This is a genomic window from Bradyrhizobium sp. C9 (assembly GCF_002532045.1).
Taxonomy (GTDB): Bacteria; Pseudomonadota; Alphaproteobacteria; order Rhizobiales; family Xanthobacteraceae; genus Bradyrhizobium.
This window is the reverse complement of the sequence record NZ_NWTG01000010.1, coordinates 221806-273909: the sequence shown is the minus strand read 5'-3', so window position 1 is coordinate 273909 and position 52104 is coordinate 221806. Positions and strand designations below refer to the sequence as shown.

The following is a 52104-nucleotide window of genomic DNA, read 5'->3' as shown; positions in this document are numbered from 1 at the left end:
CTTGGCAACACTACTCCACAGCCATATGCGATTCCCCTACCCTCCAGGGGAGGGTGAAGGGCTCTACACGCGGCGTACCGGGTGGAGGGACCGCAACCCTTCACCCGGATCGCATTTCGCTTCGCTTCATGCGATCCGGCCTCCCCCACAAGGGGAGAGGCGGACCGAACGTGCCGCGCGCTGTTCGCGACTAACTACGCAGCCTTCGCCGCTCCATCACCGGCCTTCACCCGACCCAGCATCTCGGCCGCCGTCATCACATGCGCGGTCGAGAACGCGAGGATCGTCAGCGTGGCGCGATGCACCTCTTCGGCGGATAGAGCGCCCTGGCCGACATCGGGATAGTCGAATGTGCCTGTGGCATCCGACAGGAAGACGACCTTGTAATTGTGGAACATGGCGTCGCGCGCGGTGGCGTGGCAGCAGTTCTCGGTGGTGGTCCCCGAGATGATCACGGTCGTGATGCCCCATTCGCGCAGGATGAGGTCGAGATCGGTGGCGAAGAAGGCGCTGTAGCGGTGCTTCTTGATGACGTGCTCGCCCGGTGCCGGCGCGAGGTCATTGAAGATCTCGACGCCCGCGGTGCCGTCGACCAGCGACGAGCGGTCGGCGATCGGCGCGTAGAGATCGTCATAGAGCCCCATGTCGCTGCCGTCGCGGCGATGCACATGCGCGGTGTAGACGACGCGGATGCCCTTGTCGCGGCAGGCCTTCAGGGTCTGCGCCAGCCGCGGCACCATGGCCGCGGCCTGCGCCGACCGCAGCTTGGCGCCCTCGGCCACGAAATCGTTCTGCATGTCGACAACGATCATGACGGTGCGGGCGGGATCGATGATTTCGCATTGGTAGCCCATGGGTGTCTCCTCTCCTGAAGGGAGGTCTGTTCTACCTCTGTGACGGCAGACGTTCTTGGCTGCGCCGGCCAATCGCTGGACTCTGCTTGCCAGAACCGGGGGCGGCACGCAGAATATCCAGCTGCCGGGTTGGGCGGGAGCAAGGCTAATGCAGACCCCAGATCACGCAGTTGTCGCGCAGACGCTTGTCGCGCCGGGTGATAATTTCGACCGCTGGCACCACGTCACCTGCCGCGAATTCTCGCTGACCGAATGCCGCCGCGTCGCCGACGAGGCGTTTCAGGCCGCGATCTCGATCCGCCATTTCGGCCCGCTCGCGGTCAATGACATCTGGTCGTCGACCCCGGCCGCCGACCGCATCCGGGTGATGCGCAGTGCGAGCGACGTCCGCCGCGACCCGCGCGACTATTTCATGCTGTGGCTCACTGTGCGCGGCGAGGTCAGCTTCGCACAGGGCGGACGCGAGGTGCGGATGCGCCGCGGCGATCTCATGCTGCATGACCAGGCGCAGCCGTTCACGCTCGAATTCGCCCCGAGCGCGCGTTCGATCATGGTGTCGATCCCGCGGCCGCTGCTGCTCGCGCGCCTGCCGGATGCGCAGCGGTTGACGGCACGACGGGTCGGCAACGCGTCGATGGTCGGCGCGCTGGCGGGATCGTTGATCCGCCGGCTGACGCGCCTCGACGACGCGGCCGGGCCTGCTGCGATAAGGCTTGGCGCCTCAATGCTCGATATTTTCGCGACCACGCTCCAGACCGAGCTGACGGACGATGTACCGCAGCACGGCGACGAGCGGCTGGCGCGGGTCAAGGCCTACATGCTGGCCCATCTCGACGATCCCGAGCTCGATCTCGATGCGATTGCCACCGCGCAGAACATGGCGCCGCGCACGCTCAACCGCCTGTTCGCGCGCGAAGGCACGACGCCGATCCGCTGGCTTTGGCAGCAGCGCCTCGCCGGCGCCTACCAGGCGCTGGCCGAACGGCGCTTCAGCCACGTCACCGATGCGGCGCTGAGCTTCGGCTTCAGCGACGTCTCGCATTTCAGCCGCGCCTTCAAGGCCGCGTTCGGCCGCTCGCCGCATCAGGTGATGGGCTGACGTCGTATCCAAAAGCGGCTGCGACCCCGGCTGTAGCCGCAGCCCCGCTCCTGCGCGCTTCTTGAACAGTGTTATTTCGGCGGAGGCGCCTTGGGGAAGGCCGACAGCATCCGGATCTTCCAGTTGCCGCCCTGGTTGCTGTACGCGGCGGTCCAGCGGCCAACAACATCAAGAGGCTCGCCGGTCTGCTTCTTGCCGGTGATGTGGTATTCGCCGATCGCGAGAGCCGTATCGGTGCCGAGCGGCATGGCCTCGTCCACCGTTATGTCATTGTGGTTGAACCCTGCCTTGAAGAGACCATCATAGGCCTGCGCAATATCGGTGTGCGGCCCGGTTGGATTGACGATCATGCCGCCAGGCGCGTAGAGCGCGGCGATCCCGGCACCATCCTGCTTGTTGAAGCTGTCGGCATAGGTTGCCCCGATTTTTTCGACCTGCTGCTTCAGACTTTCGTCGCCGGCGGTAGCGGCCGCAGGCATCGTGAGTAGCGCAATGAACAAATATAAGGCGGAAGACATTCGCATTGCATTCCCTCCTTAAGATCATTGTTGAGTATCCGTCTCGGTCAGCCGGGACCGTGATGGTGTAGCACACCAACATTCGATGAGAGCTGCCGGCTTGCCGCGATACGGCGATGTCGCTGACTAAGAGGGGGTAGCCCCGCTGGCGGAGCCGCCCACAATCGCCGCTGCGCTCGATCGCCACAAGACGAGACGGTCCGAAGGTGTGACGAAACTCATCTCACGGCGCGCAAGTGAAACTCACCGCCGCGGTGACCGGGCCTGCCTTGTAATGCGGCCAGTTCGGCCAGCGGCATAGCGGCAGCGCCCGCAGCGTTTCAAATCCCGGCGCCTCGGTCTTCTGCTCGCGCACGTCGAGATCGCCGGGCGCCTTGCCGTTCTCGACCCAGTCGACCAGCACGGCCAGCATGTCGACATTGGCGGGGGCGCCGGAGCCGACATGGTCGACGCCGGGCGCGGTGTAGAGCCGGGCGAACTCCGCGACCTTGTCCTTGCCGAGCGTCTTCTCGACGTTCTCGAAGTAGCGAATGCCGGCATAGGGGCTTTGCGCGTAATCTGACATGTGTTCGAGGATCACGAGCTTGCCGCCATGGGCGTGGAAGCGCGTGAGGTCAGGATCGGTGGAATCCATCAGCGCGGAGACTTCCAGCACGCGCGCCTTGTGGTCTTCCGGCTTGTAGGTCGTGACGTCGAGTTTCGGATCGCGGGCGAAGACATATTGAATGCCGCCGGCGCCGTAGATCCAGGCGATGCCGTTGGTCGGAGCCGGCGGCTGTGCCGGCGCCGTGCTGCCGAGCCACCACGCTTTCCAGCCGCCGGTCGGACCGAACGCCGGCGTGTTCTCGCCCGACACGCCCCAGCCCGGATAGTCGTCGAGGCCGTTGGCGAGCGGGAACGAGAACTTGTACGGCGCGTGCAGCGTCTCGATCGCGGCGATCTGCCTGTCGGTCAGGCAGTCGTCGCCACTCTTCCCCGCGGCGCATGCCAGCGTGGCCGGCTTGAACGCGGCCTTGCAGCCGACGGGATCCTGCACCAGTCCGTCGTCGGAGCCGTCCTGGGTGTCGCAGGCCTTCAGCACGGCGTCGGCGACGAGCTTGACCTGCGCCGGTCTGATCCAGCCGTCGCCCATGGTGACGAGGCCGGAGCGGGTGCCGGCATGCTGCAGCCCGACCCAGTTGATCACGGGGACGCGCGCGAAGATGCCGTCGAAATCGTCGGCGTAGCGCTGCGCCATGGTCAGCGCCTCACGGCCGCCTTCGGACGATCCCATGAAATACATCTTCGCCGGCGGCTTGCCGTAGGCGCGGACCGTCAGCGCCCGCGCGGCGTCGCGCACCTTCTTGTAGGCCTTGTGCGAAAAATTCTCGAACGCCTCGTCGTTGAGCGCGAACAGTTGCGGCGGCTCGCCGGGCTTCTGCTCGTGACCGGAGTCGGTGCCGGCGGTCACGAAGCCGAGCGCCAGCGGCGAGGCCTTGTCGAACGGATAGGCCGGCGGCAGGCCGAGGCCTGATATCAGCACGCCGTTGAAGCCGCCGCCGCCATATTGCAGCGAGCGGCCGTTCCACTCGACGGGCAGGTTCACCTCGAATTTGATCGGTGGCGCCTTGGGATCGACGGGATCAATATGCCCGAGCACCTTGCAGAAGGCGGGATTGGCTGGGGTGATGCGGCTGGAAGGTGTCGGTCCCTTCTCGGCGACCGAGAGCGGCGATGGTGCCTGGAGTGTGGCGCTGTCGATCTTGATCGCGCCGTCGGCGGGGCCGGCAAGGCCGCTGCAGGTCGCCGCGGGATCGCCGGTCATGCCTGTCGCAGATGCGGCCGAAGCGAATGACGTCAACACGACAAGCGAAGCCGCAAACGCTCTTGCGCGCGCATCGATCCGCATCGTTTCCTCCCATACATATATTGTTGCTATGGCAAGTATTTCACGCGGGATGTCGGCGCGCAATGGCACGCGCCATTCCATCTCCGTCATCCTGAGGAGCGCGTAGCGCGTCTCGAAGGATCGGCGGCCCGAGCGGCGCCGCGCGACGATCATGAATGGCGCTAGCTGGGCCGTGCATCCTTCGAGACGAGGCCAACAGGCCGCTCCTCAGGACGACGGGGCTAAAGTCGCGCGCCGAACCGCGCCTACTGCGCCACCTTGCTGCTGCCTTGCGTGATCAGCCGTGCGGCGCGCTGGTCGCGGGTGTGGATCCAGAGCCAGTTCATCGCCACCGCAATCCGATGGCGCACGCCGATCAGGAAGTAGATGTGGGCGAGGCCCCAGATCCACCATGCCAGCGAGCCGCGCAGCTTGAGCCAGCCGAAATCGATCACCGCCTTCTTCTTGCCGATCTGCGCGAGGCTGCCGGCATGCTTGTAGCGGAACGGCGGCAGCGTCTTGCCGTCGAGCCGGGCCTTGATCAGCGCGGCGACGTAGCGTCCTTCCTGCTTGGCGGCCGGCGCGATGCCGGGCACCGGATTGCCGTCGGGATCCTTGATCGTGACGGTGTCGCCGACCGCGAAGATATCGGGATGGCCCGGCACGGTGAGATCGGGTTCGACCTGCAGCCGATGGGCGCGGTCGGCCGGCGCGTTCAGCCATTCGGCGGCGCGCGAGGCGCGCACGCCGGCGGCCCAGACGATGGTGCGCGCCTCCAGCCGCTTGCCGCCGAACACCACGCCGTCGGCCGAGCATTCGGTGACCGGTTCGCCCAGCATCACCTCGACGCCGAGTCTCTCCAGCGACGCTTGCGCATAGGCGGAGAGATCGTCGGGGAAACCGGCCAGCACGCGCGGGCCGGCCTCGATCAGCACCACGCGCGCCTTGCGCGTGTCGATGTGACGGAAGTCTTGCGGCAACGTGTCCTTGGCGAGGTCGGCGATGGTGCCGGCCATCTCGACGCCGGTCGGCCCGGCGCCGATGATGACGAAGGTCAGTAGCGCGGCCCGCTTGTCTGGATCGGTCTCGCGCTCGGCGCGCTCGAAGGCGACCAGGATGCGCCGCCGCAGCGTCGTCGCGTCCTCCAGCGTCTTCAGGCCGGGCGCGAACGGCTCCCATTCGTCATGGCCGAAATAGGCGTGGCGCGCGCCGGTGGCGAGGATCAGCGTGTCGTAGGGGATGCTGCCGCCGTCATCGAGCTGCACTTGCTTTGCCGCTGCGTCGACGCCGCAGACATTGGCGAACAGCGTCGTCACCTCGGGCCGGTCGCGCAGCAGATAGCGGATCGGCCAGGCGATCTCGCTGGTGGCAAGCGATGCAGTGGCGACCTGGTAGAGCAGCGGCTGGAACAGATGGTGATTGCGGCGGTCGATCAGCGTGATCTCGACCGGCACGCCCGCGAGACCGAAGGCGGCTTCGAGCCCGCCGAAGCCGGCGCCGACGATCACCACGCGATGAGGTTTGGCCGGCGCTTGCGTCATCTGATGTCGCCCTCGGTTTCGAACGGCTTCGTCGTCTGATTATGTAATCATTCGCGGCCTCATTCCAACACGAAATGCCCGATCGCCCGATAGCGAAACCCAATCGCTGCGCGCCTCACGCGTCCTGCGTCGCGGTCGTGGCAACGACCCGCCGCCGCATCGGCAGGAACAGTCCCGCGACGGCGCCGGCGAATGACAGCGTTGCCGCAAGGCTCATCGCCGCAGCGAATCCGCTCGTGAAATGTCCGGACGAATCGGCCGCGCCATTGGCGGCGAAACTCGCCACCAGCGCCGCGATGCCGAACATGCCGCCGAGGAATCGGCCCATGTTGAACACGCCCGACGCCTTGCCCATCTCGCTCACGGCCACCGCGCTCAGCACCGCGTTCTGTGCGGCTGGCATCGCCATCGAGACGCCGACGCCCGCGAGCATCAGCGGCGCCACCAGCGCGGAGTAGGGCACCGACGGGGTGACGATCTCGCCGATCCAGCCGAGACCGATCGCCTGCATCAAGAGGCCCGTGACGACCAGCGTGCGCTCGCCGAACCGGTTGACCACAGCGCCGGCGATCGGCGCCGTGACGAACAATGTCGCCGTCCACGGCAGCAGGCGCAGCCCGGCGCCGAAGGCGTCGAAGCCGAGCGCGATCTGCAGGAATTGCGGCAGCAGGAACAGCACACCGTACATCGCGGCATAGAACAGCACACTTGCGGCGATGCCGGCCGCGAACGGTCGGGCCGCGAACAACCGCATCGGTACCATCGGGCTGGTCGCACGCAGTTCCCACAGCACGAACATTGCTGCCAGCGCGACGCCGGCGATCAGCGCACCGGCCACTTCCGCGCTGGCCCATCCGACGCTGTTGCCACGCAGCAGGCCCCAGACCAGCGCCAGCGCCGCGAGCGCGACCAGCGCCAGGCCGGTGATGTCGAGCGGCGCCGTCGGACCAAAGCTTTCGCGCAGGCGCGCCAGCACGAGGGCGATCGCAATCAGGCCGATCGGCAAATTGATCCAGAAGATCCAGCGCCAGCCGAGATGCTCGGTGATGAAGCCGCCAATCGCGGGGCCGATGATCAGCGCGCATCCGGTGATGCCGCTGAAGATGCCGAGCGCGCGGGCCCGCTCCTCGCGGCCGAAGGCGCCGCTCAGGATCGCCATCGCCAGCGGCATCACGAGCGCCGCGCCGGCGCCCTGCAGGGCCCGCGCGGCGATCAATGCCGCGGCGTTGCCGGCCAGCGCGCAGGCGGCCGACGCCACGACGAACAGGCCGATCCCGGCCGCAAACATCGCCCGCCGTCCAAAGCGGTCGCCGAGCGCAGCGCCAGTCAACAGCAGCACCGCGAAGGTCAGATTGAAGGCGTTGACGGTCCATTGCAGCGTCTCGACTCGGCTGCCGAAATCGGCGCGGATGGTCGCGAAGGCCGTGGTCATGATCATGGCGTCCAGCGCCATCATGAAGGATGCCAGCGCGGTGAGGCCGAGCACCCAACGCTGCTCGGCGCGCTGTTCAGGGGTCTGCATGGTGGTTCTCCATTGGCCCGCCGCAGGGTTGCGGCGCGCTTCGCAGGCCAGGACGAACCGGAGCGGGCAAAGGATGCGGCCGAGAAATTATTTTTGCCGGACCGCATCCTTTAGCCGTCTGCAAACGTCCTTAGGGCTGACGCGGCCGGTTCAGGCCGCAGACCCAGGCCAAGGAGGCTGCGATGAGACGGACCCTGATCAGGTACAAGACCAAGCCGGACATGGCGGAGAAGAATGCCGCGCTGGTGGCGGCGGTGTTCGCCGAGCTGAAGGCGGCCAGCCCGGACGGCGTACGCTACATGACCCTGCGGCTGGAGGACGACACCTTCATCCACATGGTCGAGACCGCGGCCGACGACGGCTCGAGCCCGATCCCGAAGCTGGCGGCGTTCCAGGCCTTCCAGGAGGGCATCCGCGATCGCTGCGCCGAGCCGCCGCTGGTTCGCAGTGCTGTGATTGTCGGAAACTATCGTATGCTGGATGCGTCGTGAACCGAGTTGGCGGAGCCATCATGACGTCACCACCCCAGGCGCCGGCCGCAGCCGAGGTCGAGGCGCTGCTGGCGGCGATGCGGCCGAGGCTGCATCGCTACTGCGCCCGCATGGTCGGATCGGTCATCGACGGCGAAGATGTGCTGCAGGACGCGCTGATCAAGGCGATGGAGGCGTTCGCTTCCGCCGCCCCGATCCAGCATCCGGAAGCCTGGCTGTTCCGGATCGCGCACAATACAGCGCTCGATTTCCTCAGGCGGCGCAACCGACAGGACGCGCTGCACGCGCCGGAGGAGGTGGACATGATGGCCGGAGAGCTTGACGATGTCAGCCGCCGCGAGATCGCCGCAAGCAGCCTGCGCACCTTCATGCGGCTGCCGGTGGCGCAGCGCTCCAGCGTGATCCTGATGGATGTGCTCGGCTGCTCGTTGCAGGAAGTCTGCGGCATCATGGATTTCAGCCTGCCCGCGGTGAAGGCCGCGCTGCACCGCGGACGCGCGCAACTGCGCGCGTTCGCCCGCGAGCCGGACGATGCACCGCGGCCCGGCCTGTCGCCGGCCGATCGCAACAGGCTGAACGCCTATGTCGGCCGCTTCAACGCTCACGACTTCGATGCCATCCGCGCCATGATCGCCGATGACATCAGGCTCGAGCTCGTCAACAAGACGCGGTTGAACGGCAAGGCCGAGGTGTCACGTTACTTCGGCAATTATGCCAAGATCGACGACTGGCACCTGGTGACCGGACAGGTCGAGGGACGTCCCGCGATCCTGGTGTTCGATCCGAACGCAAAGGGTGGGCCGCCGCGATCGTTCATGCTGCTCGACTGGTCGGCCGACAAGGTCGCGACCATCAGGGATTTCCGCCACGCGCCCTATGCGATCGACGGCGCCGAATGGGTGGTGGATCAAGGGTGATCGGCGGGCGCTCAGCCAGTGGCTCGTTGGTTGCGCCACAAACTCAGTGTCGTCCCGGACAAGCGAAGCGCGATCCGGGACCCATAACCACAAATGGGGATTGGTGTGCGATGCTGGGGCCACAGCCTTCTTTAATAGTCTAGGCCGGTGGTTATGGGTCCCTGCTCCCGTGCGCAATTGCGCACTAGGCAGGGACGACAGTGGAGAGAAGGCGCGCTACCGCGTCTTGCCGCCGAACTCGCCGTTGGCGATGCGCGTGACGCGGCTGCCGGCTGCGGCGGGCGCGCTGCTTCTTTCAAACAGCCCATCGCCGCCGGTCTCACGCGGTAGCGGCAGCGCTTCTTCGGAGCGGCCGCCCGGCCAGAACGTCAGGACGAAGTTCATCGCGGCATTGGCGAGCGCACCGACTACCGTTCCGGTGTGGTGATAGGTCAGCGCATATTCGGGAAAGCGTCCGGCAATGGCCTTGTCGAGCACGATGAGGGCAATCCATGCCGCCATCACGCAGACCGGATCCCATCCGATGTCACGCACCCGCATCGACTGCAGCATGAAGCAGGCGACGAGCATGCCGTAGAAGGCAATGACCAGCGCGGGGCTGTTCGATGCCTGCGCCAGCAGCACGTCCATCCTGCCGCGCGGCACATTGCCCGTGATCCCGTAGACCAGCATCACAAAGCCGAGGCCTACCACCAGGGTGCAGAAGAAGAAGGCCAACCGGCCCATCCGGGCATTGAAGCCGAAGATGTAATTCAGCATGTGACGCACCCCTTTGGCGGCAGCGTCGCGCGGCGATACTTTCCGGACCATGAAGCCCGCGGCGCCTTGCTCGCCCGTGGTTTCCGGGTGCTTTACCGGATCGTTAAAGCCTGCGGCTGTGGGCGGCGGCTGGTCGTTGGAAGAGTGCAGGCCCCTGCGACAATCGTTGCCTACGCAACCGGCATTATATTTCTTGCCATGGCCGATTTGGACGAATTATGATGCACGGTGCTGGGGTATGCGCCGAAGGTTCTAATCGAGGGCCATCGGTTCGTGCTTGCTGCATACTTGCGATATCGCGCACAAAACACGTCACAGAACGACGCGCGCAAAGCGTGACCCCGGGCCCACGTGATCAGGCCTGGCGGGATCTTTGGTTGAGGAGGGGAGTGAATATGAAAAAGGCATTCTGGCTGGCAGGCGCCATGGCTTTGGCGCTCGCGCAGCCCGCGACGGCGGCTGACAGCGTCAAGATCGGCTTTGTCTCGACCTTCAGCGGTCCGACCGCCGTGATCGGCAACGACATGCGCAATTCCTTCGAGCTGGCGCTCGACCACCTCGGCCGCAAGATCGACGGCAAGCCGGTCGAGGTGATCTACGAGGACGACCAGCAGAAGCCCGATGTGGGCAAGCAGAAGACCGAGAAGCTGGTGCAGTCCGACAAGGTCGACTTCATCGTCGGCTACATCTGGTCGAACGTGCTGCTGGCGTCGCTGAAGACCGCGGTCGATTCGAAGACCTTCCTGATCTCGGCCAATGCCGGTCCGTCGCAGCTCGCCGGCGAATTGTGCTCTCCCTACGTCTTCTCGACCTCCTGGCAGAACGACCAGACGCCCGCCGCGATGGGCCTCTACATGAACCAGAAGGGCGTCAAGTCGGTGTTCCTGATCGGCCCGAACTACGCGGCCGGCAAGGACATGCTCGCGGGCGTGAAGAGCACCTTCAAGGGCGAGGTGGTCGGCGAGGAATACACGGTGTGGCCGAGCCAGCTCGACTTCTCCGCCGAGCTGACCAAGGCGCGCAACTCCAAGGCCGAGTCGATCTTCGTGTTCTATCCCGGCGCCGCCGGCGTTCAGTTCCTGAACCAGTACGCCCAGGCCGGCATCAAGGCGCAGATCCCGCTCTACACCGCTTTCACCGTCGACGAATTGTCGCTGCCGCTGCAGAAGGACAACGCGATCGGCATTCCCGGCGCGCAGGAATGGGTCAACGACCTGCCGAACGCCGAGAACAAGAAGTTCGTCGAGGACTATCGCAAGAAGTTTCCCGGCCTGCGCCCGACCTACTACGGCGCCCAGGCCTATGACGCCGCCCAGCTGATCAACAGCGCCGTCGTTGCGGTGAAGGGCGACCTCACCAAGAAGGACGCGATGAAGGCGGAGATGGAGAAGGCCAACTTCAAGTCGCTGCGCGGCCCGTTCAAGTACGGCAACAACCACATCCCGATCCAGAACTTCTACCTGCAGGACGTGGTCAAGGACGCCGACGGCCAGCTGTCTCTGAAGACGGTCGCGACCATCGTCAAGGACGACCAGGATAAGTTTCACGACAAGTGTTCGATGAAGTGATTACTGCGCCGTCTTGGCGCGCAGCTTGCTTCTCTTTACCCGCCCCGCTTGCGGGGAGAGCATAGGCCGCCTCCGGCGGCCGTTCTTGACGAAGGACGCCGAAGCGCAGCTTCGGCTATGCACGAAGCGATTGGGTGAGGGGCTCCTCCCGCGAGTTCGACTCGTGGAAACAGCCCCTCACCCCGACCCTCTCCCCGCAAGAGCGGGGCGAGGGAGAACAACAAGCCGTAAAAAAGCGGCGGCGCACGCGCGCTGCCGCTGTTTTGTTTCAGCCCATTGAAGGATCCATGTATCTCGTCGTCGAACAACTGCTGAACGGCCTGCAATTCGGCCTGCTGCTGTTCCTGCTGGCGGCCGGACTGACGCTGGTGTTCGGCATCATGGATTTCGTCAATCTGGCGCACGGCTCGCTCTACATGATGGGCGCCTATTTCGCGGCGACCTTCGTGGCCTGGACCGGCAGTTTTGTGCTCGGCGCGCTGCTGGCGCTGGGCGCCACGCTGCTGCTCGGCATCGTGCTGGAGTATGTCGCGCTCCGGCATCTCTACGGCCGCGACCATCTCGACCAGGTGCTGGCAACGTTCGGCCTGATCCTGTTCTTCAACGACGCGGTCCGGCTGATCTGGGGCCCGGCCGGGCTCGCGCTGCCGCTGCCGGCCTGGCTCACCGTGCCGGTGCAGATCATTCCCGGCGTGTATTACCCGGCCTACCGGCTGATGATCATCGTGGTCGCACTGGCGGTTGCCGCGATGCTCTATCTCGTCGTGATGCGCACCCGCGTCGGCATGTTGATCCGCGCCGGCGCTTCCAACCGCGAGATGATCGGGGCGCTCGGCATCAACATCAAGCTGCTGTTCACGCTGGTGTTCGGCCTTGGTGCCGCGCTCGCCGGGCTCGCCGGGCTGATGCAGGCGCCGATCCTCACCGTGCAGATCGGGATGGGCGAGAACATCCTGATCCTCGCCTTCGTCATCATCGTGATCGGCGGCATCGGCTCGATCCGGGGCGCCTTCATGGCGGCGATCTTCGTCGGCATCATCGACACGATGGGCCGCGCGTTCCTGCCCGACCTGCTGCGCAAGGTGCTGAGCGGGGCGGCGGCCTCGACCGCGGCGCCGGCGCTGTCCTCGATGCTGATCTATCTCCTGATGGCGATCATCCTCGTGCTGCGGCCCGAAGGGCTGTTCCCGGCGGCCAAACGATGATGCCCAAGCTCAACGCTTCCAATGCCGTTGCGGCGCTGCTGTGCATCGCGCTGGTCCTGCTGCCGGTCTATTCGGCCATCACAGGCAATATCTTCATCCTCACGCTGTTCACACGCATCGCGATCTATGCGCTGGCGGCCGCCAGCCTCAACCTGATCATGGGCTATGGCGGCATGATGAGCTTCGGCCATGCCGCCTACCTCGGCATCGGCGGCTATGCCGTCGGCATCCTCGCCGCCGAGGGCATCGGCTCCGGCTTCATCCAATGGCCGGTGGCGCTCGCGGTCTCGGCGCTGTTCGCGCTGTTGATCGGCGCGCTCAGCCTACGGACCCGCGGCGTCTATTTCATCATGATCACGCTGGCCTTTGCGCAAATGGCTTATTACGTCGCCTCCGCTTTGTCGCGCTACGGCGGCGACGACGGGCTCACCGTCTACAAGCGTAGTGATTTCGCCGGCCTGATCAACCTGTCCGACCGCACGCAGTTCTATTATCTCTGCCTCGGCTGCCTGTTCGGCGGCCTCTATCTGATCTGGCGCATCGTCAATTCGCGCTTTGGCCTCGTGGTGCAGGGCGTCCGCTCCAACGAGCAGCGCATGCAGGCGATCGGCTTCCATGCCAACCGCTATCGCCTGGTCTGTTTCGTCATCGCAGGCACAATCTGCGGGTTGGCCGGTGCGCTGCTTGCCAACAATACCGACTTCGTCAGCCCCGCCGTAATGTACTGGACCCGCTCCGGCGACCTGATGGTGATGGTGATCCTCGGCGGCATGGGCTCCCTGTTCGGCCCTGTCGTCGGCGCGATCGTCTATCTCCTGCTCGAGGAGCTGTTGTCGCAGTTCACCGAATATTCGGGACTGATCCTCGGCCCGGTGCTGCTGTTGATCGTGCTGTTCGCGCGCGGCGGCATCATGGGCCTGCTCGGGAGGATGAGCCGTGGCTGAACCATTGCTGCGCGTCGACAATCTGGTGCGCCGCTATGGCGGCATCACCGCGACCGACAACCTCTCGATGGAGGTCGTTCCGGGCGAGCTGCACGCGATCATCGGCCCCAACGGCGCCGGCAAGACCACGCTGATCAGCCAGCTCACCGGGCAGGTGATGCCGAATTCCGGCACCATCTACTTCGCCGGCCGCGACGTCACGAGCCTGCCGTCCTACAAGCGCTCCAGGCTCGGGCTCGCGCGCTCGTTCCAGATCACCTCGCTGCTCAAGGATTTCTCCGCGATCGACAATGTCGCGCTCGCAGCGCAAGCGCATGACGGCCACTCGTTCCGCTTCTGGGGCAATGCGCGCAAGGAGCGGCAGCTGCGCGAGGTCGCCCGCGCGGCGCTGGAACGCGTCGGGCTCGGCAAGCGCGCCGATATCGTAGTCTCGCAATTGAGCCACGGCGAGCAGCGCGAGCTCGAGCTCGCGGTCGCGCTCGCCACCAAGCCGCAGCTTCTGTTGCTCGACGAGCCGATGGCCGGGCTCGGCGTCACCGAATCGGCGCGAATGGTCGCGCTGCTGAAGGAGCTGCGCAAGGAAGTGACCATCGTGCTGGTCGAGCACGACATGGAGGCGGTGTTCGCGCTCGCCGACCGCATCACGGTGCTGGTCTATGGCCGGGTCATCGCCTGCGGCGTGCCGGATGCGATCCGCAAGGACGAAGAGGTCAAGCGCGCCTATCTCGGCGAGCAGCACGCGGTGACGCGCCATGACTGAAACGAAAACAGCCGAGACATTGCTCGAAGTCGATGGGATCGAGACCTGCTACGGGTTGAGCCAGGTGCTGTTCGGCCTGTCGCTCAAGATCAAGTCGGGCGAGATGGTCGCGCTGATGGGCCGCAACGGCATGGGCAAGACCACGACCATCCGCTCGATCATGGGCCTGACGCCGGCGCGGTCGGGCACCATCAGCTTCGCCGGCGAGGCGGTGCGCGGCCTGCCGTCTTACAGGATCGCAAAGCTCGGCATCGGCCTCGTGCCGGAAGGCCGCCAGATCTTTCCGAACCTGACCGTGCGTGAAAATCTCGTCGCGGCATCGGGAAATCGGTTGAATGCCTCCGATCCGTGGACGTTGGAAAAAATCCATGCGCTGTTTCCGCGGCTCGCTGAACGCACCGGCAATATGGGCGTCACGCTGTCCGGCGGCGAGCAGCAGATGCTCGCGATCGGCCGCGCGCTGATGACGAACCCGAAGCTCCTGATCCTCGACGAGGCGACCGAAGGCCTGGCGCCCTTGATCCGCGACGAGATCTGGAGCTGCCTGTCGATGCTGAAGGGACGCGGGCAGTCGGTGCTGGTGATCGACAAGAACGTCGGCAACCTCGCCCGCATCGCCGACCGCCACTACATCATCGAGCGCGGCAAGACGGTGTGGAGCGGGACCAGCGAGCAGTTGATCGCGGAGCCGGACCTGCAGCACAAGTATCTGGGGATTTGAGGCGGGACCAACGCTCGCGCACCATACTCAACGTCGTCCCGGCGAAGGCCGCGACCCATAAGCACGACTGTTTGTTGCCGGAAGCTCAACTCGCCGCGTGCCCTTTCGAGGGCCGCTGCGTATGGGTCCCGGCCTTCGCCGGGACGACGGGAAGAGCGGGCCGTCAAAACATCTCGAAATATTCGCGCTGCTCCCAGTCCGACACTTCGGACTGGAAACGTTCGATCTCCGCGTTCTTGATGAACACGTAATAGTCGACGAACTCAGGTCCCAACGCCCCGCGGAAGAACGGATCGTCTTGAAGCGCGAACACGGCTTCGCGCAGTGACTTCGGCAGCAGCGCAGCCTTGGTCTCGTAGGGCGTGTCGGCGGACGGGCCGGGATCGAGCTTGCGGTCGACGCCGTCGAGGCCGGAAAGAATTTGCGAAGCCATGTAGAGATAGGGATTGGCGGCCGGCTCGCCGATCCGGTTCTCCAGCCGGGTTGCCGGATCATTCGCGCCGCCGAGCACGCGGATCATCACGCCACGGTTGTCGCGGCCCCAGATCGCGCGATCGGGGGCCAGCGAATAGGAGCGATAGCGCTTGTAGCCGTTGATGGTGGGCGTCGTGAACACGGTTGAGGCGCGGGCGTGCTCGATCAGGCCAGCCAGCCAGGCGCGGCCGAGCGGGCTGAGCGGCTCGCCGCTCTCTTTGGCCATGAAGGCGTTCTCGCCATTGCCGTGCGACACCAGCGACTGGTGCAGGTGCCAGCCCGAGGCGAACACGTTCGGCAGTTTCGGCCGGCACATGAAGGTCGCGTGGTAGCCGTGGCGGCGCGCGATCTGCTTCACCGCCGAACGAAACAGCACCATGATGTCGGCGGGCACGAGCCCGGTGGTCGGCACGAAAGTGAATTCGCACTGGCTCGGACCGAACTCGACCTCGACCGTGCGCAACGGCAAACCGAGCGCGATGATGTCGCGGCGGATGATCTCGAGCGCCGGCTCCATCTGATCGTAGCGCTGTTCGGTGAGGTACTGATAGCCGTGCGATAGCAGGCTGACCGACGGCGGCCGGCCGGGCTGGCCGGCATCCTCCGGCGCCATGTGGGCGTCGTCGAGCTTGAACAGATGGAATTCGACCTCGAGGCCGGCGACGAAATCGTAGCCGCGGCCTGCGAGCTGATCGAGCACCTTGCGATAGAGGTTGCGGGTCGCGAACGGCACCGGCCGTCCGTCGCTGAAATAGAGGTCGCAGAGCAGCCAGCCGGTGTTCTCCGCCCAGGGCAGCACACGGAACGTGGTGGGATCGGCGACCATCAGCACGTCGGCCGCGCCCTCCATCTCCTTCATGCCGAAGCCGCCGCCTGCCGTGAACACCGGAAACACCGTCTTGTGTGAGGTGTCCTTGGCCAGCATCGTCGTGGTGATCGAGCAGCCGCCCTCCAGCGCGCGCACGGCTTCGCTCGCGATCAAGGTCTTGCCGCGCAGGATGCCGTGCTGGTCGGGGAACGACAGGCGGATAACCTCGAGGTTCTTCTCCTCGACGATGCGGCGGAGGCGGGTTGCGGCCTCCTTCTGCTCATCCGACCACAGGCCGTGACGCTCGACGAAGCTCACCGCGTCACTCCTTGTCTGAACGCTGCGCGAAAGCAGCCATCACTCGGCAGCCGTCAGATGATGCACCTTGCCGGCAATCTCGCGCGGCACGGGCGCGGCCCACGGCGCGCCGCGGCGGCGCTTGACGTCAACCTCCATCCAGTAGAGCTCCCAGCCCAGCGTCGGCCCGATGCCGTCCATCGTCGCGGGGCCCTGGATGCTGCGCGCCGAGGCGTCGTCGAGAAACAGCATCGGCCTCTCGCCGCCGCCGACCTTCTCGATCTCCTGCCGCAGCAGCCGGCGATATTGCACGATCGCCTTGTCGCTCTGGCCGAGATGCTCGTTGGTGCGATCCTGGATCGCGCCCATCGATTCCACCGCCCACTGGTCGTGGACGTTGATGTCGCTGCCCATGCCGGTATAGGTCTCGGTCGCCTGCTCGTGCGGATCGAAGCCGTAATCGTTGCTCCGGTTCCTGCGCGACTTGTAGTCGGGCAGCGTATAGAGCTCGAGCCGCTGGTCGCGCATCTTCTGCTTGTCGACCGGCGCCGCGTAGCTGGTGAAGATCGCATACCAGTAGCAGTTCTCGTCATCGACCGGCACGTGCCACTGCGTGATCGTCATCTCGGTCGACATCGGAATCACGAAGCCGTGCGGGAACAGCTGGTTGGTGACGCGCACATGGGTGCGCTCCGCGTCGAGCTGGCGCAGCGCGATCAGGCGCAGGCCGTATTCGGTGTGCTCGACATTGATGATCGGCCGATCATATTCGCGCAGGATTTTCGTCATCGGCATGTCGCTGCCGGCCGAGGCGCCGCGGAACTGCTTGCCATAGGCCGCCGAGGTGTCCTCGTCCTCGAAGAAGCGATGCAGGAAGGAGGCGTGCGCCGGATCGATGCCGACCTCGAGCGCCTGCAGCCAGTTGCAGTTCATGTGGCCCTTGAACGCGAACTTATGGCTGCCGGGTGCGACGAAGCAGTCGAGCTCCGGAAACGCCGGCGGGGCGCCTTCGCCGAGATAGGCCCACAGGATGCCGCTCTTCTCGACCACAGGATAGGAGCGCTGCTTGATGCCCTTGCAGAGCTGCGAGCCGGCGGGCTCGGCCGGCGTCTCGATGCACTGGCCTGACGTGTCGAACAGCCAGCCGTGGAAGGCACAGCGCAGCCCGCCATTCTCGAGCCGGCCGAAGGCGAGGTCAGCGCCGCGATGCGCGCAGTGGCGATCGATCAGGCCGTAGCTGCCGTCCTCGCCGCGGAACAGCACCAGGTTCTCGCCGAGCAGCCGCACCGGCCGAACCGGGCGCGGCCCTTCCAGTTCATCGACCAGCGCCGCCGGCTGCCAGTACATCCGCATCAGCTTGCCGCAGGGGTCCTTACGCCCGGTGCGGGTGATCAGATCGTTCGCTTCCTGGCTCATCATGGCGGCGTCTCCCGAATTTGGATTTGTTCGCCTATTGAACGAATGTGCGAATTATGCCATGTCTGTTTTGGACAGCAAGCGCAATTTTTGAACCGTTCAAAGTCGCACCCCAACTTAAAACGCCATGCCCAAGCTGAAACGGACCGACCAGGACGAGCGCGCCACCGACTTCGTCGAGGCGCTCGACCGCGGCCTGCGCCTGTTGCAGGTGTTCGGCACCGTCTCGGGTCCTGCAACCTTGAGCGATCTGGCACGCGCCGCCGAACTGCCGCGCGCCACCGCGCGCCGCATCCTGTTCACGCTCGCGCATGGCGGCTTCGTTTCGACCGACGGCAAGCTGTTCACGCTGACGCCGCATGTGCTGACGCTGGCGGGCTCCTTCCTGCAATCCAACCAGGTGGTGACGGTGCTGCAGCCTGTGCTCGACCGCATCGCGACCGCAGCGCAGGAGATCAGTTCGCTCGCGCTGCTCGATGGCGACGACGTCGTGTTCGTGGCGCGCTCAAGCCCGACGCGGGTGTTCTCCGCCGGTCTCGATATCGGCTACCGGCTGCCGGCGTTCTGCACGTCAGTCGGCCGCGCGATGCTCGGCCGGCTCGGCGATGAGGAACTGGCGGCGCGGCTGAAGGCGATGCGCCGCGATCCGGTGACGCCGCAGACCACGACCGATCCGAAAAAACTGCTCGCCACCATCATCGCCGATCGCGCGCAGGGTTACTCGCTGGTCGATCGCGAGGCCGAACCGCATTTCCGTTCCATCTCGGTGCCGGTGCGCCGCTACGACGGCACCATCGTCGCCGCGATCAACATGGGCGCGCATGTCGATCGCGTGCCGGCCAAGGAATTGATCGACCGTTTCCTGCCGCTGCTGCGCGAGGCGGCAACCTCAGTCAAATCGATGCTGCTGTGAGGGCGAAATGGCTGATGATGCTCAGGGCGGTGACTTCGGCCGGGGCCTTCCCCGTGTCGAGCTTGAGGCAATCGGGTCGCGGTACGGCCGCGAAGTCGTAGCTGTCGAGAAATTTGCTCAGGCTTTCAGCTGACGTCATCTTTCGCCGCTCAATCCGATCGGGATTGCCGACCCTGCGTAGTGCCTCTTCCCTTGAGCAATGCAGGAATATTGGGAGCAACTCGCCGCCTCGACGTCGTACGATCTCCTCGAATTTGAGGAACTGTTCACGATCTTCAGGCTCGGCGTAACAGAAGGTTGTCACCAGGAGCGGGACGCCGTGCTCAGCCGCAGCGTCGATGGCCGAATACCTGACGTGATGGACAAGCTCCCAGAATCCGGGCGCATCGAAGTCGAAAATCGTCCGTGCGAAATCGATCGCAGCGTGATTGTCCATCAGCCGTCCCGGCACCATCCCGAGCAGTGCCTTGGCGACCGTGAGTTTACCCGTGGCGGGCGAACCATGGAGGAACAGCAACTTCATGCGCGATTATTCGCTGAAAGTCGCTTGCGAAGCAATCGATACGGGTCGTGGCTCCAGCGCGCCTAAAGCGCCACGCTGCGCAAGCCGAACGAGCGCGCTTCGTTCTGCAGCACCGGCCGCACGGAATCGATCAGCCGCGCCGCGGCCGCATCGACCGAAAGCCCTGCTGTGTCGACCACCGCGGATGCGCGCGCATAGAGCGGTTCGCGGCTGACCAGGATGTTGCGCAGTTCGGCCATCGCCGAGCGGTCGTCGGCCATCGGCCGCAGATCGCCCTGGCGGCGGACGCGGGCCATGTGCTCTTCCGGCTCGGCCTTCAACCAGATCGTGTAGAATGACGACAGGATCAGGTCGAAGGTCAGCGCCTCGGAGACGATGCCGCCGCCGGTCGCGAGCACCATCAATTCCTTGCGCGCGAGCAATTGCGTCAGTGCGGCCTGCTCCATGCGGCGGAAGCCTTCCTGGCCGTATAGCGCGATGATCTCGGCGACCGAGAGGCCGTTCTGCGCCTCGATCTCCTTATTGAGCTCGACGAAGCTCCAGCCGATCTTCTTCGCCAGCATCCGCCCGAGCGTGGTCTTGCCGGCGCCGCGCAGGCCGATCAGCGCGATGCCGGAGAACGAGGCGCCGCGCGGCGCCAGCGGGCTGCTGCCGGCGAGCATGTCCCTGGCCTGCGCGATCTGGTTCGGCGACGCCTTGCGGAGCAGGTCGCGGATCACGGCCCAATCCGGGATCGGCTCGCTCGAGGGGATCAGGTCCTCGAGATGCGCGCCCATCGCGCCTGCGACACGGCGCAGCAGCACGATCGAGACATTGCCTTTGCCGCTTTCGAGCTGGGCGATGTAGCGTTCGGAAATGCCGGAGACCTTGGCGAGCACCTTGCGCGACATGCCGCGGAGCGCGCGCATGGTGCGCACCCGCTGCCCGAGCTGTTCGAGGAAGTCGGTTTCCGGATCGTTGGCTTCGGTCATGATCCCCGTGCGACGCGCGGTCCTGACTGAATCAGGTCCAATGGTCTAGGAAACATAGTGCCGATGAGGATTGACAGCAAGCCAATCTGGTGGCTTTGTATGAATTATAATTCTTAAATTGACGGGAGAGGGCAGGCGCGTCGCGCCTGTGCCTGAGGAGCGGGCCATGACCTACAATGCAGTCACCTGGCTGCTCGACCGCAATGTCGACGAGGGCCGCGGCGCCAAGGTCGTGTTCGACGATACGGTCTCGCAAATCACCTATGGCCAGTTGCAGCAGCAGACCCGGCGGGTCGGCAACATGCTGCGCCGGCTCGGCGTCCGCCGCGAGGAGCGGGTCGCCATGATCATGCTCGATACGGTCGACTTCCCGATCGTGTTTCTCGGCGCGATCCGAGCCGGCGTGGTGCCGGTGCCGCTCAACACGCTGCTGACCGCGGAGCAATACGCCTACATCCTTGGCGACTGTCGCGCGCGCGTGCTGTTCGTCTCCGAAACGCTGCTGCCGGTCGTCAAGGACATCATCGCGCGCATGCCCGACCTCGAGCATGTCGTGGTCTCCGGCAAGGATGCGCACGGCCACAAGAGACTGTCGGACGAGATCGCGCGCGAGGGCGACGTGTTCGCGACCGCGCCGACCCATGCCGATGAGCCGGCGTTCTGGCTCTATTCGTCGGGCTCGACCGGCATGCCGAAGGGCGTGCGCCATCTGCATTCCAATCTGGCGGCGACGGCGGAGACTTATGCGAAGCAGGTGCTGGGGATCCGCGAGGATGACGTCGGGCTGTCGGCGGCAAAGCTGTTCTTCGCCTATGGGCTCGGCAATGCGCTGACCTTCCCGATGTCGGTCGGCGCAACGACCATCCTGAATTCGGAGCGTCCGACGCCGGCGGTGATGTTCGCGCTGCTGAACAAATATCATCCCAGCATCTTCTTCGGCGTGCCGACCCTGTTCGCGGCGATGCTGAACGACGAGGCGACCAAGGCGCAGTCCGGCGGCGACCGCCTGCGGGTCTGCACCTCGGCCGGCGAGGCGCTGCCGGAATCGGTTGGCAATGCCTGGCGCGCGCGGTTCGGCGTCGACATCCTCGACGGCGTCGGTTCGACCGAGCTGCTGCACATCTTCCTGTCCAATGCGCCCGGCGACATCAAATACGGCTCCTCGGGGCGTCCGGTGCCGGGCTACAAGGTGCGGCTGGTCAACGAGCTCGGGGCCGACGTTGCGGACGGTGAGGTCGGCGAACTGCTGGTCGATGCGCCCTCGGCCGGCGAGAGCTACTGGAATCAGCGCGCCAAGAGCCGCGCCACTTTCGAAGGGGCGTGGACCCGCACCGGCGACAAGTACACGCGCGATGCTGACGGCCGTTACACCTTCTGTGGCCGCGCCGACGACATGTTCAAGGTGTCCGGCATCTGGGTCTCGCCGTTCGAGGTCGAGAGCGCGCTGATCACCCATCCCGCGGTGCTGGAAGCGGCGGTCGTGCCGGAGGCCGATCCGGAAGGGCTCTTGAAGCCGAAGGCCTATGTGGTGCTGCGGCCCGAGAGCTCGGCCGACGGTCTGCATGAAGCGCTGAAGGAGCACGTCAAGCAGAAGATCGGGCCGTGGAAATATCCGCGCTGGATCGATGTGGTCGACAATCTGCCGAAGACCGCGACCGGCAAGATCCAGCGGTTCAAGTTGCGCGACGGTGCGCAGTAGTGTTTCCAGGCGTCGTCCCAGCCTAGTGCGCAATTGCGCACGGGGGCCGGGACCCATACGCCGCGGCCTTCGTTTTGAGAGACGCTGTTCAACGGCTTTTGCGTAACAACTATCGCCTGTGGTTATGGGTCCCGGCCTTCGCCGGGACGACGAGTGAGGAAGATGCGATCATGCAAAACCTAAACCCCACAGGCTTCCTCAGCATCGACGGCACCGATCTCGAATACCGGATGATCGGTCCGTCACCCGAGACGGCGCCGACCCTCGTGATGCTGCATGAAGGTCTCGGCTGCGTCGGGCTGTGGGGCGACTTCCCTGACAAGCTGCAAGCGGCGACCGGCGCCGGCGTGTTTGCCTATTCGCGCGCGGGCTATGGCGCTTCGTCGCCGGCGAAGCTGCCGCGCCCAGTCGACTACATGCATCGCGAAGCGCTCGACGTGCTGCCGAAGCTGCTCGACCGGATCGGCTTCCGCCGCGGCCTCTTGGTCGGCCACTCCGACGGCGCGTCGATCGCGGCGATCTATGCCGGCGCGCATCAGGATCATCGCCTGCATGGCCTGGCGCTGCTCGCGCCGCACTTCATCGTTGAGGACATCTCGGTGAAGTCGATCGCCGAGATCAAGACGGCGTATGAGACCACCAATCTGAAAGAGAAACTGACGCGCTGGCACAAGGATGTCGACAATACCTTCCGCGGCTGGAACGACGCCTGGCTCGATCCGGCATTCCGCGACTGGGATATCTCGGAGTATCTCGCCTATATCCGTGTGCCCGTGCTGATCGTGCAGGGCGCGGAGGATCAATACGGCACGATGCGCCAGGTCGAGATCGCCCAGGACGAGTGCTACTGCCCGGTCGACGTCGCGGCCATCCCAGGTGCCGGCCATTCGCCGCATCGCGAGGCGCCCGCGGTGACCCTGGACGCGGTCACCGAATTCGCCAAAGCGGCGCTGCGCGACGACCCGGCGCTGGCGGCCTGACTTTTGGTGCCGGTGCCAGGCCATTGGCCTAATGGGCGAATTCCCGAACATGAAACAAAATGCATGTTTTTGCGTTTTGAACTAGACGAGATCAAAAACATGCACTATTTTGCATGAAGACCTCGACAACGAACCTTCAAACGAACAACAGATAAGGGTGGCCCATGGCTGGTGACGATCGCGTCCTTGCAGGCGGGGCGAAGTACATCGACTTCCAGACCAACCCGTCGCGCTACCGGCACTGGAAGCTCGACATCGCCGGCGACGTCGCGACGCTGACCATGGACGTCGACGAGAACGCCGGCCTGTTCGAGGGCTATCAGCTCAAGCTCAACTCCTACGATCTCGGCGTCGACATCGAGCTTGCCGACGCCGTGCAGCGGCTGCGCTTCGAGCATCCCGAGGTGAAGGTCGTGGTGATGCGCTCGGGCAAGAACCGCGTGTTCTGCGCCGGCGCCAACATCCGGATGCTGGCGGGCTCGACCCACGCGCACAAGGTCAACTTCTGCAAGTTCACCAACGAGACCCGCAATGGCCTCGAGGATTCCAGCGAGAATTCCGGCCAGAGCTTCATCACCGTCGTCAACGGCACCGCGGCCGGCGGCGGCTATGAGCTGGCGCTCGCGACCGACCACATCATGATGGCCGACGACGGCGCCGCCGCAGTCGCGTTGCCGGAAGTGCCGCTGCTCGCGGTGCTGCCGGGCACCGGCGGCCTCACGCGCGTCGTCGACAAGCGCAAGGTGCGCCGCGACCACGCCGATTTCTTCTGCACCATCGAGGAAGGCATCAAGGGCAAGCGCGCGGTGCAGTGGCGGCTGGTCGACGAGATCGCGCCGAATTCCAAGCTCGAGGGCAAGCTGGCCGAGCGCGTCAAGGAATTCGCCGCGAAGTCGAAGCGCAACGGCGAGGGCCGTGGCATCGCGCTGGCGCCGCTGACGCGCACCATCGACGACAGCGCGATCCGCTACGGCTTCGTCAGCGTCGACATCGATCGCGCGGCGCGCATCGCCACCATCTCGATCAAGGCGCCGGAAGCCGCAAGCCCCGCCGACATCGACGGCATGATCGGGCAGGGTGCTGCGTTCTGGCCGCTGCAGGTGGCCCGCGAACTCGACGATGCGATCCTGCATCTGCGCATCAACGAGCTCGAGATCGCGATGCTGGTGTTCAAGAGCCATGGCGACCGCGCCAATGTCGTGTCCTATGACGCGTTCCTGGAGGCCAACAAGGCGCACTGGCTGGTCAACGAGGTCAGGCATTACTGGAAGCGCGTGCTCAAGCGCATCGACGTCACCTCGCGCACGCTGGTGACGCTGGTCGAGCCCGGCTCATGCTTTGTCGGCACGCTCGCCGAGCTCGTGTTCGCCGCCGACCGCTCTTACATGCTGATCGGCCAGAAGCAGGGCGACAACCGCCCGCCGCCGGCGATCGAACTGACTGCGATGAATTTCGGGCCATATCCGATGAGCCATGGCCTGACCCGGCTGCAATCGCGCTTCCAGGCCGACCCGATGGATCTGGAGCGCGCGCAAGGCGCGATCGGCAAGGCGCTCGATGCGGAGGAGGCCGAGGAGCTCGGCCTCGTCACCTTCGCGCTCGACGACATCGACTGGGACGACGAGGTCCGCGTGTTCTTCGAGGAGCGCACTTCCTTCTCGCCCGACGGTCTCACCGGCATGGAAGCCAATCTGCGCTTCGTCGGTCCCGAGACGATGGAATCGAAGATCTTCTCGCGCCTCACCGCGTGGCAGAACTGGATCTTCCAGCGGCCCAACGCGGTCGGTGAAGACGGCGCGCTGCGCCGCTACGGCACCGGCCAGAAGGCGCAATTCGACATGACGCGAGTTTAAGGGAGCACGGCCATGAACATGAACATCATGAACGTCGATTACTCGACCAAGATTCCGAACAACGTGAATCTCGCCGAAGACCGCCAGGTGCTCAAAGCCCTGGAAGGCTGGCACCCCGGTTACATGGACTGGTGGAAGGACATGGGGCCGGACGGCTTCCAGGAGTCGCTGGTCTATCTGCGCACCGCCTACTCGGTCGATCCGCGCGGCTGGGCCAAGTTCGACTATGTGCGGATGCCCGAATATCGCTGGGGCATCCTGCTTGCACCGCAGGAAGAGAACCGGGTCATTCCGTTCGGTGAAGACTACGGCAAGCCGGCCTGGCAGGAAGTCCCCGGCGAGCATCGCGCCATGCTGCGGCGTTTGATCGTGATCCAGGGCGACACCGAGCCGGCCTCGGTCGAGCAGCAGCGCCATCTCGGCAAGACCGCGCCCTCGCTCTACGACATGCGCAATCTGTTCCAGGTCAATGTCGAGGAAGGCCGCCATCTCTGGGCGATGGTCTACCTGTTGCAGAAGTATTTCGGCCGCGACGGCCGCGAGGAGGCCGACGACTTGCTGCGCCGCCGCTCGGGCGATGCGGATAGCCCGCGCATGCTCGGCGCCTTCAACGAGGCGACGCCGGACTGGCTATCGTTCTTCATGTTCACCTACTTCACCGACCGCGACGGCAAGATGCAGCTGCACTCGCTGGCGCAGTCGGGCTTCGATCCGCTGTCGCGCACCTGCCGCTTCATGCTGACCGAGGAAGCCCATCACATGTTCGTCGGCGAGACCGGCATCACGCGCGTCGTGCAGCGCACGTGTGATGCGATGACCGAAGCCGGCATTACCGATCCGAACGACATCGCCAAGGTCCGCGCGCTCGGCGTGATCGATCTTCCGACCATCCAGAAGAAGCTGAACCTGCACTATTCGCTGTCGCTCGATTTGTTCGGCTCCGAAGTCTCTACCAACGCGGCGAATGCCTTCAACGCCGGCATCAAGGGCCGCTACAAGGAAACCACGATCGAGGACGATCACCAGCTCAAGAGCTCGACCTATCCGGTCATGAAGATGGTGGACGGCCAGATCAAGATGGTCGACGAGCCGGCGCTGACCGCGCTCAACATGCGGCTGCGCGACGACTACACGCAGGATTGCGTCAAGGGCATGCTGCGCTGGAACAAGGTGATCTCCACCGCTGGCATCGACTACAAGCTCACGGTGCCGAACACCGCCTTCCACCGCCAGATCGGCGAATTCAAGGACATCCACGCGACGCCCGACGGTCTCTTGATTGACGACGCCACCTGGGCGAAGCGCAAGAACGACTGGCTGCCGTCGACCGCGGACGGCGACTTCATCGCTTCGCTGATGAAGCCGGTGACCGAACCCGGCGAGTTCGCCTCCTGGATCTCGGCGCCCAAGGTCGGCATCGACAACAAGCCCGGCGATTTCGAATATGTGAGAATCGAGAGCTGAGTTTCTGCCAGCAGTTCCTCTCCTCCCGGAGGGGCCGAAAAGGGGTAAGCCGAGAAGGTCCTGGCTTGCCCCTTTTCTTTGTTGAGACGTGCGTTCGCGCGCGCGATGAAGCCTTGGGGTTTCCCGGCTTGACAAGCGCGATGCCTTCGCGCGGAGATCAGGCAGATTCAACACATGCGGGGCCATCATGAGCGAAGAGATCTTTCCGGGGCCGACCCTGCGTCCGTTCAAGCTCCAGTTCGGTGAGCAGACGATCGCGGGCTTCGAGAGCGCGGGCACCGGCCGCGACATCCTGCTCGTCCACGGCAATTCGTCGTCATCGCGGATTTGGCAGAAGCAACTCCAGGGGCCGCTTGGCACCAAATACCGGCTGATCTCGATCGACCTTCCCGGCCATGGCAACTCGTCGCCTGCGCCCGATCCGGAGCACGGTTATTCGGGTGCAGGCTATGCCGGCTGCATCGCGGCGGCCGCAAAGGAGCTCGGCCTGAAGGACGCCGTGGTGGTGGGCTGGAGCCTCGGTGGACATGCTGTGCTCAACGCAGCCCCCTCTTTGCCGATGGCGGCCGGGCTGATGATTTTCGGCACGCCGCCGATCGCCAAGACGCCGGAGGGATTTTCCGGGTTCAAGGGACTGTCGGCCACCACCTTCACGCCGGCGCCTGATGATGCCGCGATCGAAGCCTGGCTGAAAACACTCTTCGCGCCCGACTATGCGCCGCAGCCCGCGTTCGTCGACAGCGATTTTCGCCGCACCGATGGCAGTGCGCGCGGCTATCTCGGCGCCAGCGTGCAGGCCGGCCGCTTCGCGGATGAGGTCGAGATCGTGCGCGGCCTCGGGATTCCGCTGGCCATCGTGCACGGCAGCGAAGAGCAGATGGTCGATCTCGGCTATCTGCAACGCCTGCCCGCGCCGACGCTATGGCGCGGCGAGGTTCAGGTGGTTGACGGCGCCGGCCACGCTACGCAATGGGAAAGAGCCGACGCCTTCGATCGGCTCGTCGACGCGTTCGCATCGGGCCTTTGAACGGCGAATAGGGGGTGGCTCCTCGCCGTTTGGACGCGGCGGTGTAAAAGCCCTGATGTCGAGATTGTCACCCGTGAACGCGCGCACGCGGACATTCCCGCGGCCTTCAGTAGCGACAGTCATGCCGAGCCGAGGAGCCGCTTCGACGAGGTAATCCAGCCGACGACTATCGATAGTGTTGCCACGACAAGCGGCGCCACGCCGTGCCCGTATTCGCCGTGGAACGTGACGGTCGCGAGCGCTGCCAACATCACGGTGCAGCCGAGCGCCGAGCCCCACAGCCGCGTCCGTGCCCGCGCCAGCAGAACGGCGGTCGTGAGTTCGAGCGATCCGGTTACGAAGTGAAACCAGTATGGGTATCCCCACCGCAGATATTCTTCGTAGATTGACCCAGGGGCGAAGATATTGCTGAGCGATCCCACGACGAAGAAAGCTGCAAGCGCCAAGGCCGAGACCTGGCGCCAGGAAATCTTTGACATTTGTCCATCCCTTTCTGATCAGGGCGTCGCGGCGAGATGGCCGGCCACGACGCATTCATTCAGGAGGAGATGCGAATTTCCGGAACGGGGTCCGAAAGTCGCATCTCGTCGCTGATCCGCGGACCTAAGTCGTGGCGGCCATCTGGGCCGCCGCGAAGACATCGCGGGGAAGCGTTGTGCCGGCGACGCGCTCCGTGCCCGCTACGCCGAGGTCCATCCAGCCCGCGTTGACGGCGTCGAACACCGCTTCAGCCGGTCCGGTTTGGCCCTTCGGGATGCCGGACTGCTCGAATGCCGCCGGCCACTCGGCCCGCGGGACGGCGAAGGCCCTGACTTCGCGCTGCATGACATCGCCCAGTTGCGCTGCGACTTCATCCGCACTGATCATCGAACCAAGTTCGATGACGCGATGCCCCGACCACGCCGGCCCCGCCAGCAGCGCCGCCACCTCGGCACCGATGTCGTTCGTCGCGACCATGGTCGATTTCCGGTTGGTCGGGTTGTAGTAGACGGGGAGCGTGCCGCCCTGGGCGACGTGCAGGCCGTAAAGGAAGTTTTCGAAAAAGCCGCCGGCGCGCACGAAGGCGATCGGCGATGTCAGTTTGCGAAGGCCTTGCTCCAGCAACGACAGGGCCGTGATCATCCCCAGCCCGCTGGTTCTGTTCGCCCCCATCGACGAGAGCCCGACGACCCGCGGCGGTGCGGCCTTGGCCAGCGCCTCGACATAGTTCGCGATGATGCCCTTGGCTTCCCTGAAGTCCGGCGAGGGAGCCCAGACGGCTGGCAACATGACATAGGCGCCGTCGACGCTCGCGAGCGCCCGCTCGATGGCAGCCGTGTCGTTCCAGTCGCCGTCCACCAGTTCCACGCCCTGTTCCGCCCAGCTTGCCGCCTTGGCGCGGTCGCGAACCAGCGCGCGTACTTTCTTGCCTTGCGCCAACAGATGCCTGGCCGCTGCGCCGCCGACTTTTCCTGTGATTCCAGTGACTAGAAACATGCGTATTCTCCGGGTGCTAAATGGCCTATATTCTAGGGTAGGTCTCACATAGAGACCTCGGGCCTGCACCGTAAGGAGGCAGTTTTTTGTAACCAGGACAGGAAAAGGGGACCAGCATGGGCGACGCATTGAGCGCGATCGAGCGCTTCAGCCGATATCAATCGGACGACGCCCAATCTGTAGAGCCTGTGCATTGCCCGGTGCGCGACGTGCTCGACTGCATCGGCGACAAGTGGAGCATTCTCATGATCATGACGCTCGCGACGCGACCGCAGCGCTTCGGCGAGCTTCGCCGAGCTATCCGCGATATCTCGAAACGCATGCTCACCCAGACGCTGCGCGACCTGGAGCGCGACGGACTGATCACCCGCCATGTCTTTCCGACCAAGCCGCCGAGCGTTGAATATCGCCTTTCCCCGCTAGGCCAATCCTTGCTGGACCCGATGGCGAGCCTCATCGATTGGGCCGACCGTCGCTATTCGGATATCCATGCTGCGCGCGTCCGCTTTGACGGAGCCCCCTGTGAAGTCCCGCGTGAGTGACGTGAACCAGAAGTTCACATCATTGCGTGTGTGAGGTCCCGAGGCGTGCTTCAGATGGAGCTAACTGGAGGTGTGGGAAAAAGGCGCTCCGCTGCTGGCGAGGCGCCCTTTGTGACCAGTGATGCTCTGATGGGCGTCAGGAGCGCGGTCGCCTATCCCGCGATCTCCAGTCCCGCGGTCGCGTAGACCACGCCGCCATCGACCGCGATGGTGTTGCCCACCACATAGTCGCCGGCGCGCGAGGCGAGATAGATCGCAGTGCCCGCCATGTCTTCGTCGCTGCCCACGCGCCGCGACGGAACGCGTTGTGCGACTTCGTCGGCGTGATCGCGCGCGGCGCGGTTCATGTCCGACTTGAACGCGCCGGGCGCGATCGCGGTGACGTTGATGTTATCCTTGATCAGGCGGGTCGCCATCCGGCGCGTCAAATGGATCACCGCGGCCTTGCTCGCGGCATAGGAGTAGGTCTCCATCGGGTTGACGAAGATGCCGTCGATCGAGGCGATGTTGATCACCTTGCCGGGCTTGTCAGGAGAGGCTGCGGCGCGCAGCGGCTTGGCCAGCGCCTTGGTCAGGAAGAAGATCGACTTGACGTTGAGGTTCATCACCTTGTCCCAGCCGCTCTCCGGGAATTCGTCGAAGTCGGCGCCCCATGCTGCGCCGGCATTGTTGACCAGGATGTCGAGCTTCGGCTCGCGCTTGATGATCTCGCTTGCGAGCTTGTCGCAGCCCTCGACGGTCGAGATGTCGATCGGCAGCGCGATGCATTCGCCGTCGTAGGCGGCGGTGAGCTCCTGGGCGGTGGCCTCGCAGGGACCGGCCTTGCGCGCGGTGATGTAGACCTTCGCGGCGCCCTGCGCGAGGAAGCCGGCCGCGATCATCTTGCCGATGCCGCGCGATCCCCCGGTCACCAGTGCGACGCGGCCCTTCAGTGAGAACAGATCCTTGAACATGCGCTCCTCCATTGCGTTGCCGATGGTTCTGGGCGCGGCCGGGGATCGAGTCAAGGAAGCTGAGCATCCTCTCCCACAAGGGGAGAGGGCAGCGGGGATTACGCCGCGTCGATGCGGCGAAAGCCGTTCCACACCGCGGTGGCGGCGCCTGATGTCAGCACCGGCAAGAGGCGCGCGTCCTGGTAATTGCCGTTCAGCGAGACCCGCTGCAACGCCGTCAGGTGGTCGGCGCTTTCGGGAAACAGCATGCCCGGCCGTGTCGTCACCGCGGTCCGGAAGCCGATCGATTTGGCGAGCGCGAATTCGCGCTGCCCGGCCGCGATCCGGTCGCCATAGGGATAGGCGAGATGCGCGATTTGCCGCTGCAGCGCGTCCTCGATCCGCGCCCGGCTGGCGGCGAGCTCGAACGATGCGACGGTCTCGCTCTGCTTGGCGAGATTGCAATGGGTGATGGTGTGGGCGCCGATGGTGACCAGCGGGTCGTCGGCAAAGCCGCGCAGCTCGTCCCAGGACATGCAGAGCTCGCGCGCGATGCCGGCCTCGTCGACGCCGTGGCGGACGCACAGCGCTGAGATCTCGGCCTGCATCTCCTGCTCGCCCGGCAGTGACCGCAGCCAGTCGTGCATGCGACCGAACGCAACTCGCTTGGCTTGCGGCGTCGCGGTGTCGATCCGCGTCATGACGCCGGCGATCGGCACCTCGATCGCAGACGCTGCCGCGATGATCCGCTCCAGCGCGATCCACCACAATTTGCCGCAGCCCTCGGCGAAATCGCTCGCGACAAAGACAGTGAACGGCGCGTTGAACTCGCGCATGACAGGCAGTGCGAAATCGCGGTTGTCGCGGTAGCCGTCGTCGCAGGTGAAGCAGGCGAAGCGCCGCGCGAAATTCCGTTCGGTGAGGCGGCGATGCGCCTCGTCCATGCTGACGACATCGACGTCGAGCGCGCGCAGATGCGTCAGCATCGCGCGCAGGAAGTCCGGCGTGACCTCGAGATGATGGTTGGGCTGGAACGCGTCGGCGCGCCGCGGGCGGACGTGATGCAGCATGAAGATGGCGCCGACGCCGGCGAAGATCGGCCGCAGCAGGATGTGCGCACCCGAGAAATACAACGCCTCCATCCCGGCACGGATCACGGTGTTGCGGAGTTGTTTCATGAGGGGCACGGACTGGCCGATTTGCATTCCGCCGCGAACTTAGCGAAAGACCACTGAAGAAACTGTTATCCCGATCCAATATGGCGCCCCTGCCATGGTCTTTGATTCGGCCTTTGATTTGGGGTTTGACAGTCAGCCAAGGGTTTGTTTTCTCTCTGGTTCCAGACCCGCAGGACGCTGAATGCACGGACTTTTCAAGTGGAGTAGCAAGTGGTGGCCGGGGGTGATTCCACTGGTCGTCCTGTGGGGCATCGCGGCCTGGACCTCAACGGGAACGGTCGAGGCGGATCTTGCTGCGCGCTCTAATGCCGCACTCAAGGACACCGTGCTCGACAAGCGGCGCATCAGCGTTGATGGCCGCGACGTGACCTTTGCGGCCAATGCCTTCTCCGAGGACGGCCGTCTCAGCGCGGTGGCGTCGGTCGAGGCCGTGCCGGGCGTGCGGCTGGTCAACGACGAGACCCGCCTCGTTCCCGAAGCCAAGCCCTTTGTGTGGTCCGCCGAACGCGACGTGGTGCGGGTCACGCTTGGCGGCAATGCGCCGCTGCCGTCGAGCAAGAGCAAGCTGACCGAGGCCGCGAAGGCCAGTCTCGGCGGCGTCGAGGTGGTGGACCAGATGGCGCTCGCGCGCGGCGCGCCGTCGCGGTTCGACCCGGCGGCGCTGTTGCTGCTCGACCAGATCGGCAAGCTGAAGGAAGGCAAGATCACGCTGACCGACAACAAGGTTGCGCTTGCCGGTATGGCGCGCGAGCTCGGCGGACGCGAAGCGGTCGCGGCGGCGCTGAAGAATCTGCCGGAAGGCTATTCGATCGCCGCCAACGACATCAAGGCGCCGCCTTACGTGTTCCAGGCCTACAAGGATCCGGTCGCGGTGACGCTGACGCTGACCGGCTACGTGCCCGACAACAACGTGCATGCCGCGCTGGTCGCCGCCGCCGGCCGCAAGTTCTTCAGCGAGAAGGTCGTGGACAATCTCAAGGCCAGCCTCGGCGCGCCGTCAGGCTTTGCAGCGGCCGTGGTGCCCGCGCTCGGCGCGCTGTCGCGGCTGTCGACGGGGACCCTCGTGGTGTCGGACCGCGAGGTGAAGCTGTCGGGCGATGCGCTCTATGATGCCGCGGCCGGCCAGATCCGCGACGGGCTCGGCAAGGACTTTCCGCAGGGCTGGCAGTACAAGGCCGAGGTCACCGTCAAGCCCGCGGCGGCGCCGGTCGATCCGACGGTGTGTCAGCAGCTGTTTTCCGAAATCCTCTCCAAGGGCAAGATCCGCTTCGAGTCCGGCAAGGCCGACATCGTCCCTGACTCCGCCGGTCTGCTCGATCGCCTGATCGAGACCGCGATGCGCTGTCCCAATGCGACGATCGAGGTCGCCGGCCACACCGACAGCGACGGTGAGGAGGCGGCCAACCAGGCCTTGTCGGAGCGTCGCGCGCAGGCCGTCGTCGACTATCTCGTGCGTGCCGGACTGCCGGCCAACCGCTTCACGTCGATCGGCTATGGCAGCACGCAGCCGCTCGCCGGCAACGAGAGTGAAGACGGCAAGGCGCAGAACCGCCGCATCGAATTCGTGGTGAAGTAGCGATGACCGTGCTCGCGACATTCTTCTGGGGTTGGCTGCTCGGCGCCGCACTGCTTGGGTTCGGCATGGGCTGGATTGCGGTGGTGCATCGGGCGCAGGGCGTCTCGAAGGCGTGGATCCGCTGGCTGGCGTTGCTCGCCGTCGCGCTGGTCGCGGCATCGTTTGCGCGGGTCGTGCCCGGCCGTTTCGGCTACTGGCTCGATCTCTTCCTGGTCATGTTCGCGCTCTATCTCGTCGGCTGCGCGATCGGCTCTTGGCTGCGTGACTGGGTAGTCTCGCGCAGCAGGCCCGCGAGCTGACCCCAAACCCCTGATCCAACAGATCCGAGCGACGTTGCCGAGTGCAGGGCGAGCCGCATGCATTTTACCGCTTGACACTAATACGTACGTACGTATTAAATGATGCCCATGCCAAAACCCTCTCTCCGCGATGCCATCCTCGACGCCGGCCTGAAGGAAATGTTCCGGACCGGCTATCACGGCACCAGCGTGCGCGACGTCACCGCCGCGGCTGGCGCCCCGCAGGGCTCGTTCACCAACCATTTCCGCTCCAAGGAGCTGTTCGCGTCGGAAGTGCTCGACCGCTACTTCCTCTATGTGCGCGGCCTTGTCGCCGAAGCGCTCGGCGACACGACGTTGCCGCCGCGCGACAGGCTCCGGCGCTATCTCGATCTGATCACCGGCAAGCTGGCGCATGACGGCTTCACGCGCGGCTGCCTGATCGGCGATTTCAGCCTCGAGGCGTCGGGCTCGAGCGAGATGCTGCGCGAGCAGCTCGACGAGATCTTCCGGGAATGGCGTGCGCCGTTCGCGGGCTGCATCGCTGAGGCCCAGGCCAAACGCGAGATCGCGTCCGACTTCGATCCCGATGCGCTTGCCGATTTCCTGCTCGCATCCTGGCAGGGCGCGATGCTGCGCATGAAGGTCGAGCGCAGCGCGGCCGCGCTCGAGCGTTTCAAGACGATCGCCTTCCAAACCGTGTTCAAGGAGTTGCCATGACCATGTCTGTCGATATCAGTCTGCATCATCGCCCGGTGCTCGGGACCACGATGGCCTATCGCGAAACCGGCCGCAGCGACGCACCGCACGTGCTGTTCCTGCACGGCAATCCGACGTCATCCTATATCTGGCGCAACATCATGCCGCTGGTGGCGCCGGTCGGGCACTGCATCGCGCCCGACCTGATCGGCTACGGCCAGTCCGGCAAGCCCGACATCGCCTACCGCTTCTTCGACCATGCGCACTATCTCGATGCGCTGATCGACGAACTCGGCATCAGCTCGGCATATCTCGTCGCCCAGGATTGGGGCACCGCGCTCGCGTTCCATCTCGCGGCGCGCCGTCCGCACCTCGTGCGCGGGCTCGCCTTCATGGAATTCATCCGGCCGATGTCGACATGGAGCGATTTCGACCCCGATCACGGCGTGCGCGAAGAAACCTTTCGCAAGTTCAGGACTGAAGGTGTGGGCGAGGCGATGATTCTGGAAGGCAATGCCTTCATCGAGCGCGTTCTTCCGAACGGGATGCTGCGCAAGCTGAGTGAGGAAGAGATGGCCGCCTACCGTGCGCCGTTTGCGATGCGCGAGAGCCGCAAGCCGACCTTGATGCTGCCGCGCGAGTTGCCGATCGAAGGCGAACCTGCCGACGTCGATCAGGCGCTCACCACGGCGCACGCAGCGCTCGCGGCATCGACCTATCCGAAGCTGCTGTTCGCGGGGTCTCCCGGAGCATTGGTGTCGCCGGCCTTCGCCGCGGATTTCGCGGCGAAGCTGCAGCATTGCGCGGTCATCCAGCTCGGCGCGGGCGCGCATTATCTGCAGGAAGATCATCCGGAGGCGATCGGTCGCTCGGTTGCAGGGTGGATCGCCGGCATCGAAGCCGTCAACGCGCAACATCTCGCGGCATGAGTGGATGGGAGAGCATGCCATGACCGATCTCTCGATCATCTATTGCCGTCCCTGTGGCTACGAGAAGCGCGCCAGGGAGGCCGCCGCGCTGCTGCGCGAACGGCTCGGGCTCAATCCGGAGCTGGTGCCCGGCAAGGGCGGCGTCTTCGAGGTCAAGCTTGACGGCAAAGTGATCGCCAAGCGCGTGAAGGGGCATTTCCCCGATGCCGCCGAAATCGTCACCGCTGTGGCTGCGGCACGGGCATAAAAGTCTACGCAGGCCTGCCTCATCGCCGTCGCATGACCAATGCGGCGGCGATTTTCGCTGCGCGGACGCCGTGCGTCGCTCTCGCCCCCGTAGTTTCCCGGATGGCCTTGCGCAGCGTTCGGCGGGCTAACTGCCGCACGTCGATGTCAAGTCTTGTCGAAGGTGGCGAGAAACGCGCATATTTGTGCACCCGCTGTCATGAATCATCCCTAATATCTTGAAGATGCGCGTTTTATTGTCGTTTGACGAATTCCACTCCGGCTTAAAACGCGCTACAGGGGTCAGGGCACAGCGAAGCGCCGGCGGAGTTCGCCCGGGAGCCGTCGTCGCGGGATCGCAATTCGAGGTCTAGATGCTGGAAGCAATACGCAGGGCGATGGCGTTTCTGCGCCAGAAGCAAATCCTGCATCGGCTGGGTGTTGTCATCAGCATCGCCGTCATCGGCATCGCCTGCTACGTCCTCTATCACATGCTGCGCGGCATCGACACCAACGAGGTGCTCGAGGCCATCAAGAGCACCGAGCCGCGACAAATCGCGCTGGCGGGACTGTTCGTCGCAGCCGGCTACTTCACGCTGACCTTCTACGATCTGTTCGCGGTGCGCGCGATCGGTCACGCCCACGTGCCGTATCGCATCAATGCGCTCGCGGCATTCACCTCCTATTCGATCGGCCACAATGTCGGCGCCAGCGTCTTCACCGGCGGCGCGGTGCGCTACCGGATCTATTCGGCCTGGGGATTGAACGCGATCGACGTCGCCAAGATCTGCTTTCTCGCCGGCCTGACCTTCTGGCTCGGCAATGCCGCGGTGCTCGGGCTCGGCATCGCCTATCATCCGGAAGCCGCCGCCAACATCGACCAACTGCCGCCCTGGCTCAACCGCACCCTGGCGTGCGGCATCATCATCGCGCTGGTCGCCTATGTGGTCTGGGTCTGGACCCAGCCGCGGGTGGTCGGCCGCGGTCCCTGGACGGTGACCCTGCCGGGCGGCCCGCTGACGCTGCTGCAGATCGCGATCGGCATCGTCGACCTCGGCTTCTGCGCGCTGGCGATGTACGTGCTGGTGCCGGACGAGCCCAATCTCGGCTTCGTCGTGGTCGCCGTCATCTTCGTGTCGGCGACCCTGCTCGGCTTCGCCAGCCACTCCCCCGGCGGGCTCGGGGTGTTCGACGCCGCCATGCTGGTCGGCCTCTGGCAGATGGACCGCGAGGACCTGCTCGGCGGTATGCTGTTGTTCCGGCTGCTCTACTATATTGCGCCGTTCGTCATATCTGTAATCTTGCTGACGTTTCGGGAGGTTATCGTCGGCGCCCGACTCAAACGGCTGCCGCAGACTGATTCGGGTCCCCGCGCTGAGCCGCATCATGAGGCGGTTCTGGTCCGCAAGCGTGGTGATTCAGGGGTCTGATGACGCGGCCCGATGCCTCCCGAGGGAAGGTCGATATGACCGCGCCTGGGCGAGACATGAACCGACGGGAAGAAAGCCGCTGCGATGGCCATTGACGATACGCCGCATTCGATTTTCTCGCCCTGGCCCGACCGCCTGCGCCATTCCGCGCTGATCCTGCTTGCCGCAGCGCTGGCGCTGAGCGTCGTGGTCGCGCTCGGCGAGTTGTCGCTGGTGCGCGCCTGCGCGGTGTTCGTCTGCATCGCGGCCGCGGCGCTGGTGCCATGGCGGCTGCATGATGCCGGCACCTCGCGCGAGGACGTCCGCCACGGCAATCCGGTCGAGGCGACCGCCGTCAGCGCCGTCGTCGCCGGCATGCCGGACCCGGCCGTGCTGCTCGACCGCGCCGGCCGCGTCATTCATCTCAACACCGCCGCGGCCCAGCTCGCGCCGGCGCTGCGCAAGAACGAGCTGGCGCAGTTTGCCCTGCGTTCGCCGGAGATTATCACTGCATTGCGCGAGGCGATCGCGACCACCGAGCCGCGCCGCGCCACCTATAGCGACCACGTTCCGGTCGATCGCTGGATGGAACTGGTGATCACGCCGGTCCCGGTGCCGACCCAGTTCGGCGGCACCGAGAAATGCATGCTGATGACCTTCCACGACCTGACGCCGCTGCGCCGGGTCGAGGAGATGCGTGCCGACTTCGTCGCCAATGCCAGCCACGAGCTGCGCACGCCGCTCGCCGCGTTGTCCGGCTTCATCGACACGCTGCAGGGCCCGGCGCGCGAGGACGCGCGGGCGCGCGAGCGGTTCCTCGGCATCATGCACACCCAGGCCACCCGCATGGCGCGGCTGATCGATGACCTGCTCTCGCTGTCGCGGGTCGAGCTGTCGGCCCATGTGCGGCCCGAGGCGTCGATCGATATCGTGCCGATCATCCGCCAGGTGGCCGACGGGCTCGAGGCACTGGCCAGCGAGCGCCAAGTCGAGATCGACGTCGACCTGCCACAGGCACCGGTCACGATAGCCGGCGACCGCGAGGAACTGCTGCGCCTGTTCGAGAACCTGATCGAGAACGCCCTCAAATACGGCGCCTCGGGCGGCCGCGTCATAGTGTCGCTCAATCAGACCGTTTCGGGCGCATCGGGCGAGGGGAGCCCTGAAATCCGTGTCATGGTACGGGATTTCGGCCCCGGCATCGCCCCGGAGCACCTGCCGCGGCTGACCGAACGGTTCTACCGGGTGGACGTCGGCGACAGCCGTAACCAGGGCGGAACCGGCCTCGGATTATCGCTGGTGAAACATATTCTTAACCGTCATCGCGGGCGTCTTTTGATCGAGAGCGTGCCGAACAATGGCGCGACTTTTACCGCCTGTTTTCCCCGGCCGAAGACCCCGTTGCCGACTCAAAGCTAAGCGTTTTCAGCTGCTTAGCTCTGTCATCCAACTGTCATCCAACCTTCGTAAAAGCAGCACCGACCGCTCCTAGATGGACCGGCGTGGGCGCGATCGGGCGCAATTGGCGCTTCGCTCACAAGATGGAGACCACCCCATGAATTTCATCAAAGCAATCGTCGTTGCCGGCATGGTGGCCGCTTCGACGTCAGCCTTCGCTGCCGATATTACCGGCGCAGGCGCAACGTTTCCGTTCCCGATCTATTCGAAGTGGGCTGACGCCTACAAGAAGGACACCGGCAACGGCCTGAACTATCAGTCGATCGGTTCCGGCGCCGGCATCAAGCAGATCCAGGCCAAGACCGTGACCTTCGGTGCGACCGACGCGCCGCTCAAGGCCGAGCAGCTCGAGAAGGACGGCCTCGTCCAGTGGCCGATGGTGATGGGCGCCATCGTTCCGGTCGTGAACGTCGAAGGCATCAAGTCGGGCGACCTCGTGCTATCCGGCGAAGTGCTCGGCGACATCTATCTCGGCAAGATCACCAAGTGGAATGACGCCGCGATCGCCAAGCTCAATCCGAAGCTGACCCTGCCGGCCGACGCGATCACCGTCGTGCGCCGTTCGGACGGTTCGGGCACCACCTTCAACTTCACTGACTACCTCTCCAAGTCGAACGCCGACTGGAAGTCCAAGGTCGGTTCCGGCACCGCGGTCGAGTGGCCGGTCGGCGTCGGCGCCAAGGGCAACGAAGGCGTTGCCGGCAACATCAGCCAGACCAAGAACGCGATCGGCTATGTCGAATACGCCTATGCCAAGCAGAACAAGCTGACCTACACCGCGCTGGTCAACAAGGCCGGCAAGACCGTGCAGCCGACCATTGCGGCCTTCCAGGCCGCGGCGTCGAACGCCGACTGGTCCAAGGCTCCCGGCTACTATGTGATCCTGACCGACCAGCCGGGCGAAGCCTCCTGGCCGATCACCGCGGCGACCTTCATCCTGATGCACAAGGATTCGACCGACAAGGCGGCCTCGCAGGAAGCGCTCAAGTTCTTCAAGTACGCCTTCGAGAAGGGTGGCAAGGCGGCCGAAGAGCTCGACTACATCCCGATGCCGGAATCGGTCGTCAAGCTGATCGAGAAGACCTGGTCCTCGGACATCAAGAGCTAAGTCCGACGTTTTCGAACACGGCCTGTACCGTTTCCCAAGGGCGGTACAGGTCGACCGATTGAGAACCTGGCTCCATCACCGCGGCAAGAAACGCGGGGCGGGGCCGGGGCGCGCCCCGGGTGGCGCAAGCCGGAACGACGCCCGGCCAAATGCGTCGGTGAAGATCGCTTCGGGGCGTAGCGGTTTGCGTGGCTTTCACATAGTAATGAGGGGATTGGCGTGGCAGACATGGCTGTTCAGAGCGATGTGATGGAAGCCGCGGGACCTTACGATCGCGCCAAGGCCCTCAGCGCCTTCAAGCTCGGTGATCTCACCTTCTATTGGATCACCCGTATCTCGGCGATCTCGGTCCTGTTGATCCTCGGCGGCATCATCCTGTCGCTGATCGCCGGCGCCTGGCCGGCGATGAAGGAATACGGCTTCGCCTTCCTCTGGACGCAGCGCTGGGCGCCCTCGGCCGATCCGCCGGTGCTCGGCGCGCTCGGCCCGATCTACGGCACGCTGATCACCTCGGTCATCGCGATGTTGATCGCCATTCCGGTCGGCATCGGCATCGCCATCTTCCTCACCGAGCTCTGCCCGCAAATGCTGCGCCGCCCGATCGGCATCGCCATCGAGCTGCTCGCCGGCATCCCCTCGATCATCTACGGCATGTGGGGCTTCTTCGTGCTGGGCCCGTTCCTGGCCAACACGTTCCAGCCCTTCATGATCCGGATCTTCGAGGGCGTCCCGGTGCTGGGTGCGGTGTTCGCCGGTCCGCCGTCCTACCTCAGCCTGTTCAACGCCGCGCTGATCCTCGCCATCATGGTGCTGCCCTTCATCACCGCGATCTCGGTCGACGTGTTCAAGACCGTGCCGCCGGTGCTGAAGGAGGCCGCCTACGGCATGGGCTGCACCACCTGGGAAGTCGTCCGCAGCGTCGTGATCCCCTACACCCGGGTCGGCGTGATCGGCGGCATCATGCTGGCGCTCGGCCGCGCGCTCGGCGAGACCATGGCGGTGACCTTCATCATCGGCAACTCGTTCCGCATCTCGTCGTCGATCTTCGCGCCGGGCACTACGATCTCGGCGGCGATCGCCAGCGAATTCGCCGAGAGCGACGGCCTGCACCAGTCCGGCCTGATCCTGCTCGGCCTCCTGCTGTTCGTGCTGACCTTCTTCGTGCTCGCCGGCGCCCGGCTGATGCTGATGCGACTTGAAACGAAAGCGGGAAAATAGCGCCATGAACCCGATCTACAAATCCCGCCGCCGCAGCGACATCGTCATTCGCGCACTCTGCGTCGGTGCGGCGCTGTTCGGCGTCACCTGGCTGGCACTGATCCTGATCACGCTGCTCTACAACGGCGTTACCGGCCTCAGCGTGCAGCTGTTCACGCAGAACACGCCGCCGCCAGGCTCGACCGATGGCGGTCTGCTCAACGCCATCGTCGGTTCCGTCATCATGACGGTGATCGGCGTCGGCATCGGCGCGCCGCTCGGCCTGTTCGCCGGCACCTACCTCGCCGAGTACGGCAAGCACGACAAGCTCACCTCGGTGATCCGCTTCATCAACGACATCCTGCTCAGCGCGCCCTCGATCATCATCGGCCTGTTTATTTACGGTGCGGTGGTGGTGCCGATGCGCGGTTTCTCGGCGATCGCCGGCAGTCTCGCGCTCGCCGTGATCGTGATCCCGGTCGTGCTGCGCACCACCGAGGACATGCTGCTGCTGGTGCCCAACCCGCTGCGCGAGGCGGCCTCCGCGCTCGGCCTGCCGCGTTCGCTGGTGATCAAGCGGATCGCTTATCGTGCCGCGCGTAGCGGTTTGATCACCGGCGTGCTGCTGGCGACCGCCCGTGTCGCCGGCGAGACCGCGCCGCTGCTGTTCACCGCGCTGTCGAACCAGTTCTTCAGCCTGGATCTGACCAAGACGATGGCCAACCTGCCGGTGACCATCAACAACTTCGTGCAAAGCCCCTACGCCTACTGGAAAGAGCTGGCGTGGAGCGGTGCGCTGCTCATCACCTTCACCGTGCTCGCGCTGAACATCGGCGCGCGCATCCTTGGTGCCGAAAGGGCCGCAAAATGACTGAGCTTTCCGTCTCCACGACTGCCGCGAGCCACGTTCCGCAGGTGCCGCTGCCGGAAGCGCCGCCGAAAGTCACGGTGCGCAACCTCAATTTCTATTACGGCGAGCACCACGCGCTGAAGAACATCAACCTGACGCTCGGCACCAACCGCGTCACGGCGTTCATCGGCCCGTCGGGCTGCGGCAAGTCGACCCTGCTGCGCATCTTCAACCGGATGTATGATCTCTATCCGGGCCAGCGTGCGGTCGGCCAGCTGATGCTGGACCAGACCAACATTCTCGATCCCAAGCTCGACCTCAATCTGCTGCGCGCGCGGGTCGGCATGGTGTTCCAGAAGCCGACGCCGTTCCCGATGACGATCTACGAGAACATCGCCTTCGGCATCCGCCTCTACGAGAAGATCTCGAAGTCCGAGATGGACGACCGGGTCGAGAAGGCGCTGCGCGGCGGCGCGCTGTGGAACGAGGTCAAGGACAAGCTGAACGCCTCCGGCCTGTCGCTCTCGGGTGGCCAGCAGCAGCGCCTGTGCATCGCGCGCACCGTGGCGGTGCGTCCCGAGGTGATCCTGTTCGACGAGCCGTGCTCGGCGCTCGATCCGATCTCGACCGCCAAGGTCGAGGAGCTGATCCAGGAGCTGTCCGAGGACTACACGATCGCGATCGTCACCCACAACATGCAGCAGGCGGCGCGCGTCTCCGACAAGACCGCCTTCATGTATCTCGGTGAGCTGATCGAGTTCGACGACACCAACAAGATCTTCACCTCGCCGAGCGATCGACGCACCCAGGACTACATCACCGGCCGGTTCGGTTGACCGGGCTGAGGAGAGAGATGATGGCTTCCGAACATACCGCCAAGGCATTCGACAGCGACCTGCAGGAGTTGACCCGCCTGGTCGCCGAGATGGGCGGCCTCGTCGAGCGGATGATCACCGAGTCGGTCGACGCGCTGATCCGTCGCGACGTCGCGCTCGGCACGCGCGTGGTCGCCGCCGACATCGAGATCGACAATCTGCAGCGCGTCATCGAAGAGCGCGCCGTGCTGACGATCGCCCGCCGCCAGCCGATGGCGATCGACCTGCGCGAAATCGTCAGCGCAATGCGCGTCGCGACCGACCTCGAGCGGATCGGCGACCTCGCCAAGAACATGGGCAAGCGCGTCGCGGCGCTGGAGAGCGATTTCCAGCCGCTGAAGCTGATCCGCGGCCTGGAGCACATGACCGACCTCGTGCTGTCGCAGGTCAAGTCGGTGCTCGACGCCTATGCCGCGCACGATCTGCCGGCGGCGATGAACGTCTGGAAGGGCGACGAGGAGGTCGATGCGATCTGCACCTCGCTGTTCCGCGAGCTGCTGACCTACATGATGGAGGATCCGCGCAACATCTCGTTCTGCATCCATCTGATGTTCTGCGCCAAGAACATCGAGCGGATCGGCGATCACGCCACCAACATCGCCGAGACCGTGTTCTACATGATCGAGGGCCAGCAGATCACCGACAAGCGCCCGAAGGGCGACATGACCAACTTTGCCACCACGGTGCCGGGTACCTAGGACATGATCCGCAAGCGCGGAGCCGGATTGTCTTCACGACAAGTCGTTTCCGCGGGGATTATGCTCAGGAAAGTAAGCGTTTCGGTTTGCGTCTGGGCAACGGATCACCACAGAGAGAGAACTTAAACCGATGAGCGCACGCATTCTGGTAGTCGAAGACGAGGAAGCGCTGACGACACTGTTGCGCTACAACCTCGATGCGGAAGGCTACGATGTCGAAACGGTCGGGCGCGGCGACGATGCCGATACCCGCCTGAAGGAGCGCATCCCCGACCTCGTGGTACTGGACTGGATGCTGCCGGGCCTGTCCGGCATCGAGCTGTGCCGCCGCTTGCGGGCGCGGCCGGAGACCAAGCAGCTTCCGATCATCATGCTGACCGCGCGCGGCGAGGAGAGCGAGCGCGTGCGCGGCCTTGCCACCGGCGCCGACGACTACATCGTCAAGCCGTTCTCGGTGCCGGAACTGCTGGCACGGGTGAAGGGCCTGCTGCGCCGCGCGAGCCCGGAGCGGCTTGCGACCGTGCTGACCTATGGCGACATCGAGCTCGATCGCGAGAAGCGCCGCGTGGCGCGCTCGGGACGTCCGATCGATCTCGGTCCGACCGAGTATCGGCTGCTCGAATTCTTCCTCGAGCATCCCGGCCGCGTGTTCAGCCGCGAGCAGCTGCTGGACAGCGTCTGGGGCCGTGACATCTACATCGATGAGCGTACCGTCGACGTGCATATCGGCCGCCTGCGCAAGCTGCTCAATCCCGGCCGCGAGCAGGATCCGATCCGCACCGTGCGCGGCGCCGGCTATGCGCTCGACGATCGCTTCGCAAAGGCGGAGCCGCAGCCGTAAGGCTGCGCGGCGATCACAAGCCGCAACACGCCGTCCCGGATTTCGCTTCGCTGCATCTGGGCTTCGTACAGATCACACAAAAAAATCCCCGCTTTCGCGGGGATTTGTTTTTGCAGTCCAGGCAGTTTCCCGAGTGCTACTTGATCTGTGGCTTCGCCGAGGGCCGACGACGATCGGCGGCGGGCTGGTAGGCGACGCGCGAGTGATGCGCGCAATAGGGCAGGCCGGCGAGCGCCTTGCCGCCGCAGAAGAAGAATTCCGGGCTCGAGGGATCGCCGACCGGCCAGTGGCAGGTGGCCTCGTTGAGCTCGAGCAGCGACAGCCGCTGGCTCATCGGCACCACGTTGTCGAAGGAGATCGGATCGGGCTCCATCTCGACCTCGAAAGCGTGCGCGAGGGCGGTGTTGCCGCGCGAGACCGGGCGCGCCACCCGCATCATGTGCTGGGCGGGGCGGGCCTTGCGCTGCCGCGGCGCAGCCGTGGAAGGGGCCTTGGCGCGGCCGGAGAGACCGAGCCGATGCACTTTGCCGATCACGGCATTTCGCGTCACATTGCCAAGTTCCGCCGCGATCTGGCTGGCCGAGAGGCCGGATTCCCAGAGCTTCTTCAGCTGCTCGACGCGATCGTCGGACCAGGTCAATACAGTCATCGCATTCTTCCTTTCGCATGGCGCCGGCCAAATCGACGGAGCGGCGCTGCGAGCCAATCTGGACAAATATCCCTGCGGCCAGAATCCCTTAGCCCTCGCCGGGCACGGTGTTGCGCCCGAACGTTTACGCGAGAACGAAGGCTACTTAGAGGGTCCAGTACTGCCGCACGAGATGTCGTACCCGACAGGCCAAACGCTACAATATGGCGTGACTCTGGCGCAAGAGTCCGCGGCCGTGCGTCCACATGTTCCCACACAGTTAAGCATTGCAGTGAGGCTTTTCCACCGCACCGGAATGCTCCGGATTGCGCTGGTTTCGCATTGCAGGAAGGCCGGCAAAGGCCGGCTGCCGGCGATTGACACTGACCGGCTGCCGCTTAGAATGCCCCGCACGTGCCGCCCGCAAAGGCGGCCGTTTTGTTTTCCGAAGCTGGCGGTTGCTGCGTTGGCGTCAAGGCGCGCGGCAATTGACGGCTTCAAAACCGGCAGTGAACGCCATGACCAACGCCTCGTCGCATCTGCTCCCCGTCTTCGCCCGGGTCGATCTCGGCTTCGAGCGCGGTGAAGGCGCCTGGCTGATCGCAACCAACGGCGACCGCTATCTCGATTTCACCTCGGGTGTTGCGGTGAACGCGCTCGGGCATGCACATCCGCATCTGGTCAAGGCGCTGCAGGAACAGGCGACCAAGCTCTGGCACATGTCGAACCTGTTCAAGAGCCCGGACGGCGAGGTGCTGGCCGCGCGGCTGTGCGAGCAGAGCTTTGCCGACTTCGTGTTCTTCTGCAATTCCGGCGCCGAGGCGATGGAGGGCGTGATCAAGCTGGTCCGCCACCACCACTTCTCCAAGGGCCATCCCGAGCGCTACCGCATCATCACCTTCGAGGGCGCCTTCCATGGCCGCACGCTGGGCACGCTGGCTGCGACCGGCTCGGCGAAGTATCTCGAAGGCTTCGGCCCGCCGATGGACGGTTTCGACCAGGTGCCGCACGGCGACATCGAGGCGGTGAAGAAGGCGATCGGCCCGCATACCGCCGGCATCCTGATCGAGCCGGTGCAGGGCGAGGGCGGCGTGCGCTCGGCGCCGCAGGCATTCTTCAAGGCGCTGCGCGCGTTGTGCGACGAGCACGGCCTGCTGCTCGCATTCGACGAGGTGCAGACCGGCATGGGCCGCACCGGCGAGCTGTTCGCCTACAAGCGTACTGGCGTCACGCCGGACGTGATGTCGCTGGCCAAGGCGCTCGGCGGCGGATTCCCGATCGGCGCGGTGCTGGCGACCGCGCAGGCTGCGGCCGGCATGGCGCCGGGCTCGCACGGCTCGACTTTCGGCGGCAATCCGCTCGCGGTCGCCGCCGCCAATGCCGTGCTCGATGTCATGCTTAAACCCGGCTTCTTCGAGCACGTGCAGAAGATGTCGCTGCTGCTCAAGCAGAAGCTCGCTTCCGTGGTCGACCGCTATCCCGGCGTGCTGTCGGAGGTGCGCGGCGAGGGCCTGTTGATCGGCGTCAAGGCGGTGGTGCCGTCGGGCGATCTGATCGCCGCGCTGCGCAACGAGAAGCTGCTCACCGTCGGCGCCGGCGACAATGTGGTGCGGTTCCTGGCGCCCCTGATCGTCACCGAGGCCGAGATCGACCAGTCGATCACGGCGCTCGAGCGCGCCTGCTCCGTGCTATCGGCGCCGCAGCCGAAGAAGGCGGCTGGATAATGAGCAAGCCGGTCCGTCACTTCCTCGACATCAACGAGCTGCCGCTCGGCGAGCTGCGCAACATGCTCGAAGCCGGCGCCGCCATGAAGGCGAAGCTGAAGGCGCACGAGAAGGGCAGGAAGCCGCTCGAAGGCAAGACGCTGGCGATGATCTTCGAGCGCCCCTCGACCCGCACCAGGGTGTCGTTCGACGTCGGCATGCGCCAGCTCGGCGGTGAATCCATCATGCTGACCGGCGCCGAGATGCAGCTCGGCCGCGGCGAGACCATCGCCGACACCGCGCGCGTGCTGTCGCGCTATGTCGATGCGATCATGATCCGCATCCTCAACCATGACGCGCTGCTCGAGCTCGCCGCGCACGCCACCGTTCCCGTCATCAACGGCCTGACCCGGCGTTCGCATCCCTGCCAGGTGATGGCCGACCTCATGACCTATGAGGAAAACCGTGGCTCGATCGAAGGCAAGACGGTGGCCTGGACCGGCGACGACAACAACGTGCTGGCCTCCTGGGCGCACGCGGCCGAGCGGTTCAAGTTCAACCTCAACGTCGCGACCCCGCCGGAGCTCTCGCCGAAGAAGCCGATGCGGGACTGGATCAAGGCCACCGGCGCGCCGATCGTGCTCGGCACCGATCCGGAAGCCGCCGTGCGCGGCGCCGACTGCGTCGTCACCGACACCTGGGTGTCGATGGGCGACAAGGAGGGCGAGCACCGCCACAACGTGCTGAAGCCCTATCAGGTGAACGCCAAGCTGATGTCGCTTGCCAAGCCGGACGCACTGTTCATGCACTGCCTGCCCGCGCATCGCGGCGAGGAGGTCACCGACGAGGTGATCGACGGCCCGCAATCCGTGGTGTTCGACGAGGCGGAAAACCGCCTGCATGCGCAGAAGGGCATTCTGGCCTGGTGCTTTAACGAAGTCGCGTAGGCGTCGGTCGCTAAGGCGTTGTCGTCCCGGCGAAGGCCGGGACCCATACGCCGCGGCCCGTGAAAGAGCCACAAGGGGAGACGCCTTGTGTCGCGACAAAATCCTGTGGTTATGGGTCCCGGCCTTCGCCGGGACGACGATCTCTCGTTTGAGTGAACCCCTTTCGTTTTGCGGTCCGAGACCCCAGATAGAGCGCCATGGTTTCTCAATCCCCTGACATCAAAATCGAGCCCGAGACGCCAGTTCGCGCGCCCTCGGCAGTTCCTGTCGACGATGCCGTGCTGGCCTTCGAGGTCGGCGCGCTGGACCTGCGCGGCCGGCTGACCCGGCTCGGCCCCGCGCTCGACGAGATCCTGCACAAGCACGATTATCCGCCCGCGGTCGGCAAGCTGCTCGGCGAGGCCATCGTGCTGACGACGCTGCTCGGCTCGTCGGTCAAGTTCGAGGGCCGCTTCATCCTGCAGACCCGGACAGAAGGCCCGGTCTCGCTCCTGATCGTCGACTTCCAGGCGCCCGACCGGCTGCGTGCCTATGCGCGCTACGATGCGGCGCGCCTCAAGGAGGGGCAGACCTCGGGTGAGTTGCTCGGCAAGGGCCACCTTGCGATGACGATCGATCAGGGCTCCAACACCAGCCGCTACCAGGGCCTGGTCGCGCTCGACGGCGATGGCCTGGAAGAGGCGGCCCACGAATATTTCCTGCGCTCCGAGCAGATTCCGACCCGGGTGCGTCTAGCGGTCGGCGAAGAGATGCGCGGCGGCGAAGGCGGCAAGCTGCATTGGCGCGCCGGCGGCATCCTGCTGCAGTTCCTGCCCAAGGCACCCGAACGCGCCAAGCAGGCCGATCTGCATCCCGGCGACGCGCCGGAGGGCACGGCCACGCATTCGGTGCCGGATGACGATGCCTGGATCGAAGGACAGTCGCTGATCTCCACCGTCGAGGATGTCGAGCTGATCGATCCCGATCTCTCCGGCGAGCGGCTGCTGTACCGCCTGTTCCACGAGCGCGGCGTGCGCGTCTTCAACCCGCAACCGCTGCGCGCGCAGTGCTCCTGCTCGCGCGATGCGGTGTCGTCGATGCTGAAGAGCTTTGCGCCGAACGATCGCGCCGAGATGGTCAAGGACGGCAAGGTCGTCGTGACCTGCGAGTTCTGCTCGTCGGTGTACGAGTTCACGCCGCAGGAAGCGGGCGTGGAATAGGCTGCCCGGCAGCCATGCCTGTCAGCTCAGCAAAGTACGGGCCTTGCTGGTGGCGTCGTAGATTTCAATCTGAAGCATCGGATACGCCGCCTTCAATTGTCGGCCAGAGGTTTCAGCAGCCTCGGCGCTGTCGAACTCCGACTTGAATTGTTTGTCGACGATAATCACGAAACCTTCGGTAGGAGGCCGGTCGGCGCGCAGCGGCTTCTTCAGCTCGGGTTCGTCAATAGAGAGCAGGGATTTCTTCGTCATGGGAATTCCTCCTGGGTCGATCTCAACTCAGCCGGTGAAACGCGGGCGGCAGGGTCTCGCGCACGAGCCCGCTCAGATTCAAGGTCTCCCCGCTGTCGGTGATATCCGAGAACAGCACCTCGACATAGGGATGCTGGCGGTTGAACGCAGCACCGCGTTGGTATTTCGCACTGACGATCCGCTCGATCGCCGCCAGGTTCAGCCTGCCGAGTGCGTTGTATTGATCGCGGAACAGGCTTTGATGTCCGCCGCGGCGCTCGACAGACTCGGCCCAGACGTCCATCACCTTGCGGCCGATGAATGCCTCGACCCATTCATTTCCATCACGGGCGAGAAGTCGCAACCCGTCCATGCTGTGGTGTGCGTCATCGACGCAAAATTGGGTAAGTGACATGGCGAATCTCCTGTTGTCGTAGTTGGCTCACATCGGCAGTCCATCGGGGACTGCACCTCCTTCATTGTCCCATCGCGACAAAGCCGCAGCGCCCGATCTCGCGTCCTGACGCGCCTCCAGAACCTTGTCGCGACCGGCATCATCCTTGTGCTTGTGCAGGAAGCGCGCGATCTGCCCGCGGAGCGCCGACGTCTCCAACAGTTTTCCGACCGATCCGGCGGTGTCGAAGATTTCCCGCTGCAGCGCCTTCGGCAGGACGTTCCATTGCATGATAATGGCCGCGCCGAGACACCGCAGAACGTACTCCTCTTCGGCGGCGAGGGCGGCGCCGCGAGAGCGGTCCTGCTCCGCAACGTTTATTGCGTCGTCGAAATTGTCCGCCAGTCCTTGCTCGTTATCCGCGAGCGAAGCGAGGCGATCTTGCTGCTCTTGAAACTTGTGGCTTTCGCCCTGACTGCTCGAACGCTTGATCAGTTCGCCGTATGCGGCTGCCTTGGCGCGGTACTGCTGAGACTTGAACATGGCGGGCCCTTTCTTTGGAGGTCTCCGCGCATTCCGACCCATCTCGATGGCTGACGAGGATTGATTTGTATATGGGAGGCAAAGGGTTGAATAACGAGCACCAAGGCCACAAATCACCGGGCACGAGCAGATCGGATTGCGCGCGCGAATATCTGTACCTCGACAACGTTCACCACGGTCGCCTGTTCCTGAAGCACAGTTGAAAGCAATGTCGAAGCCGTCGCTTGGTGGGAGGCGACCGGAGGCCATGCCCCAGTGGCATCGGAAGAATGGCGGCTTCAGTCGGCCCCGTACTGGGGCTTTCTCCTCAAGATTGGCAGTTAGCTCGGCGTTCGCAGGCCGGGAGATGTCAGCCAATCATTGATGTGCGCGGAGCAGTGATGACCGCAGTAGATACCCCTTACGTCCGGTAGTCGACTCAATTCGCAATCGAGGGCGATATCCAGACTTTGGCGTGAGTTCGGGATGTCGGCTATGCAGTCGACGAAGTAAGAGAAGCCAATGGTGCGTCGAATGTGTACACGAAACCGGTCGGCTCATAGCTTAGCCGCACGTCGCCGCGCAGCTGCCTGCCGAGCGTTTCGATCAACCGTGTTCCGAAGCTGCGCCGTTCCGGAGGGTGGACTGCCGGACCGTTCTTCTCGGTCCATGTCAGATGCAGGCGCTGTGTTGGTTGATCCAGCGTCCAACTGATGTCGATCCGCCCCTGTGGGGCGGACAGGGCGCCGAACTTCGTGGTGTTCGTGCAGAGCTCGTTGAGCGTCATTGCGATGGCGATGACGGCGCCCGATGTCATGCGAATACCGGGTCCCGAAATCGAGAATTTCGGCTCATCCGGATTGTCGAAGGCTTCGGTGGCGCCGCGGACCACCGTGCCGAGATCCGCGCTGCTCCATCTTGCCTGCAGCAGGAGATCGTGCGCCCGCCCGAGCGCCAGCAACCTGCCCTGGATGGCGTGCTGCGCATGTTCGACCCCTTCCAGATTGCTCAGACTCTGGGAGACAATGGCACCGACGGTTGCGATCGTGTTCTTGATGCGGTGGTGCAGCTCCTCGAGGATCACCTTCTGCAGCTTGTCGGCCGCTTCGCGCTCCCTGGCGTCAATGCCGGCCGCGGTCAGCAAACTCTGGGCATCGATCGCGGCCTGCGCGAGCAGAAGCCGAAGGCTGATATTTTCTTCCGCCACAACGTCCTGCTGCGGTGCCAAGCTGCTTGCAGCACCGGGGTCTGTGCGGAGGTCGGCTGGAGACATCATCGACCGTACCATCATAAGCTGGCTCTTCGGCAGAATGTTTTCTGCCCAATCGGGCGAATCTGGACGTATCCGGCGCGAAAACGCGAGCGATTGCCCGGATACGCGCCGAGTGGGCTTGTCATTCGACAGCGGAGTAGCCACCTGATCAGCAGCGCAACTGTATTGTTACAGCATCCCCTTTGCGGAAGCGCGAAGCCTTAGCTGCCAAATCTTGTAACCGATCGACCAAACGTCACGTCGCTTCAATGCGCGTGTCACGGATCACGACAAGCTGTGGCAACAACCTGATAGGCCTTACCCATGATTGAATTTCCAAACCATAGTCGTTCATACGACCAAACGCGGCGCGCCGTGCGGTTTTGGGGATATGACAGTGCTATTGAGGCATCGTTCTTCGTCACCGAAGGCGCATTGAAGCGACTTCAATCGGATGCCTACCTCGACGAGCCGGGCCTTCTGCACGCCTTCGATGCCAACCGCGATCGGATATGTGCCGCTGCGGCCAGGGTCTATGTCCGCGGAAGCAGGGGGTCTTACGATCTGGTCGCCGCGAATTTCTGAAACCGGAGGCTTCGATGGTCACGCGCGACAACGGTGACGGGTTGAGTTCAATCGTGCCGGGTTCGCCCGTCAGGCCGATCGGAAATCCTGGAATTACTTCCATTTCTCAGAATTTTCGTGCCCTGCATTTAGCCGGTACGACTGCGCGGCGGCACCGACGGCACGGCTAATTCAACACCCTTTTCCCGTCCGGGCTCGGGCTGTCCAGCGAGAAGGTCGGCACGTCGATGTCGAAGCGCTCGCCGGCTTCGGTGACCATCTGGTAGCTGCCGGTCATGAAGCCGGACGCGGTCGGCAGCGGCACGCCGGAGGTGTATTCGAAGCGCTCGCCGGGCGCGAGCACCGGCTGCTCGCCGACCACGCCCTCGCCACGCACCTCCTGGCGGCGGCCGGTGGCGTCGGTGATGATCCAGTGCCGTGTCCGCAGTTGCACCGTTTCCGGCCCTGAATTGACGATCACGATCTTGTACGACCAGAAATACTCGCGCCGGTCGATCGACGAGCGCTCCGGCATGAAATTCGGCTCGACGGTGACTTCGATCTGGCGGGTAACGGCGCGGTACATTCGGCTCAATCCGATGATCTCGGCGCAAAATCCGTCTCTCGGCCGGATCATGCGCAAACAGGCGCCCATCATAGCCAATTGGTCAGCCGGAACCAATCGTCGGGCAGGCCGTGAAAAGCCGGCCCCGGAGGGCGTCTGTTCATCGTGGTTTCAACATAGTTCCGCTCTAAAGCGCGGCCGCATGTCGCCGCACTCTGCGCTTTGTCGGCAAGTCGCGGACCGATATTATCTTTTCAGCACGGCCTGCGGGCGCCCGCAGCTGACACGGTGTTTGATGAGCTCGATTGCCGATCCCATAGCCGGTCCACCGGTGGCTGACGCCAATGCCGATACAGAGGTCAAGGCGAAAGCCGTGGCGGCGGCGCCCGCGATCACGCTGCCGGTGACCGGCGAGCGCGAGCTCCGGCTCGATCTGTTCCGCGGGCTCGCGCTGTGGCTTATCTTCATCGACCATCTGCCGACCAATCTTCTGACCTGGCTTACGATCCGCAACTACGGCTTCTCCGACGCCACCGAGATCTTCATCTTCATCTCCGGTTACACCGCGGCCTTCGTCTATGGGCGCGCGATGCTGGAGGGCGGCTTCGTGATCGCGACTGCGCGCATCTTGCGCCGG

General features: G+C 64.7%; 54 protein-coding genes (1 of these 54 only partly in view). 34 read left to right on the top strand and 20 right to left on the bottom strand.

Features of this window, described 5'->3' with window-relative positions; all coding sequences use genetic code 11:
* Positions 1-194: 194 nt before the first annotated feature.
* Positions 195-854 carry an isochorismatase family protein gene (locus tag CO675_RS21625; protein ID WP_097673872.1) on the bottom strand — a complete coding sequence of 220 codons (660 nt, stop codon included), beginning with the start codon at positions 852-854 and terminating at the stop codon, positions 195-197.
* A 148-nt stretch (positions 855-1002) separates the two neighbouring features.
* Between CO675_RS21625 and CO675_RS21620 the strand changes: the two genes are divergently transcribed.
* Entirely contained in the window at positions 1003-1953 is a 951-nt protein-coding gene (locus CO675_RS21620) for an AraC-like ligand-binding domain-containing protein (protein WP_097673871.1), read from the top strand.
* Between the two features lie 71 nt (positions 1954-2024).
* On the opposite strand, the gene CO675_RS21615 is transcribed toward CO675_RS21620, so the two are convergent.
* Complete coding sequence (locus tag CO675_RS21615) at positions 2025-2477, bottom strand: YybH family protein (protein ID WP_245452843.1); 453 nt, start codon at positions 2475-2477, stop codon at positions 2025-2027.
* Positions 2478-2694: 217 nt separating this feature from the next.
* Complete coding sequence (locus tag CO675_RS21610) at positions 2695-4359, bottom strand: tannase/feruloyl esterase family alpha/beta hydrolase (RefSeq protein ID WP_097673902.1); 1665 nt, start codon at positions 4357-4359, stop codon at positions 2695-2697.
* Here CO675_RS21610 and CO675_RS41055 point away from each other — a divergent pair.
* Entirely contained in the window at positions 4274-4465 is a 192-nt protein-coding gene (locus CO675_RS41055) for a hypothetical protein (RefSeq protein WP_198964695.1), read from the top strand. The two genes, CO675_RS21610 and CO675_RS41055, sit on opposite strands and share 86 nt — an antisense overlap.
* A 139-nt stretch (positions 4466-4604) precedes the next feature.
* Here the strand turns inward: CO675_RS41055 and CO675_RS21605 are convergent, their stop codons facing one another.
* Positions 4605-5879 carry an NAD(P)/FAD-dependent oxidoreductase gene (locus CO675_RS21605; RefSeq protein WP_097673869.1) on the bottom strand — a complete coding sequence of 425 codons (1275 nt, stop codon included), beginning with the start codon at positions 5877-5879 and terminating at the stop codon, positions 4605-4607.
* Between the two features lie 115 nt (positions 5880-5994).
* A complete protein-coding gene (locus CO675_RS21600) occupies positions 5995-7401 on the bottom strand; it encodes a DHA2 family efflux MFS transporter permease subunit (protein WP_097673868.1) in 1407 nt (468 codons plus the stop codon).
* Positions 7402-7583: 182 nt separating this feature from the next.
* Here CO675_RS21600 and CO675_RS21595 point away from each other — a divergent pair, with 182 nt between their 5' ends.
* Together CO675_RS21595 and CO675_RS21590 are read left to right on the top strand one after the other, a co-directional pair.
* Complete coding sequence (locus tag CO675_RS21595; protein WP_097673867.1) at positions 7584-7892, top strand: hypothetical protein; 309 nt, start codon at positions 7584-7586, stop codon at positions 7890-7892.
* Positions 7893-7912: 20 nt separating this feature from the next.
* On the top strand, positions 7913-8809 hold the full coding sequence (locus CO675_RS21590; RefSeq protein WP_097673866.1) for a sigma-70 family RNA polymerase sigma factor: 897 nt from the start codon (positions 7913-7915) through the stop codon (positions 8807-8809).
* A gap of 216 nt (positions 8810-9025) precedes the next feature.
* Here the strand turns inward: CO675_RS21590 and CO675_RS21585 are convergent, their stop codons facing one another.
* Positions 9026-9568 (bottom strand): DUF805 domain-containing protein, encoded by a 543-nt coding sequence (locus CO675_RS21585; protein ID WP_097673865.1) that lies wholly within the window; start codon positions 9566-9568, stop codon positions 9026-9028.
* Positions 9569-9963: 395 nt separating this feature from the next.
* On the opposite strand from CO675_RS21585, the gene CO675_RS21575 reads away from it, so the two are divergent.
* The 5 genes from CO675_RS21575 to CO675_RS21555 all read left to right on the top strand — a co-directional run bounded on the left by CO675_RS21575 (position 9964) and on the right by CO675_RS21555 (position 14766).
* The gene (locus CO675_RS21575) at positions 9964-11136 is read left to right on the top strand and encodes an ABC transporter substrate-binding protein (RefSeq protein WP_097673863.1); all 1173 of its coding nucleotides are present in this window, start codon (positions 9964-9966) and stop codon (positions 11134-11136) included.
* Positions 11137-11423: 287 nt separating this feature from the next.
* Complete coding sequence (locus CO675_RS21570; protein ID WP_097673862.1) at positions 11424-12341, top strand: branched-chain amino acid ABC transporter permease; 918 nt, start codon at positions 11424-11426, stop codon at positions 12339-12341.
* Positions 12338-13285, top strand: a complete 948-nt coding sequence (locus tag CO675_RS21565) for a branched-chain amino acid ABC transporter permease (RefSeq protein WP_198964686.1) — start codon at positions 12338-12340, stop codon at positions 13283-13285. The genes CO675_RS21570 and CO675_RS21565 overlap by 4 nt, the downstream gene beginning before the upstream one ends.
* The gene (locus CO675_RS21560) at positions 13278-14045 is read left to right on the top strand and encodes an ABC transporter ATP-binding protein (RefSeq protein WP_097673861.1); all 768 of its coding nucleotides are present in this window, start codon (positions 13278-13280) and stop codon (positions 14043-14045) included. Before CO675_RS21565 ends, CO675_RS21560 begins: the two co-directional genes overlap by 8 nt.
* Positions 14038-14766: an ABC transporter ATP-binding protein gene (locus tag CO675_RS21555; RefSeq protein ID WP_097673860.1), complete on the top strand. Its 729-nt coding sequence runs from the start codon at positions 14038-14040 to the stop codon at positions 14764-14766. Before CO675_RS21560 ends, CO675_RS21555 begins: the two co-directional genes overlap by 8 nt.
* Positions 14767-14929: 163 nt before the next feature.
* Here the strand turns inward: CO675_RS21555 and CO675_RS21550 are convergent, their stop codons facing one another.
* Both CO675_RS21550 and CO675_RS21545 read right to left on the bottom strand, forming a co-directional pair.
* The gene (locus CO675_RS21550) at positions 14930-16366 is read right to left on the bottom strand and encodes a glutamine synthetase family protein (RefSeq protein WP_097673859.1); all 1437 of its coding nucleotides are present in this window, start codon (positions 16364-16366) and stop codon (positions 14930-14932) included.
* A gap of 39 nt (positions 16367-16405) precedes the next feature.
* The gene (locus CO675_RS21545; protein WP_097673858.1) at positions 16406-17764 is read right to left on the bottom strand and encodes an aromatic ring-hydroxylating dioxygenase subunit alpha; all 1359 of its coding nucleotides are present in this window, start codon (positions 17762-17764) and stop codon (positions 16406-16408) included.
* Between the two features lie 124 nt (positions 17765-17888).
* Between CO675_RS21545 and CO675_RS21540 the strand changes: the two genes are divergently transcribed.
* Positions 17889-18674 (top strand): IclR family transcriptional regulator domain-containing protein, encoded by a 786-nt coding sequence (locus CO675_RS21540; protein WP_097673857.1) that lies wholly within the window; start codon positions 17889-17891, stop codon positions 18672-18674.
* Here the strand turns inward: CO675_RS21540 and CO675_RS21535 are convergent.
* A complete protein-coding gene (locus CO675_RS21535; RefSeq protein ID WP_097673856.1) occupies positions 18655-19197 on the bottom strand; it encodes a P-loop nucleotide/nucleoside kinase family protein in 543 nt (180 codons plus the stop codon). The two genes, CO675_RS21540 and CO675_RS21535, sit on opposite strands and share 20 nt — an antisense overlap.
* A gap of 62 nt (positions 19198-19259) precedes the next feature.
* Positions 19260-20210, bottom strand: coding sequence for a helix-turn-helix transcriptional regulator (locus tag CO675_RS21530; RefSeq protein WP_283808115.1), 951 nt, complete (start codon positions 20208-20210; stop codon positions 19260-19262).
* Positions 20211-20334: 124 nt separating this feature from the next.
* On the opposite strand from CO675_RS21530, the gene CO675_RS21525 reads away from it, so the two are divergent.
* From CO675_RS21525 to CO675_RS21505, 5 genes are all read left to right on the top strand, one after another.
* Complete coding sequence (locus CO675_RS21525) at positions 20335-21867, top strand: benzoate-CoA ligase family protein (protein ID WP_097673854.1); 1533 nt, start codon at positions 20335-20337, stop codon at positions 21865-21867.
* A gap of 170 nt (positions 21868-22037) precedes the next feature.
* Positions 22038-22847, top strand: coding sequence for an alpha/beta fold hydrolase (locus CO675_RS21520; protein ID WP_097673853.1), 810 nt, complete (start codon positions 22038-22040; stop codon positions 22845-22847).
* A 164-nt stretch (positions 22848-23011) separates the two neighbouring features.
* Positions 23012-24700, top strand: a complete 1689-nt coding sequence (boxC, locus tag CO675_RS21515; RefSeq protein WP_097673852.1) for a 2,3-epoxybenzoyl-CoA dihydrolase — start codon at positions 23012-23014, stop codon at positions 24698-24700.
* A 12-nt stretch (positions 24701-24712) separates the two neighbouring features.
* Complete coding sequence (boxB, locus tag CO675_RS21510) at positions 24713-26164, top strand: benzoyl-CoA 2,3-epoxidase subunit BoxB (protein ID WP_097673851.1); 1452 nt, start codon at positions 24713-24715, stop codon at positions 26162-26164.
* 187 nt (positions 26165-26351) lie between these two features.
* Complete coding sequence (locus tag CO675_RS21505) at positions 26352-27191, top strand: alpha/beta fold hydrolase (RefSeq protein ID WP_097673850.1); 840 nt, start codon at positions 26352-26354, stop codon at positions 27189-27191.
* Between the two features lie 119 nt (positions 27192-27310).
* On the opposite strand, the gene CO675_RS21500 is transcribed toward CO675_RS21505, so the two are convergent.
* Together CO675_RS21500 and CO675_RS21495 are read right to left on the bottom strand one after the other, a co-directional pair.
* On the bottom strand, positions 27311-27670 hold the full coding sequence (locus CO675_RS21500) for a DoxX family protein (protein WP_097673849.1): 360 nt from the start codon (positions 27668-27670) through the stop codon (positions 27311-27313).
* A 124-nt stretch (positions 27671-27794) separates the two neighbouring features.
* The gene (locus CO675_RS21495) at positions 27795-28667 is read right to left on the bottom strand and encodes an NmrA family NAD(P)-binding protein (protein ID WP_097673848.1); all 873 of its coding nucleotides are present in this window, start codon (positions 28665-28667) and stop codon (positions 27795-27797) included.
* A 116-nt stretch (positions 28668-28783) separates the two neighbouring features.
* Here CO675_RS21495 and CO675_RS21490 point away from each other — a divergent pair, with 116 nt between their 5' ends.
* Complete coding sequence (locus CO675_RS21490) at positions 28784-29209, top strand: winged helix-turn-helix transcriptional regulator (RefSeq protein ID WP_097673847.1); 426 nt, start codon at positions 28784-28786, stop codon at positions 29207-29209.
* A gap of 152 nt (positions 29210-29361) precedes the next feature.
* On the opposite strand, the gene CO675_RS21485 is transcribed toward CO675_RS21490, so the two are convergent.
* Positions 29362-30162, bottom strand: a complete 801-nt coding sequence (locus CO675_RS21485) for an SDR family NAD(P)-dependent oxidoreductase (RefSeq protein ID WP_097673900.1) — start codon at positions 30160-30162, stop codon at positions 29362-29364.
* A 98-nt stretch (positions 30163-30260) separates the two neighbouring features.
* Positions 30261-31319, bottom strand: coding sequence for a polysaccharide deacetylase family protein (locus tag CO675_RS21480; RefSeq protein ID WP_097673846.1), 1059 nt, complete (start codon positions 31317-31319; stop codon positions 30261-30263).
* Positions 31320-31500: 181 nt separating this feature from the next.
* Between CO675_RS21480 and CO675_RS21475 the strand changes: the two genes are divergently transcribed.
* From CO675_RS21475 to phoB, 13 genes are all read left to right on the top strand, one after another.
* Complete coding sequence (locus CO675_RS21475) at positions 31501-32895, top strand: OmpA family protein (RefSeq protein ID WP_097673845.1); 1395 nt, start codon at positions 31501-31503, stop codon at positions 32893-32895.
* Between the two features lie 2 nt (positions 32896-32897).
* Positions 32898-33194: a hypothetical protein gene (locus tag CO675_RS21470; protein ID WP_097673844.1), complete on the top strand. Its 297-nt coding sequence runs from the start codon at positions 32898-32900 to the stop codon at positions 33192-33194.
* A 108-nt stretch (positions 33195-33302) separates the two neighbouring features.
* Complete coding sequence (locus CO675_RS21465; RefSeq protein WP_198964685.1) at positions 33303-33893, top strand: TetR/AcrR family transcriptional regulator; 591 nt, start codon at positions 33303-33305, stop codon at positions 33891-33893.
* Positions 33890-34801, top strand: a complete 912-nt coding sequence (locus tag CO675_RS21460) for a haloalkane dehalogenase (protein WP_097673842.1) — start codon at positions 33890-33892, stop codon at positions 34799-34801. Before CO675_RS21465 ends, CO675_RS21460 begins: the two co-directional genes overlap by 4 nt.
* A 19-nt stretch (positions 34802-34820) precedes the next feature.
* Positions 34821-35048 carry a SelT/SelW/SelH family protein gene (locus tag CO675_RS21455; protein WP_097673899.1) on the top strand — a complete coding sequence of 76 codons (228 nt, stop codon included), beginning with the start codon at positions 34821-34823 and terminating at the stop codon, positions 35046-35048.
* Positions 35049-35400: 352 nt separating this feature from the next.
* Positions 35401-36456, top strand: coding sequence for a putative bifunctional lysylphosphatidylglycerol flippase/synthetase (locus CO675_RS21450; protein WP_245452840.1), 1056 nt, complete (start codon positions 35401-35403; stop codon positions 36454-36456).
* Between the two features lie 84 nt (positions 36457-36540).
* Complete coding sequence (locus tag CO675_RS21445; protein ID WP_097673840.1) at positions 36541-37854, top strand: ATP-binding protein; 1314 nt, start codon at positions 36541-36543, stop codon at positions 37852-37854.
* A gap of 136 nt (positions 37855-37990) precedes the next feature.
* Positions 37991-39001, top strand: a complete 1011-nt coding sequence (gene pstS / locus CO675_RS21440; RefSeq protein WP_097673839.1) for a phosphate ABC transporter substrate-binding protein PstS — start codon at positions 37991-37993, stop codon at positions 38999-39001.
* A 228-nt stretch (positions 39002-39229) separates the two neighbouring features.
* Positions 39230-40219, top strand: coding sequence for a phosphate ABC transporter permease subunit PstC (gene pstC, locus CO675_RS21435; protein ID WP_198964684.1), 990 nt, complete (start codon positions 39230-39232; stop codon positions 40217-40219).
* A 4-nt stretch (positions 40220-40223) separates the two neighbouring features.
* A complete protein-coding gene (gene pstA / locus CO675_RS21430; RefSeq protein WP_097673837.1) occupies positions 40224-41069 on the top strand; it encodes a phosphate ABC transporter permease PstA in 846 nt (281 codons plus the stop codon).
* Positions 41066-41884 carry a phosphate ABC transporter ATP-binding protein PstB gene (gene pstB / locus CO675_RS21425; protein ID WP_050403108.1) on the top strand — a complete coding sequence of 273 codons (819 nt, stop codon included), beginning with the start codon at positions 41066-41068 and terminating at the stop codon, positions 41882-41884. Before pstA ends, pstB begins: the two co-directional genes overlap by 4 nt.
* Before the next feature lie 20 nt (positions 41885-41904).
* Positions 41905-42621, top strand: a complete 717-nt coding sequence (phoU, locus tag CO675_RS21420; RefSeq protein ID WP_097673898.1) for a phosphate signaling complex protein PhoU — start codon at positions 41905-41907, stop codon at positions 42619-42621.
* 130 nt (positions 42622-42751) lie between these two features.
* Positions 42752-43462: a phosphate regulon transcriptional regulator PhoB gene (phoB, locus tag CO675_RS21415; RefSeq protein WP_029079895.1), complete on the top strand. Its 711-nt coding sequence runs from the start codon at positions 42752-42754 to the stop codon at positions 43460-43462.
* A gap of 136 nt (positions 43463-43598) precedes the next feature.
* Here the strand turns inward: phoB and CO675_RS21410 are convergent, their stop codons facing one another.
* The gene (locus CO675_RS21410; protein ID WP_021076557.1) at positions 43599-44111 is read right to left on the bottom strand and encodes a GcrA family cell cycle regulator; all 513 of its coding nucleotides are present in this window, start codon (positions 44109-44111) and stop codon (positions 43599-43601) included.
* A gap of 497 nt (positions 44112-44608) precedes the next feature.
* On the opposite strand from CO675_RS21410, the gene CO675_RS21405 reads away from it, so the two are divergent.
* The 3 genes from CO675_RS21405 (at position 44609) to CO675_RS21395 (ending at position 47939) form a co-directional block, all read left to right on the top strand.
* Positions 44609-45814: an aspartate aminotransferase family protein gene (locus tag CO675_RS21405; protein ID WP_176533930.1), complete on the top strand. Its 1206-nt coding sequence runs from the start codon at positions 44609-44611 to the stop codon at positions 45812-45814.
* A complete protein-coding gene (gene argF, locus CO675_RS21400; protein WP_097673835.1) occupies positions 45814-46740 on the top strand; it encodes an ornithine carbamoyltransferase in 927 nt (308 codons plus the stop codon). The genes CO675_RS21405 and argF overlap by 1 nt, the downstream gene beginning before the upstream one ends.
* A gap of 197 nt (positions 46741-46937) precedes the next feature.
* Positions 46938-47939, top strand: a complete 1002-nt coding sequence (locus CO675_RS21395) for an Hsp33 family molecular chaperone (RefSeq protein WP_097673834.1) — start codon at positions 46938-46940, stop codon at positions 47937-47939.
* A 21-nt stretch (positions 47940-47960) separates the two neighbouring features.
* Here CO675_RS21395 and CO675_RS21390 read toward each other — a convergent pair whose 3' ends face one another.
* From CO675_RS21390 to CO675_RS21375, 4 genes are all read right to left on the bottom strand, one after another.
* Positions 47961-48191: a hypothetical protein gene (locus tag CO675_RS21390; protein WP_097673833.1), complete on the bottom strand. Its 231-nt coding sequence runs from the start codon at positions 48189-48191 to the stop codon at positions 47961-47963.
* A gap of 22 nt (positions 48192-48213) precedes the next feature.
* Positions 48214-48585, bottom strand: coding sequence for a signal transduction histidine kinase (locus CO675_RS21385; RefSeq protein ID WP_097673832.1), 372 nt, complete (start codon positions 48583-48585; stop codon positions 48214-48216).
* Between the two features lie 27 nt (positions 48586-48612).
* Complete coding sequence (locus CO675_RS21380) at positions 48613-49107, bottom strand: hypothetical protein (protein WP_097673831.1); 495 nt, start codon at positions 49105-49107, stop codon at positions 48613-48615.
* 472 nt (positions 49108-49579) lie between these two features.
* On the bottom strand, positions 49580-50359 hold the full coding sequence (locus CO675_RS21375; protein ID WP_097673897.1) for a sensor histidine kinase: 780 nt from the start codon (positions 50357-50359) through the stop codon (positions 49580-49582).
* A gap of 303 nt (positions 50360-50662) precedes the next feature.
* Here CO675_RS21375 and CO675_RS21370 point away from each other — a divergent pair, with 303 nt between their 5' ends.
* Positions 50663-50923 carry a DUF1488 family protein gene (locus tag CO675_RS21370; protein ID WP_092123059.1) on the top strand — a complete coding sequence of 87 codons (261 nt, stop codon included), beginning with the start codon at positions 50663-50665 and terminating at the stop codon, positions 50921-50923.
* 166 nt (positions 50924-51089) lie between these two features.
* Here CO675_RS21370 and apaG read toward each other — a convergent pair whose 3' ends face one another.
* A complete protein-coding gene (gene apaG / locus CO675_RS21365; protein WP_092123063.1) occupies positions 51090-51488 on the bottom strand; it encodes a Co2+/Mg2+ efflux facilitator ApaG/CorD in 399 nt (132 codons plus the stop codon).
* A 274-nt stretch (positions 51489-51762) separates the two neighbouring features.
* Between apaG and CO675_RS21360 the strand changes: the two genes are divergently transcribed.
* Positions 51763-52104 carry the beginning of an OpgC domain-containing protein gene (locus CO675_RS21360; RefSeq protein WP_097673896.1) on the top strand. 918 nt of this gene lie beyond the right edge of the window, so 342 of the gene's 1260 nt are visible here — the first part of the coding sequence; its start codon is at positions 51763-51765; its stop codon lies off the right edge, out of view.

Bases quoted from the DNA above. Each gene is read 5' to 3' on its own strand.
- CO675_RS21625 (WP_097673872.1), bottom strand. From the start codon at position 854: ATGGGCTACCAATGCGAAATCATCGATCCCGCCCGCACCGTCATGATC.
- CO675_RS21620 (WP_097673871.1), top strand. From the start codon at position 1,003: ATGCAGACCCCAGATCACGCAGTTGTCGCGCAGACGCTTGTCGCGCCG.
- CO675_RS21615 (WP_245452843.1), bottom strand. From the start codon at position 2,477: ATGCGAATGTCTTCCGCCTTATATTTGTTCATTGCGCTACTCACGATG.
- CO675_RS41055 (WP_198964695.1), top strand. From the start codon at position 4,274: ATGCCTGTCGCAGATGCGGCCGAAGCGAATGACGTCAACACGACAAGC.
- CO675_RS21610 (WP_097673902.1), bottom strand. From the start codon at position 4,359: ATGCGGATCGATGCGCGCGCAAGAGCGTTTGCGGCTTCGCTTGTCGTG.
- CO675_RS21605 (WP_097673869.1), bottom strand. From the start codon at position 5,879: ATGACGCAAGCGCCGGCCAAACCTCATCGCGTGGTGATCGTCGGCGCC.
- CO675_RS21600 (WP_097673868.1), bottom strand. From the start codon at position 7,401: ATGCAGACCCCTGAACAGCGCGCCGAGCAGCGTTGGGTGCTCGGCCTC.
- CO675_RS21595 (WP_097673867.1), top strand. From the start codon at position 7,584: ATGAGACGGACCCTGATCAGGTACAAGACCAAGCCGGACATGGCGGAG.
- CO675_RS21590 (WP_097673866.1), top strand. From the start codon at position 7,913: ATGACGTCACCACCCCAGGCGCCGGCCGCAGCCGAGGTCGAGGCGCTG.
- CO675_RS21585 (WP_097673865.1), bottom strand. From the start codon at position 9,568: ATGCTGAATTACATCTTCGGCTTCAATGCCCGGATGGGCCGGTTGGCC.
- CO675_RS21575 (WP_097673863.1), top strand. From the start codon at position 9,964: ATGAAAAAGGCATTCTGGCTGGCAGGCGCCATGGCTTTGGCGCTCGCG.
- CO675_RS21570 (WP_097673862.1), top strand. From the start codon at position 11,424: ATGTATCTCGTCGTCGAACAACTGCTGAACGGCCTGCAATTCGGCCTG.
- CO675_RS21565 (WP_198964686.1), top strand. From the start codon at position 12,338: ATGATGCCCAAGCTCAACGCTTCCAATGCCGTTGCGGCGCTGCTGTGC.
- CO675_RS21555 (WP_097673860.1), top strand. From the start codon at position 14,038: ATGACTGAAACGAAAACAGCCGAGACATTGCTCGAAGTCGATGGGATC.
- CO675_RS21545 (WP_097673858.1), bottom strand. From the start codon at position 17,764: ATGATGAGCCAGGAAGCGAACGATCTGATCACCCGCACCGGGCGTAAG.
- CO675_RS21540 (WP_097673857.1), top strand. From the start codon at position 17,889: ATGCCCAAGCTGAAACGGACCGACCAGGACGAGCGCGCCACCGACTTC.
- CO675_RS21535 (WP_097673856.1), bottom strand. From the start codon at position 19,197: ATGAAGTTGCTGTTCCTCCATGGTTCGCCCGCCACGGGTAAACTCACG.
- CO675_RS21525 (WP_097673854.1), top strand. From the start codon at position 20,335: ATGACCTACAATGCAGTCACCTGGCTGCTCGACCGCAATGTCGACGAG.
- CO675_RS21520 (WP_097673853.1), top strand. From the start codon at position 22,038: ATGCAAAACCTAAACCCCACAGGCTTCCTCAGCATCGACGGCACCGAT.
- boxC (WP_097673852.1), top strand. From the start codon at position 23,012: ATGGCTGGTGACGATCGCGTCCTTGCAGGCGGGGCGAAGTACATCGAC.
- boxB (WP_097673851.1), top strand. From the start codon at position 24,713: ATGAACATGAACATCATGAACGTCGATTACTCGACCAAGATTCCGAAC.
- CO675_RS21505 (WP_097673850.1), top strand. From the start codon at position 26,352: ATGAGCGAAGAGATCTTTCCGGGGCCGACCCTGCGTCCGTTCAAGCTC.
- CO675_RS21500 (WP_097673849.1), bottom strand. From the start codon at position 27,670: ATGTCAAAGATTTCCTGGCGCCAGGTCTCGGCCTTGGCGCTTGCAGCT.
- CO675_RS21495 (WP_097673848.1), bottom strand. From the start codon at position 28,667: ATGTTTCTAGTCACTGGAATCACAGGAAAAGTCGGCGGCGCAGCGGCC.
- CO675_RS21490 (WP_097673847.1), top strand. From the start codon at position 28,784: ATGGGCGACGCATTGAGCGCGATCGAGCGCTTCAGCCGATATCAATCG.
- CO675_RS21485 (WP_097673900.1), bottom strand. From the start codon at position 30,162: ATGTTCAAGGATCTGTTCTCACTGAAGGGCCGCGTCGCACTGGTGACC.
- CO675_RS21480 (WP_097673846.1), bottom strand. From the start codon at position 31,319: ATGAAACAACTCCGCAACACCGTGATCCGTGCCGGGATGGAGGCGTTG.
- CO675_RS21475 (WP_097673845.1), top strand. From the start codon at position 31,501: ATGCACGGACTTTTCAAGTGGAGTAGCAAGTGGTGGCCGGGGGTGATT.
- CO675_RS21470 (WP_097673844.1), top strand. From the start codon at position 32,898: ATGACCGTGCTCGCGACATTCTTCTGGGGTTGGCTGCTCGGCGCCGCA.
- CO675_RS21465 (WP_198964685.1), top strand. From the start codon at position 33,303: ATGCCAAAACCCTCTCTCCGCGATGCCATCCTCGACGCCGGCCTGAAG.
- CO675_RS21460 (WP_097673842.1), top strand. From the start codon at position 33,890: ATGACCATGTCTGTCGATATCAGTCTGCATCATCGCCCGGTGCTCGGG.
- CO675_RS21455 (WP_097673899.1), top strand. From the start codon at position 34,821: ATGACCGATCTCTCGATCATCTATTGCCGTCCCTGTGGCTACGAGAAG.
- CO675_RS21450 (WP_245452840.1), top strand. From the start codon at position 35,401: ATGCTGGAAGCAATACGCAGGGCGATGGCGTTTCTGCGCCAGAAGCAA.
- CO675_RS21445 (WP_097673840.1), top strand. From the start codon at position 36,541: ATGGCCATTGACGATACGCCGCATTCGATTTTCTCGCCCTGGCCCGAC.
- pstS (WP_097673839.1), top strand. From the start codon at position 37,991: ATGAATTTCATCAAAGCAATCGTCGTTGCCGGCATGGTGGCCGCTTCG.
- pstC (WP_198964684.1), top strand. From the start codon at position 39,230: ATGGCTGTTCAGAGCGATGTGATGGAAGCCGCGGGACCTTACGATCGC.
- pstA (WP_097673837.1), top strand. From the start codon at position 40,224: ATGAACCCGATCTACAAATCCCGCCGCCGCAGCGACATCGTCATTCGC.
- pstB (WP_050403108.1), top strand. From the start codon at position 41,066: ATGACTGAGCTTTCCGTCTCCACGACTGCCGCGAGCCACGTTCCGCAG.
- phoU (WP_097673898.1), top strand. From the start codon at position 41,905: ATGGCTTCCGAACATACCGCCAAGGCATTCGACAGCGACCTGCAGGAG.
- phoB (WP_029079895.1), top strand. From the start codon at position 42,752: ATGAGCGCACGCATTCTGGTAGTCGAAGACGAGGAAGCGCTGACGACA.
- CO675_RS21410 (WP_021076557.1), bottom strand. From the start codon at position 44,111: ATGACTGTATTGACCTGGTCCGACGATCGCGTCGAGCAGCTGAAGAAG.
- CO675_RS21405 (WP_176533930.1), top strand. From the start codon at position 44,609: ATGACCAACGCCTCGTCGCATCTGCTCCCCGTCTTCGCCCGGGTCGAT.
- argF (WP_097673835.1), top strand. From the start codon at position 45,814: ATGAGCAAGCCGGTCCGTCACTTCCTCGACATCAACGAGCTGCCGCTC.
- CO675_RS21395 (WP_097673834.1), top strand. From the start codon at position 46,938: ATGGTTTCTCAATCCCCTGACATCAAAATCGAGCCCGAGACGCCAGTT.
- CO675_RS21390 (WP_097673833.1), bottom strand. From the start codon at position 48,191: ATGACGAAGAAATCCCTGCTCTCTATTGACGAACCCGAGCTGAAGAAG.
- CO675_RS21385 (WP_097673832.1), bottom strand. From the start codon at position 48,585: ATGTCACTTACCCAATTTTGCGTCGATGACGCACACCACAGCATGGAC.
- CO675_RS21380 (WP_097673831.1), bottom strand. From the start codon at position 49,107: ATGTTCAAGTCTCAGCAGTACCGCGCCAAGGCAGCCGCATACGGCGAA.
- CO675_RS21375 (WP_097673897.1), bottom strand. From the start codon at position 50,359: ATGTCTCCAGCCGACCTCCGCACAGACCCCGGTGCTGCAAGCAGCTTG.
- CO675_RS21370 (WP_092123059.1), top strand. From the start codon at position 50,663: ATGATTGAATTTCCAAACCATAGTCGTTCATACGACCAAACGCGGCGC.
- apaG (WP_092123063.1), bottom strand. From the start codon at position 51,488: ATGTACCGCGCCGTTACCCGCCAGATCGAAGTCACCGTCGAGCCGAAT.